This is a genomic window from Neobacillus sp. GCM10023253, assembly GCF_042653105.1.
GTDB classification, from domain to species: domain Bacteria; phylum Bacillota; class Bacilli; order Bacillales; family Cytobacillaceae; genus Neobacillus; species Neobacillus citreus.
The window spans coordinates 398,417-456,087 of the sequence record NZ_JBHSHV010000012.1 but is presented as its reverse complement, the minus strand read 5'-3'; the positions used below and the strand labels follow the sequence as shown (position 1 = coordinate 456,087).

At 41.8% G+C, this 57,671-nt stretch carries 57 protein-coding genes, 1 other RNA gene and 1 other annotated feature (2 of these 59 running past the window's edge); of the genes, 48 read left to right on the top strand and 10 right to left on the bottom strand.

Features of this window, described 5'->3' with window-relative positions; genetic code table 11:
• A protein-coding gene (spoVB, locus tag ACFPA1_RS16405) for a stage V sporulation protein B (RefSeq protein ID WP_213144738.1) crosses the window boundary here: on the bottom strand, positions 1-1,202 show its 5' portion. It extends 352 nt beyond the left edge of the window; only the first 1,202 of its 1,554 coding nucleotides appear in the window; the start codon lies at positions 1,200-1,202; the stop codon falls past the left edge of the window.
• 128 nt (positions 1,203-1,330) lie between these two features.
• Between spoVB and ACFPA1_RS16400 the strand changes: the two genes are divergently transcribed.
• From ACFPA1_RS16400 to dtd, 6 genes are all read left to right on the top strand, one after another.
• Positions 1,331-1,615: a post-transcriptional regulator gene (locus tag ACFPA1_RS16400; RefSeq protein ID WP_338088291.1), complete on the top strand. Its 285-nt coding sequence runs from the start codon at positions 1,331-1,333 to the stop codon at positions 1,613-1,615.
• A 130-nt stretch (positions 1,616-1,745) separates the two neighbouring features.
• Positions 1,746-4,007: a protein translocase subunit SecDF gene (gene secDF, locus ACFPA1_RS16395; protein ID WP_378584152.1), complete on the top strand. Its 2,262-nt coding sequence runs from the start codon at positions 1,746-1,748 to the stop codon at positions 4,005-4,007.
• A 113-nt stretch (positions 4,008-4,120) separates the two neighbouring features.
• Positions 4,121-6,484 (top strand): single-stranded-DNA-specific exonuclease RecJ, encoded by a 2,364-nt coding sequence (gene recJ, locus ACFPA1_RS16390; RefSeq protein WP_378584151.1) that lies wholly within the window; start codon positions 4,121-4,123, stop codon positions 6,482-6,484.
• On the top strand, positions 6,475-6,987 hold the full coding sequence (locus tag ACFPA1_RS16385) for an adenine phosphoribosyltransferase (RefSeq protein WP_378584149.1): 513 nt from the start codon (positions 6,475-6,477) through the stop codon (positions 6,985-6,987). The genes recJ and ACFPA1_RS16385 overlap by 10 nt, the downstream gene beginning before the upstream one ends.
• Positions 6,988-7,242: 255 nt before the next feature.
• On the top strand, positions 7,243-9,438 hold the full coding sequence (locus ACFPA1_RS16380) for a RelA/SpoT family protein (protein WP_213144742.1): 2,196 nt from the start codon (positions 7,243-7,245) through the stop codon (positions 9,436-9,438).
• 13 nt (positions 9,439-9,451) lie between these two features.
• Complete coding sequence (gene dtd / locus ACFPA1_RS16375; protein WP_213120052.1) at positions 9,452-9,892, top strand: D-aminoacyl-tRNA deacylase; 441 nt, start codon at positions 9,452-9,454, stop codon at positions 9,890-9,892.
• 43 nt (positions 9,893-9,935) lie between these two features.
• Here the strand turns inward: dtd and ACFPA1_RS16370 are convergent, their stop codons facing one another.
• Positions 9,936-11,723, bottom strand: coding sequence for an SH3 domain-containing protein (locus ACFPA1_RS16370; protein ID WP_378584147.1), 1,788 nt, complete (start codon positions 11,721-11,723; stop codon positions 9,936-9,938).
• Between the two features lie 164 nt (positions 11,724-11,887).
• Here ACFPA1_RS16370 and ACFPA1_RS16365 point away from each other — a divergent pair, with 164 nt between their 5' ends.
• From ACFPA1_RS16365 to ACFPA1_RS16290, 16 genes are all read left to right on the top strand, one after another.
• Positions 11,888-12,064, top strand: a complete 177-nt coding sequence (locus tag ACFPA1_RS16365; RefSeq protein ID WP_213120054.1) for a hypothetical protein — start codon at positions 11,888-11,890, stop codon at positions 12,062-12,064.
• Positions 12,065-12,127: 63 nt separating this feature from the next.
• Positions 12,128-12,367 (top strand) — a binding site (T-box leader).
• 81 nt (positions 12,368-12,448) lie between these two features.
• Positions 12,449-13,720: a histidine--tRNA ligase gene (hisS, locus tag ACFPA1_RS16360; RefSeq protein WP_378584145.1), complete on the top strand. Its 1,272-nt coding sequence runs from the start codon at positions 12,449-12,451 to the stop codon at positions 13,718-13,720.
• 15 nt (positions 13,721-13,735) lie between these two features.
• Positions 13,736-15,505, top strand: a complete 1,770-nt coding sequence (gene aspS / locus ACFPA1_RS16355; RefSeq protein ID WP_378584144.1) for an aspartate--tRNA ligase — start codon at positions 13,736-13,738, stop codon at positions 15,503-15,505.
• Between the two features lie 67 nt (positions 15,506-15,572).
• A non-coding RNA gene (ssrS, locus tag ACFPA1_RS16350) (6S RNA) lies at positions 15,573-15,769 on the top strand.
• Between the two features lie 222 nt (positions 15,770-15,991).
• Positions 15,992-17,167 carry a nickel pincer cofactor biosynthesis protein LarC gene (gene larC, locus ACFPA1_RS16345; RefSeq protein ID WP_378584143.1) on the top strand — a complete coding sequence of 392 codons (1,176 nt, stop codon included), beginning with the start codon at positions 15,992-15,994 and terminating at the stop codon, positions 17,165-17,167.
• A gap of 2 nt (positions 17,168-17,169) precedes the next feature.
• Entirely contained in the window at positions 17,170-17,796 is a 627-nt protein-coding gene (locus ACFPA1_RS16340; RefSeq protein ID WP_378584142.1) for a nucleotidyltransferase family protein, read from the top strand.
• Between the two features lie 87 nt (positions 17,797-17,883).
• On the top strand, positions 17,884-18,651 hold the full coding sequence (locus ACFPA1_RS16335; protein ID WP_217033761.1) for a tRNA threonylcarbamoyladenosine dehydratase: 768 nt from the start codon (positions 17,884-17,886) through the stop codon (positions 18,649-18,651).
• A 103-nt stretch (positions 18,652-18,754) separates the two neighbouring features.
• On the top strand, positions 18,755-20,299 hold the full coding sequence (locus tag ACFPA1_RS16330) for a spore germination protein (protein WP_378584140.1): 1,545 nt from the start codon (positions 18,755-18,757) through the stop codon (positions 20,297-20,299).
• A gap of 7 nt (positions 20,300-20,306) precedes the next feature.
• Positions 20,307-21,416, top strand: coding sequence for a GerAB/ArcD/ProY family transporter (locus tag ACFPA1_RS16325; RefSeq protein WP_378584138.1), 1,110 nt, complete (start codon positions 20,307-20,309; stop codon positions 21,414-21,416).
• Positions 21,391-22,638, top strand: coding sequence for a Ger(x)C family spore germination protein (locus ACFPA1_RS16320; protein ID WP_213144750.1), 1,248 nt, complete (start codon positions 21,391-21,393; stop codon positions 22,636-22,638). The genes ACFPA1_RS16325 and ACFPA1_RS16320 overlap by 26 nt, the downstream gene beginning before the upstream one ends.
• A gap of 1 nt (position 22,639) precedes the next feature.
• Positions 22,640-22,795 carry a hypothetical protein gene (locus tag ACFPA1_RS16315; RefSeq protein ID WP_241113866.1) on the top strand — a complete coding sequence of 52 codons (156 nt, stop codon included), beginning with the start codon at positions 22,640-22,642 and terminating at the stop codon, positions 22,793-22,795.
• A 148-nt stretch (positions 22,796-22,943) separates the two neighbouring features.
• Entirely contained in the window at positions 22,944-23,870 is a 927-nt protein-coding gene (locus tag ACFPA1_RS16310) for an ABC transporter ATP-binding protein (protein ID WP_213144751.1), read from the top strand.
• The gene (locus ACFPA1_RS16305) at positions 23,863-24,813 is read left to right on the top strand and encodes an ABC transporter permease subunit (protein ID WP_213144752.1); all 951 of its coding nucleotides are present in this window, start codon (positions 23,863-23,865) and stop codon (positions 24,811-24,813) included. Before ACFPA1_RS16310 ends, ACFPA1_RS16305 begins: the two co-directional genes overlap by 8 nt.
• A 115-nt stretch (positions 24,814-24,928) precedes the next feature.
• Positions 24,929-25,222 carry a HesB/YadR/YfhF family protein gene (locus ACFPA1_RS16300; protein WP_378584136.1) on the top strand — a complete coding sequence of 98 codons (294 nt, stop codon included), beginning with the start codon at positions 24,929-24,931 and terminating at the stop codon, positions 25,220-25,222.
• A 150-nt stretch (positions 25,223-25,372) separates the two neighbouring features.
• Entirely contained in the window at positions 25,373-26,212 is an 840-nt protein-coding gene (locus ACFPA1_RS16295; RefSeq protein WP_213144754.1) for a 2OG-Fe(II) oxygenase, read from the top strand.
• A 21-nt stretch (positions 26,213-26,233) separates the two neighbouring features.
• Entirely contained in the window at positions 26,234-27,208 is a 975-nt protein-coding gene (locus ACFPA1_RS16290; RefSeq protein ID WP_378584134.1) for a rhodanese-related sulfurtransferase, read from the top strand.
• A 57-nt stretch (positions 27,209-27,265) separates the two neighbouring features.
• Here ACFPA1_RS16290 and ACFPA1_RS16285 read toward each other — a convergent pair whose 3' ends face one another.
• Positions 27,266-28,537 carry a replication-associated recombination protein A gene (locus ACFPA1_RS16285; RefSeq protein WP_213144756.1) on the bottom strand — a complete coding sequence of 424 codons (1,272 nt, stop codon included), beginning with the start codon at positions 28,535-28,537 and terminating at the stop codon, positions 27,266-27,268.
• Positions 28,538-28,692: 155 nt separating this feature from the next.
• On the opposite strand from ACFPA1_RS16285, the gene cymR reads away from it, so the two are divergent.
• The 5 genes from cymR to ACFPA1_RS16260 all read left to right on the top strand — a co-directional run bounded on the left by cymR (position 28,693) and on the right by ACFPA1_RS16260 (position 34,837).
• Positions 28,693-29,112, top strand: a complete 420-nt coding sequence (gene cymR / locus ACFPA1_RS16280) for a cysteine metabolism transcriptional regulator CymR (RefSeq protein WP_213144757.1) — start codon at positions 28,693-28,695, stop codon at positions 29,110-29,112.
• 45 nt (positions 29,113-29,157) lie between these two features.
• Positions 29,158-30,300 carry a cysteine desulfurase family protein gene (locus ACFPA1_RS16275; RefSeq protein ID WP_378584133.1) on the top strand — a complete coding sequence of 381 codons (1,143 nt, stop codon included), beginning with the start codon at positions 29,158-29,160 and terminating at the stop codon, positions 30,298-30,300.
• A 41-nt stretch (positions 30,301-30,341) separates the two neighbouring features.
• The gene (gene mnmA / locus ACFPA1_RS16270; protein WP_378584132.1) at positions 30,342-31,460 is read left to right on the top strand and encodes a tRNA 2-thiouridine(34) synthase MnmA; all 1,119 of its coding nucleotides are present in this window, start codon (positions 30,342-30,344) and stop codon (positions 31,458-31,460) included.
• Positions 31,461-31,720: 260 nt separating this feature from the next.
• On the top strand, positions 31,721-32,374 hold the full coding sequence (locus ACFPA1_RS16265) for a tetratricopeptide repeat protein (RefSeq protein ID WP_378584130.1): 654 nt from the start codon (positions 31,721-31,723) through the stop codon (positions 32,372-32,374).
• 36 nt (positions 32,375-32,410) lie between these two features.
• The gene (locus tag ACFPA1_RS16260) at positions 32,411-34,837 is read left to right on the top strand and encodes an ATP-dependent RecD-like DNA helicase (protein ID WP_378584129.1); all 2,427 of its coding nucleotides are present in this window, start codon (positions 32,411-32,413) and stop codon (positions 34,835-34,837) included.
• 34 nt (positions 34,838-34,871) lie between these two features.
• Here ACFPA1_RS16260 and ACFPA1_RS16255 read toward each other — a convergent pair whose 3' ends face one another.
• Positions 34,872-35,564: an N-acetylmuramoyl-L-alanine amidase gene (locus ACFPA1_RS16255; RefSeq protein WP_378584127.1), complete on the bottom strand. Its 693-nt coding sequence runs from the start codon at positions 35,562-35,564 to the stop codon at positions 34,872-34,874.
• A gap of 148 nt (positions 35,565-35,712) precedes the next feature.
• Between ACFPA1_RS16255 and ACFPA1_RS16250 the strand changes: the two genes are divergently transcribed.
• The 16 genes from ACFPA1_RS16250 (at position 35,713) to ACFPA1_RS16175 (ending at position 50,019) form a co-directional block, all read left to right on the top strand.
• Positions 35,713-36,189 (top strand): PRC-barrel domain-containing protein, encoded by a 477-nt coding sequence (locus tag ACFPA1_RS16250; RefSeq protein WP_213144763.1) that lies wholly within the window; start codon positions 35,713-35,715, stop codon positions 36,187-36,189.
• Positions 36,190-36,201: 12 nt separating this feature from the next.
• Positions 36,202-36,393, top strand: a complete 192-nt coding sequence (locus tag ACFPA1_RS16245; RefSeq protein ID WP_213144764.1) for a hypothetical protein — start codon at positions 36,202-36,204, stop codon at positions 36,391-36,393.
• 22 nt (positions 36,394-36,415) lie between these two features.
• Complete coding sequence (locus ACFPA1_RS16240) at positions 36,416-36,550, top strand: YrzQ family protein (protein WP_213144765.1); 135 nt, start codon at positions 36,416-36,418, stop codon at positions 36,548-36,550.
• Positions 36,551-36,643: 93 nt separating this feature from the next.
• Complete coding sequence (locus ACFPA1_RS16235; protein WP_213144766.1) at positions 36,644-37,723, top strand: AI-2E family transporter; 1,080 nt, start codon at positions 36,644-36,646, stop codon at positions 37,721-37,723.
• A gap of 333 nt (positions 37,724-38,056) precedes the next feature.
• Positions 38,057-40,696 carry an alanine--tRNA ligase gene (gene alaS / locus ACFPA1_RS16230; protein WP_378584124.1) on the top strand — a complete coding sequence of 880 codons (2,640 nt, stop codon included), beginning with the start codon at positions 38,057-38,059 and terminating at the stop codon, positions 40,694-40,696.
• 55 nt (positions 40,697-40,751) lie between these two features.
• A complete protein-coding gene (locus ACFPA1_RS16225; protein ID WP_066311816.1) occupies positions 40,752-41,018 on the top strand; it encodes an IreB family regulatory phosphoprotein in 267 nt (88 codons plus the stop codon).
• A 3-nt stretch (positions 41,019-41,021) separates the two neighbouring features.
• Complete coding sequence (gene ruvX / locus ACFPA1_RS16220; protein WP_213144768.1) at positions 41,022-41,438, top strand: Holliday junction resolvase RuvX; 417 nt, start codon at positions 41,022-41,024, stop codon at positions 41,436-41,438.
• A gap of 12 nt (positions 41,439-41,450) precedes the next feature.
• Complete coding sequence (locus tag ACFPA1_RS16215; RefSeq protein WP_213120080.1) at positions 41,451-41,753, top strand: DUF1292 domain-containing protein; 303 nt, start codon at positions 41,451-41,453, stop codon at positions 41,751-41,753.
• 180 nt (positions 41,754-41,933) lie between these two features.
• Positions 41,934-43,058, top strand: a complete 1,125-nt coding sequence (gene mltG / locus ACFPA1_RS16210; protein ID WP_213144769.1) for an endolytic transglycosylase MltG — start codon at positions 41,934-41,936, stop codon at positions 43,056-43,058.
• Positions 43,059-43,290: 232 nt separating this feature from the next.
• Positions 43,291-43,935: an O-methyltransferase gene (locus ACFPA1_RS16205; protein WP_213144770.1), complete on the top strand. Its 645-nt coding sequence runs from the start codon at positions 43,291-43,293 to the stop codon at positions 43,933-43,935.
• Between the two features lie 2 nt (positions 43,936-43,937).
• Positions 43,938-44,867 carry a peptidase U32 family protein gene (locus tag ACFPA1_RS16200; RefSeq protein WP_213144771.1) on the top strand — a complete coding sequence of 310 codons (930 nt, stop codon included), beginning with the start codon at positions 43,938-43,940 and terminating at the stop codon, positions 44,865-44,867.
• A gap of 24 nt (positions 44,868-44,891) precedes the next feature.
• Positions 44,892-46,160, top strand: coding sequence for a peptidase U32 family protein (locus tag ACFPA1_RS16195; RefSeq protein ID WP_213144772.1), 1,269 nt, complete (start codon positions 44,892-44,894; stop codon positions 46,158-46,160).
• Between the two features lies 1 nt (position 46,161).
• Complete coding sequence (gene udk / locus ACFPA1_RS16190; RefSeq protein WP_213144773.1) at positions 46,162-46,797, top strand: uridine kinase; 636 nt, start codon at positions 46,162-46,164, stop codon at positions 46,795-46,797.
• Positions 46,798-46,962: 165 nt separating this feature from the next.
• Positions 46,963-47,439, top strand: coding sequence for a transcription elongation factor GreA (gene greA / locus ACFPA1_RS16185; RefSeq protein WP_213144774.1), 477 nt, complete (start codon positions 46,963-46,965; stop codon positions 47,437-47,439).
• A 66-nt stretch (positions 47,440-47,505) separates the two neighbouring features.
• A complete protein-coding gene (locus tag ACFPA1_RS16180) occupies positions 47,506-49,254 on the top strand; it encodes a peptidoglycan D,D-transpeptidase FtsI family protein (protein ID WP_378584122.1) in 1,749 nt (582 codons plus the stop codon).
• Positions 49,255-49,350: 96 nt separating this feature from the next.
• Complete coding sequence (locus ACFPA1_RS16175; RefSeq protein WP_378584120.1) at positions 49,351-50,019, top strand: YrrS family protein; 669 nt, start codon at positions 49,351-49,353, stop codon at positions 50,017-50,019.
• A gap of 30 nt (positions 50,020-50,049) precedes the next feature.
• On the opposite strand, the gene ACFPA1_RS16170 is transcribed toward ACFPA1_RS16175, so the two are convergent.
• On the bottom strand, positions 50,050-50,253 hold the full coding sequence (locus ACFPA1_RS16170; RefSeq protein ID WP_213120089.1) for a YrzA family protein: 204 nt from the start codon (positions 50,251-50,253) through the stop codon (positions 50,050-50,052).
• Positions 50,254-50,442: 189 nt separating this feature from the next.
• Between ACFPA1_RS16170 and mtnN the strand changes: the two genes are divergently transcribed.
• A complete protein-coding gene (mtnN, locus tag ACFPA1_RS16165) occupies positions 50,443-51,135 on the top strand; it encodes a 5'-methylthioadenosine/S-adenosylhomocysteine nucleosidase (RefSeq protein WP_378584118.1) in 693 nt (230 codons plus the stop codon).
• 50 nt (positions 51,136-51,185) lie between these two features.
• Here the strand turns inward: mtnN and ACFPA1_RS16160 are convergent, their stop codons facing one another.
• Positions 51,186-51,446: a YrhC family protein gene (locus tag ACFPA1_RS16160; protein ID WP_213144778.1), complete on the bottom strand. Its 261-nt coding sequence runs from the start codon at positions 51,444-51,446 to the stop codon at positions 51,186-51,188.
• A 525-nt stretch (positions 51,447-51,971) separates the two neighbouring features.
• Between ACFPA1_RS16160 and ACFPA1_RS16155 the strand changes: the two genes are divergently transcribed.
• From ACFPA1_RS16155 to ACFPA1_RS16145, 3 genes are read left to right on the top strand one after another with little or no spacing between them, the layout of a single operon-like run.
• Positions 51,972-52,112 (top strand): YrzI family small protein, encoded by a 141-nt coding sequence (locus ACFPA1_RS16155; RefSeq protein ID WP_213144779.1) that lies wholly within the window; start codon positions 51,972-51,974, stop codon positions 52,110-52,112.
• A 36-nt stretch (positions 52,113-52,148) separates the two neighbouring features.
• Positions 52,149-52,289, top strand: a complete 141-nt coding sequence (locus ACFPA1_RS16150) for a YrzI family small protein (RefSeq protein ID WP_213144780.1) — start codon at positions 52,149-52,151, stop codon at positions 52,287-52,289.
• Positions 52,290-52,328: 39 nt separating this feature from the next.
• Positions 52,329-52,469: a YrzI family small protein gene (locus ACFPA1_RS16145; RefSeq protein ID WP_213144781.1), complete on the top strand. Its 141-nt coding sequence runs from the start codon at positions 52,329-52,331 to the stop codon at positions 52,467-52,469.
• A gap of 430 nt (positions 52,470-52,899) precedes the next feature.
• Here the strand turns inward: ACFPA1_RS16145 and ACFPA1_RS16140 are convergent, their stop codons facing one another.
• Positions 52,900-54,702, bottom strand: a complete 1,803-nt coding sequence (locus ACFPA1_RS16140) for a M3 family oligoendopeptidase (protein ID WP_378584116.1) — start codon at positions 54,700-54,702, stop codon at positions 52,900-52,902.
• Between the two features lie 122 nt (positions 54,703-54,824).
• Positions 54,825-54,992, bottom strand: a complete 168-nt coding sequence (locus ACFPA1_RS16135) for a hypothetical protein (RefSeq protein WP_213144783.1) — start codon at positions 54,990-54,992, stop codon at positions 54,825-54,827.
• A gap of 160 nt (positions 54,993-55,152) precedes the next feature.
• On the opposite strand from ACFPA1_RS16135, the gene ACFPA1_RS16130 reads away from it, so the two are divergent.
• Positions 55,153-56,127, top strand: coding sequence for a F510_1955 family glycosylhydrolase (locus ACFPA1_RS16130; protein ID WP_378584113.1), 975 nt, complete (start codon positions 55,153-55,155; stop codon positions 56,125-56,127).
• A gap of 221 nt (positions 56,128-56,348) precedes the next feature.
• On the opposite strand, the gene sigK is transcribed toward ACFPA1_RS16130, so the two are convergent.
• Both sigK and pssA read right to left on the bottom strand, forming a co-directional pair.
• On the bottom strand, positions 56,349-57,068 hold the full coding sequence (gene sigK, locus ACFPA1_RS16125) for an RNA polymerase sporulation sigma factor SigK (RefSeq protein WP_213144785.1): 720 nt from the start codon (positions 57,066-57,068) through the stop codon (positions 56,349-56,351).
• A 171-nt stretch (positions 57,069-57,239) separates the two neighbouring features.
• A protein-coding gene (gene pssA, locus ACFPA1_RS16120) for a CDP-diacylglycerol--serine O-phosphatidyltransferase (RefSeq protein ID WP_213120099.1) crosses the window boundary here: on the bottom strand, positions 57,240-57,671 show its 3' portion. Its footprint extends 108 nt past the window's final position; 432 of the gene's 540 nt are visible here — the last part of the coding sequence; its start codon lies off the right edge, out of view — the gene reads right to left on this strand; the stop codon is at positions 57,240-57,242.

Here is a 57,671-nt window from a genome sequence, read left to right as displayed (position 1 = left end):
ATGACGGCCGTTTTCACAATCGCCCCGATTAAACTATTAATCATTGCCGCTCTTGCTAAGTTCAATGCTTGAAGGACGGCCTGAAGCGGGCCTTGATAATAATAAAACAAAAAGAATGGCGCCATCAGCCGGATAAAATAAGCCCCCTTTGTGGAACCATACATCAATTGCATCAGAGGATCTGCTAACACATAAAGCACGATGACAGCAAGTCCGCCTGTCAAAAAAGTCAATCTTAATGCCTGCTGGAGCCTGTACTCTATTAATTTATAGTTTTTCTGCGAATTTGCTTCGCTGATGGCTGGCACAAGGGAGGTAGCCAGCGAGAAAGTCACAAAAGAAGGAAGCATCAACAGCGGCATTGCATAACCTGTCAGGGCGCCGTATTGTTTTGTCGCATCAACCGCCATCACACCCGCAATTGCCAAGCTGTGAACGACCACAATTGGCTCAAAGAACCACGAAACCGACCCAATCATTCGGCTTCCCATTGTCGGAATCGCGATCTCCATCAAATCTTTAAAGGTTTGTTTCCCCTTATGGACAAACTGGAAAAAATTCTTGCGCAGCCTAAAGCGTTTTTTAAATTTAAAGGTTGTCATTAAGTAAATAAGAGAAACTACCTCACCTAAAACGGAAGCCGCCATCGCCGCCGCAGCCGCGTATTCGACTCCGTAAGGGAGAAAAGCTTTGGTCATAACGGCAATTAAGGTAATCCGTACAAGCTGTTCTAAAATTTGCGATACGGCTGATGGCCGCATGTTCTGTCTTCCTTGGAAGTATCCTCTTAACACGGAAGAAATAGCGATAATGGGAACCGCCGGTGCAATCGCCATCAAAGGATAATAGGTTCTTGGGTCGGTAAAAAGTGTTGTTGACAAAACAGGTGCCAGCAATAATAATGCAGGTGTTATAATGATAGATAGCGAAATCGTTGTGGCAAGGGAAACGACAAGAATTTTTTTAATCCCGGCATGATCACCTTTTGCCTCCGCCTCAGCAATATTTTTCGAAATCGCCACCGGCAGCCCAAGCTGCACAATTGTCACCACAAGGATAAATGTAGGATATGCCATCATATATAAGCCGACGCCTTCTTCACCAATGCTGCGCGCCAGGACAATCCGATAAATGAAACCAAGGACTCTTGTAATCAATCCAGCAACTAATAGGATAAAAGTCCCCTTTAAAAACTTTGACATACTCTTCCCACCTTCTCAAAATAGGCGATATCATATACAATTATCTATATGCGATATGGTGGACAAAGCATGACAAGCATTTATACGGCAGTTTAATTTATGAATACTTCTTTCGGGGGGCAATGAAGATGGATTATGGTCAATTTCGTACTCAAGTAAAACCTGCTATGGTGAGCAAGCTGGAAGAATTTCGTTTGCTGGGTTATGATTCAGTCAGCGAAAAAGAGCTTTGGGAATACCTGACCAAGAAAAAGTGGAGAAAGGTAACGGACGAAAAGAAGCTTTACGAAATCATCCAGGATATTCTCTCCATTAAGGTAAGTGATTTCATCAGCTTTGCAACGATTGAAACATATAAAACTGCCGAATTCTCTCTTGAAGATGAAGAGGAATGGAAAGAGCTTTTAAAATAGTCTTAACTATCTTTTTCTAAATTGACAGTGCTGTTGACATATTCCATAATGAAGGAAGTGATTTTGGGCAGTATTGGACTAAGAAAAAGCAAACGGTGCTTTTGTTTTATTTAAGGAGGAACAATACATAATGGTGAAACGCAGTCGAATTTTGGCCTTCCTTCTAATAGTTGTGTTATTAGGAAGTACGATGGGAGTAACAGCAAAAGGAATTTTGAACAACATTAAGCTTGGCTTGGACCTGCAAGGTGGTTTTGAGGTTCTATATGAAGTGCAGCCGGCGAAAAAAGGCCAGAAAATTGACAAAGATATCCTGGCCAGTACGGCTAAAGCGCTCGATAAGCGGATTAACGTCCTCGGGGTCAGCGAACCAAACATTCAAATTGAAGGGACAAATCGAATCCGCGTTCAGCTTGCCGGTGTCGAAGATCAAAATCAAGCGCGGGAAATTTTGTCTACCCAAGCAAATCTTTCCTTCCGTGATGCCAATGACCGCCTAATGATGGACGGTACTGATTTAAAAGAAGGCGGAGCGAAGCAAACTTTTGACGAAAATGGTAAACCAAGTGTTTCGTTAACGTTAAAAAGCGCTGATAAGTTCAAAACAGTGACGCAGGAAATTGTCAACTCGTCTCCAAATGTTTTAGTCATTTGGCTTGATTTTAACGAAGGAAAAGATTCATTTAAAGCAGAAGCAGCAAAGCAAGACCCTAAATATTTATCTGCTCCAACAGTAAACCAAGTCTTTAACCAGAATACTGTTTCTATCGTCGGTAGCTTTACTGCTGAGGAAGCACAAACATTAGCCTCACTTCTAAATGCTGGTGCTCTACCTGTTAAACTGAAGGAAGTTTATTCTACATCTGTCGGAGCTAGTTTTGGTGAGCAGGCATTAAATGAAACAATTCTGGCCGGTATTATCGGTATCGCCATTATTTATCTTTTCATGCTTGTGTATTATCGCTTCCCTGGATTCATTGCAACAATTACATTATCTCTATATATTTATCTCGTTTTACTCATATTTGACTGGATGAACGGAGTGTTGACGCTGCCGGGTATTGCCGCCTTAATCCTCGGGGTGGGGATGGCTGTTGACGCCAACATCATTACCTATGAGAGGATACGGGAAGAAATTAAGGTTGGTAAATCCATTAAATCCGCGTTCCAAGCAGGAAGTAAGAATTCCTTTTCATCGATTCTTGATGCCAACCTGACAACGATTTTGGCCGCCGGCGTGCTGTTCTTCTATGGTACAAGCTCGGTTAAAGGCTTTGCTACGATGTTATTGGTGAGTATCCTGCTAAGCTTTGTGACAGCCGTTTTCGCGTCCCGTTTATTCTTAGGATTCTGGGTAAACAGCGGTTTCTTGAATAAAAAGCCGGGCTGGTTTGCTGTTAAGAAATCTGCGATTAAGGATATTGCCGAAAACTTTGATACATTAGATTTGCCAACACGATTTGATAAGCTGGATTTTGTTAAAGGCAGAAGGGTGTTCTTCATTATTTCCGGAGTCTTGCTAGCCGCCGGTTTAGTGCTGCTGCTAGTGTTCCGTTTGAATTTGTCCATTGATTTTTCAAAGGGAACCAGGATTGAAGTCTTATCTAATAACCCTTTAACAACCCAAACAGTTGAAACGGCATTAAATAAGCATCATATTACACCGGATGATATTGTGATTTCCGGTGATAAAAAGGAAATAGCCTCCGCTCGTACGAAGGATGTTTTATCCAAAGATGAAATTGCAAAGTTAAAATCAGACTTTAAGCAGGAATTCGGGTCAGAGCCAAACGTCAGCACCGTTTCGCCGACTGTTGGTAAAGAACTGGCGAAAAATGCGTTTATTTCCTTGATTATCGCATCGATTGGGATTATTCTTTACGTTACGATTCGCTTTGAATGGGCGATGGCAATCTCCGCCATTGTTTCCTTATTGCATGATGCCTTCTTCATGGTTGCCTTCTTCAGTATTACAAGGCTGGAGGTTGACTTAACGTTCATCGCCGCCGTGTTAACGATTGTCGGATATTCCATTAACGATACAATCGTTACGTTCGACCGGATGCGTGAAAACATGCAAAAGAAGAAGCGTCTTAAAACGAATGCAGATATTGCTGAAGTATTGAATGTAAGTATCAGACAGACATTGACGCGCTCTGTTAATACAGTCTTTACCGTATTGGTAACGGTTGTTGCGATGATTATCTTCGGCAGTCCGTCAATCCAGAACTTCTCGATCGCCTTGTTTGTCGGCTTACTCACTGGTGTATATTCATCCATTTGTATCGCCGGTCCATTATGGTACGTATTTAAGACACGTGAGCTTAAAAAGAAGGGCGTCATTAAAACCGTTAAAGAAAAGAGAAAATACTCAGATCAGCCGCAAGTTTAATAAAAAGTAAAACCGCAGCCCAGGCTGCGGTTTTATTTTGGCTAATATATCCATCATTGAAAGGGACCTCATGCTCCTGTATAATAAGAAGGTCTAAAGGGGTGAACTTCTACATGTTAAAGTCTAAAACGAGATGGATTGTTCGTGAATCAGATCCGTCCCTAGTGAAAAAACTGGAAAACGAGTTGAAAATTACACCTCTAGTGGCTTCGCTGCTTGTCAACCGTGGATTAGATACCGTTGATTCTGCACGGTATTTTTTATTTGGAAAAGGTGACTTCCACGACCCCTATTTGTTAAAAGGGATGGATATTGCCGTTAAAAGAATTCGTGAAGCAATCAAACGGAAGGAACCGATTCTTATATTTGGCGATTATGATGCGGATGGTGTCAGTAGTACATCCGTGTTAATGATTACACTCAGAGATTTAGGGGCAGACGTCCAATTCTATATTCCAAACCGTTTTACAGAAGGCTATGGCCCTAATGAGCCTGCATTTCGCCATGCGGCGGAAGCGGGAATAAAATTGATTATTACCGTAGATACCGGAATTGCCGCTATTCATGAAGCGGCGGTGGCAAAGGAATTGGGTGTGGATTTAATCATTACGGACCACCATGAACCAGGGCCTGTTTTGCCGGAAGCTTTGGCGATTATTCATCCAAAGCTGCCTGACAGCATTTACCCGTTTCGCGAACTTGCTGGTGTGGGGGTTGCCTTTAAATTAGCCCACGCTTTATATGGAAAAGTGCCTGAGCATTTGTTTGAAATTGCGGTGATTGGTACAATCGCCGATTTAGTCTCTTTAAAAGACGAAAACCGGCTGATTGCCAAAAAGGGCCTTGAAAAATTGAAGGTCACTGAGAACATTGGTTTGAAGGCCATTTTTAAAATTGCTGGTGTTGATTTGCAATCAATAAATGAAGAAACCATTGGTTTTACACTAGCACCTCGTATCAATGCCGTAGGCAGGCTAGAGGATGCCGATTTGGCAGTCCGTCTCCTCCTTACCGATGACCCTTTGGAGGCAGAGGAATTAGCCGCTGAGATGGATGCCCTCAATAAAACGCGGCAATCTATCGTTAACACAATAACGGAAGAGGCAATTGCGGAAGTTGAAAAGAATTTCCCGATTGAGGCCGGTAAGGTTCTGGTGATTGGGAAGGAAGGCTGGAATGCCGGTGTCATTGGGATCGTCGCTTCGAGACTGGTTGAAAAGTATTACCGCCCGACGATCGTGCTAAGTTTTGACCATGAAAAAGGACTGGCAAAGGGCTCTGCACGCAGTATTCCCGGTTTTGATCTTTTTCATAATTTATCAACTTGCAGGGAAATCCTGCCTCATTTTGGCGGACATCCCATGGCTGCAGGAATGACACTGAAAATTGATGACGTACCAATCCTAAGGGCTCGCTTAAATGAGTTAGCTGATGACCTCCTAACGGATGAGGATTTTATTCCGGTAACCTTTCTTGATGAAGAGGTTCATCTAGAGGATATTCATTTAACCTCCTTGGAAGAAATGAACCTGCTGTCACCATTCGGAATGGATAACTCCAAACCAAAGGTGTTAATCAATCAGGTGGATGTTGCCAGTATTAGAAAAATCGGCAGCGAGCAAAATCATCTGAAACTATCGCTTAGCGAAAATGACGCCAGTCTTGATGGAGTAGGCTTTGGTTTGGGTTCCATTGTTGATGAGATTTCTCCATCGGCTAAAATTTCGTTAATTGGTGAATTATCGATTAACGAATGGAACAATATACGTAAACCGCAAATCATGGTACAGGACATTGCTGTAGAGTCGTGGCAGCTGTTTGATTTTCGCGGCCAAAAGCGGCTGAATAGCATTGCTGCTACGGTGCCGGCAGAAAATAGGAAGATTATCTTTTTTAATCAATCCCATCTTGAAAAACTGGCTCCAAACCTTCATCAGGAAAGCATTATAATCCGGGACACAATGGAAGCGAGTGCATTTAATGGCTATGAAGGTAACATTATACTAGCAGATTTTCCATCTTCAAAAGAGCTTTTAACGGAATTATTAAAAGGAAATAAGCCGGGAAGGATTTACGCTTATTTTTATAAAGAATCCAGCGATTTTTTCAGCACTTTACCGACAAGAGAACATTTTAAATGGTATTATGCTTTTCTTTTGAAAAATGGACCTATTGATTTGAAAAGGTATGGCGACGATATCGCCAAGCGCCGCGGCTGGTCAAAGGAAACGATTAATTTTATGTCAAAGGTGTTTTATGAATTGGATTTTGTTACAATAAATAATGGTTTTATTACTTTAAATCGGTCAGCGCAAAAGCGCGATTTAACTTATTCGCCAACCTATCAATTGAAAAAGAACCAATATGATCTTGAAAGGGAATTATTGTTTTCATCCTATCAAGAATTAAAAGGCTGGTTTGATGGGATTATTGGTGAGTCAGTTGTAATTGAGGAGGCAGTAAAGGAATGGATTTAACAAAGTTTGTGGCAATTGTACCGGATTACCCAAAACAAGGTATTGTTTTTAAAGATATTACTCCTTTAATGGGTGATGGAGAAGCCTATAGATATGCGACAGACCAAATCGTCGCCTATGCCAAGGATAAGGACATCGATATTATAGTTGGACCTGAAGCGCGCGGCTTCATCATTGGCTGCCCGGTTGCGTATTCTCTTGGAGTGGGCTTTGCTCCAGTTCGTAAAGAAGGAAAGCTTCCTCGCGAAACAGTTAAAGTCAGTTATGGACTGGAATATGGGACAGATGTCTTAACCATTCATAAAGATGCGATAAAACCTGGTCAGCGTGTCTTGATTACGGACGATTTGCTGGCAACCGGCGGAACGATTGATGCAACGATTAAGCTGGTTGAGCAGCTTGGCGGTGTAGTGGCTGGAATCGCCTTTATCATCGAGTTGACTTACCTAAACGGCAGAAGCAAGCTTGATGATTATGATATACTAACATTAATGCAGTATTAACGTTTCATGAGGGCACTCGAAAGCATGAGTGCTCTCTTTATATAATAAAAAAAGATTAAACTCTTTACATCTTAGTTATTTTTTTCGATAATAGTAACAATCATTCTAATTTAGGAACAATTTTTCCTAGATTGAATTTATATAAAAATACAAATTCCGTTTTTTGGCATATAGAGAAACAACAAGCTCGTCAGATTTATAAAAAGAATGCTGATTGGCTCATAAAACGAGATGGAAAATAAAAAAGGTGATTTCATGGCGAATGATCAAGTGTTAACATCCGACCAAGTCATCGACAAGACAAGAAAATATTTAAACGAAGAGCATGTGGAATTAGTCAAGAAGGCATATGATTTTGCTAAGCATGCTCATCGTGATCAATATCGTAAATCAGGTGAGCCATATATTATCCATCCAATTCAGGTCGCCGGCATTTTGGCTGATTTGGAAATGGATCCATCAACGGTGGCGGCAGGTTTTCTTCACGACGTCGTTGAGGATACGAATGTTTCCTTGAAGGATATTGAATATACTTTTAATGCCGAAGTGGCTATGCTTGTCGATGGGGTTACGAAACTGGGGAAAATTAAATATAAATCTCATGAGGAACAGCAGGCGGAGAACCATCGGAAAATGTTCGTGGCCATGGCACAGGACATCAGGGTTATCCTTATTAAGCTTGCCGACCGTTTGCATAATATGCGGACGTTAAAGCATCTTCCGTTGGAAAAGCAGCGTCGGATTGCCAATGAGACACTTGAAATATTTGCCCCTTTAGCCCATCGTCTTGGTATTTCAACAATTAAGTGGGAGCTTGAGGATACTGCATTACGATATTTAAATCCGCAGCAATATTACCGGATCGTTAACTTAATGAAGAAGAAGCGGGCGGAGCGGGAGCAATATCTTGACGATGTTATTGACGAAGTGAAGGCGCGCCTTTCTGATGTCTCCATTAAAGCGGATCTTTCTGGACGTCCCAAGCATATTTACAGTATTTATCGGAAAATGGCCTTGCAGAATAAGCAATTCAGTGAAATTTATGATTTGCTCGCTGTTCGTATTGTCGTCAATAGCATAAAGGATTGCTACGCCGTTTTAGGGATTATTCATACATGCTGGAAGCCGATGCCGGGGCGTTTCAAGGATTATATTGCGATGCCCAAGCCGAATATGTATCAGTCCCTTCATACCACGGTTATCGGTCCAAAAGGAGATCCACTTGAGGTGCAGATTCGTACGTCTGAAATGCACCGCATCGCCGAGTTCGGGGTTGCCGCCCACTGGGCCTATAAAGAGGGAAAATCCCTCAGCGATAGTTCTTCCTTTGAACAAAAGCTAACCTGGTTTAGAGAAATTCTTGAGTTCCAGAACGATACAGCTAATGCTGAAGAGTTTATGGAATCATTAAAAATTGATCTCTTCTCGGATATGGTGTTCGTTTTTACACCGAAGGGCGATGTAATTGAATTGCCGTCCGGTTCTGTTCCGATTGACTTCGCTTACCGGATCCACTCAGAAATCGGCAATAAGACGATTGGAGCCAAAGTGAACGGCAAAATGGTTACGCTTGATTACAGGCTGAAAACGGGCGACATCATTGAAATTCTAACCTCCAAGCATTCCTATGGACCGAGTCAGGACTGGTTAAAGCTGGCGCAAACATCTCAGGCGAAAAATAAGATTCGCGCTTTCTTTAAGAAGCAGCGCCGCGATGAAAATGTCGTCAAGGGTAAAGAGCTGGTTGAAAAGGAAATCCGGAATTTGGAGTTTGATATTAAAGAAATTTTAACACCAGACAATCTTAAAAAAGTAGCCGAAAAATTTAATTTTACCAATGAAGAGGATATGTATGCGGCTGTCGGCTATAATGGGGTAACTGCCCTTCAGGTGGCCAACCGCTTAACGGAAAAATGGCGCAAAAAACGAGATCAGGAGCAGTCAGCAAGCCTTGCCAATGCGATTACTGATTTAAAGGCGTTCCCGCAGTCTAAAAAGCGCGAATCCGGAGTCCGTGTCCAAGGTATTGATAATCTGCTAATCCGCCTGTCCAGGTGCTGTAATCCTGTTCCAGGGGACGAAATTGTCGGCTATATTACGAAAGGGCGCGGCGTTTCCGTTCACCGTTCGGATTGTACGAATATTGACACCGGTGATGCCCAGTCGAGACTTATTCAGGTAGAATGGGAATCGGCCTTAAATGACCGGAAAGAATACAATGTTGATATCGAAATCAGCGGCTATGACCGGAGAGGGCTGTTAAATGAGGTTCTGCAGGCTGTGAACGAGACGAAAACAAATATCTCCGCCGTATCCGGTAAAACGGACCGCAATAAGATGGCGATGATTAACATGTCCATTGCAATTCATAATGTTGCTCATTTACAAAAGGTCGTTGAGCGAATTAAACAGATTTCCGATATTTACTCGGTTCGCCGGATGATGAATTAAAGGAGTTTTTGTGATGCGAATAGTAGTTCAACGTAGCAAGGCGGCCAAAGTAACGGTGGGTGGCGAGGTGATTGGGCAGATTGAGAAAGGTCTTGTCCTGCTGGTTGGAGTCACCCATGACGATAAGATAGAGGATGCTGCTTATCTTGCAGATAAAATCGTCAATTTAAGAATTTTTGAGGATGCGAACGAAAAAATGAACATGTCCTTGCTGGATGTTGGCGGGGAGATTTTGTCCGTTTCGCAATTTACCCTTTACGGGGATTGCAGCAACGGAAGACGGCCAAGCTTCATCAAAGCGGCGAGACCCGAATATGCGGTGGAAATTTATGAAACCTTCAATCGCTTATTACGTGAAAAAGGAGTCCATGTCGAAACCGGTCAATTCGGGGCTATGATGGATGTGCAGTTAACTAACGATGGCCCGGTAACATTAATTGTCGAAAGTAAATAACTGCTTTAATGCGTTAAAAAGAGACTGACCTGGTCAGTCTCTTTTAATTTGCCTTGAAATATCTTGCAAGTCCCTCGTATAAGCCTGATGCGGCATTTTCTTGGTAAGTGCTGGAGTTCAAAGTCATTTCTTCTTCCGGGTTGCTTAAATAACCTAACTCCATAAGTACAGCTTTTTGATTATTTTCCCGAATGACATGATAATCGCCAATGCGAACTCCGCGATTTCTCAGTTTAGCTTGTCCTACCGCAGCGTTGTATAGGGTGTCAGCCAGATTTCTTTGATAGACGTGATAATAATAGCCTGTCATTCCGCGCACACTTCGATCTAAGTCACTGTCATAATGGAGACTGACGAAGGCATCGGCATTATAGGAATGGGCCATTCCAACCCGTGACTGCAGGGAAATAAAGGAATCATTGTTTCTTGTAAGATAGACATTTGCTCCGGCTGCCTTCAATTTATCATATAAAAGACGGGCAGTCCGAAGTGTCAAATCCTTTTCTAATGTCCCGTTCGCTCCCGTTGTTCCATTGTCGCCGCCGCCGTGACCTGGGTCAAGGACAATCGTTTTATTTTTCAAATAGCCTTCTGCTCCAGCTTTCTCAATCTGCGGTGCAGAGCCGTTAGCCGAGACGACCCAGCCGGCTACATAAGCAGTACTTCCATCTTTCAGTTTAATTTCATACCAATCATTCTGCACGCTGTTGACAGAATAAGCTTCACCTTCATTTGCCCGTACCACTACATCTGATTGTAAGTTAGGCGATTTACGGATGTTAGTTCCATTTTGCAGAATGGTGATGGCACTTTCCTTTACAGTTTGTCCAGCATCCGAAGAGGTCTTTGTACCGCTCTTATCCAGATAAAACCCGGATACCCAGCCGAAGCTGCCGGATTTTAACTCTATTTTTGCCCAGTTATTGTTCTCTTCAACGATGGTAAAGCGCTGTCCTCTTGTTACAGTTCCAATCACTGAGGAATTTAAAGTAGCCCCGGAGCGAACTCTTAAACTATCGGCGGTAACAAAACCGGACATACTGGTTGTTTGCTTTATTTTCGCTGTATCTTTTGAGACCTCCGAATCAAGGTTAATAAATTCAGCACTGACCCAGCCCTTCACATTTAAATAGCTAACCTGTACCCATTTATTTTGCTGGGATAAAATCGTCACACTTGTCCCTTTTGTCAGTTTCCCGATTACCGGACTTGCTGCATCTGGTGACTGCCTTACATTCAACGTGTCACCAATTACACTGCCCGTATCGGCACCGGCACGTGTACTTGTTTTATTACCAGCATTAGTAGTTGAACTATTTTCCTGCTGACCCGCTGTTTTTAAATCAATAAATTCCTTCGCAACCCAGCCCTCCCCGAACATTGAGGAGATTTTGTACCAATTTTCATTTTGGTCAATTACCTTAACTGCTTGACCTTCAGTTAAAGAACCAATGACGCGGAAGCTTGTCCCTGGGCCGGTTCGGATTCTTAATTGACTGGAATTGGCAGTTGCAGCAGATTGACCGGAAGAGGAGACGGCCTTGGCTGTTTGTTCATTATCCTTTGTTACGAGCCAATTGACTACCCAGCCTGTTTTGGCAAAGGAAACTTGAATTTGTATCCATTCTCCTTGTTCTTTTACGATTGGAAATGTTTCGCCGCGGTTCACTTGCTTCAATAATGGATAGCTTAAACCGGGTCCGGTGCGAACATTAAGCGAATCCACGGCAATCGATACGCTGCCGCTTGCGGCGCTGCTTTTTCCTTCAGGCAGGAAGGCCCCCAAAAAAAGAATAATAGATAATAATAGCAGACTAAACTTTTTGTGCATATCTTCCTCCTTTACCATTTTATTTTAACGTAAAATATACTGAAAATCATTCCTTAAATGGTCATTTTTGGACAAGCTTTATTAAAAAATAAAAAGTGATGAAATTTTTTCTCCCGAGATGGAAAGAATAAACACAAAAGGAAGTTTAACAGGGGGGATTTGCGATGCGGTCAAGTGACAAGGGAATGAACATTCAATCGATGAATGGCCGGCTGTTCGGTATGGATTTCCATGATTTTATTGAAAAAGAACAGCATTCTGGTTCCTATGAGCTTGCATCTGAATTTGGATTAACAATGAGGGATGTTAGAAAGCTAAAAAAACGTTTGGAGCGATCTTAAAACTTGCTTGACAAAAGTTGCTGTTGCTCCGTATTATTATTAAATAATCTAAATATTATTTGCATAAAACCAATGATGGAGCATAGTAGTTAGGACAATCCATGAAAAGAGAGAAAATGCCCTGGGCTGAAAGCATTTTTGCATGAATCTTAACGAATGAACACTCCGGAGGTTTCTCTCTGAAAAAGGGTATTCCTCTATTAGGAGAAGAACGTGACAGGCGTTAACTGTTTGAGAGGAAGCCGCTAAACTTCAGCGCGCTTCAACTAGGGTGGCACCGCGGAATAAACTTCCGTCCCTTGTTTTTATACAAGGGATGGGAGTTTTTTATTTTGTCTAAAAACATCCATACATAAAAAATCATTACAAAGGAGGTCTTCGACTATGTCGATTAATATACCAAGAGGAACGCAAGATATATTGCCTGGCGAAGTGGAGCTGTGGCAAAGGATTGAGAAAAAGGCTAGAGAACTTTGTGAAAAGTATCAATACCAGGAAATCCGAACCCCTATTTTTGAACATACGGATCTTTTTTCCAGAGGTGTCGGTGACACGACCGATATCGTTCAAAAGGAGATGTATACTTTTGAAGATCGTGGCGGCCGCAGCATTACCCTAAGACCGGAAGGAACGGCATCTACGGTGCGGGCATTTGTGGAGAAAAAAATGTTCGGTCTTCCCGGCCAGCCAGTCAAGCTTTATTATATGGGGCCAATGTTCCGCTATGAACGTCCCCAATCTGGCCGTTTCCGCCAATTTGTCCAATTTGGGGTTGAAGCATTAGGCAGCAACGATCCGGCGATTGATGCAGAAGTTATTTCACTTGCGATGAATCTATATAAAGAAATGGGCTTATCAAAGCTGAAGCTGATTATTAACAGCCTTGGTGACAAGGAGAGCCGAAATACGCACCGTGAGGCGTTAATCAATCATTTCAAACCAAGAATCGGTGAGTTTTGTTCGGACTGTCAAAACCGTTTGGAAAAAAATCCGCTTCGAATTTTGGATTGCAAGCAGGACCGCGACCATGAGCTAATGAAGACGGCTCCGTCCATCATTGATTATCTTAATGAAGAATCCAAAGCTTATTTTGGAAAAGTCCAGCAGTATTTAACCCAACTTGATATTGAATTTGAGGTAGATCCAAACCTTGTCCGTGGTCTGGATTATTACAACCACACCGCCTTTGAAATTATGAGTAATGCCGAGGGCTTTGGTGCCATTACGACACTCTGCGGGGGCGGCCGCTATAACGGGTTGGTCGAGGAAATCGGCGGTCCGGAAACGCCGGGCATCGGTTTTGCTTTAAGTATTGAGCGTTTTATTGCCGCTCTTAAAGCCGAAGGCATTGAAATGGAAATCAATCAAGGGATTGACTGCTACCTTGCCGCACTTGGAGAGGAAGCAAAGGATTATACAGTCGGTCTCCTGCAGCAGCTTCGTTTGGCTGGTTTTTCCGCAGAGCGGGATTATTTAAATCGAAAAATTAAAGCCCAATTCAAGGCTGCTGACCGTTTACAAGCTCGTTATGTAGCAGTACTTGGAGATGATGAATTACAAAACAATAAAATTAATATAAAAAATATGGAGACAGGTGAACAGGTAGAGGTTGAACTGGATTCCCTCGTCAACTATTTTCAAGGTTTAAAAGGATAAAGGAGGATTTTTAGTATGTTTGGGAGATCGTATTTTTGCGGTGAAGTTCCAGAGACCGCAGTTGGGGAAAAAGTAACGTTAAAGGGCTGGGTTCAAAGAAGACGCGACCTTGGCGGATTAATTTTTATCGATTTACGCGACAGATCCGGCATTGTTCAGATTGTTTTCAATCCGGATGTTTCAAAAGAAGCTTTAGAGACAGCGGAAAAAATCCGTAATGAATATGTTCTTGATATAGTCGGCACAGTCATTGCCCGCGAACCTGGAACCATTAATGAGAATCTTAAAACAGGTAAAATTGAAGTTCAAGCAGAACAGGTAACGATCATTAACGAGGCAAAAACACCTCCATTTACCATTTCTGACAGGACTGACGCTTCTGAGGATGTCCGCCTGAAATACCGTTATTTGGACTTCCGCCGTCCGGTCATTTTTGAAACATTAAAGATGCGTCACCAAGTGACAAAAGAAATCAGGAACTTCCTTGATGCGGAAGGTTTTTTGGATATTGAAACACCGATTTTGACCAAAAGTACACCAGAAGGAGCCCGTGATTATTTAGTTCCAAGCCGCGTGCATCCTGGTGAATTCTACGCACTGCCGCAATCACCGCAGCTGTTTAAGCAATTATTGATGGTAGGCGGCGTAGAACGCTACTATCAAATTGCCCGCTGCTTCCGCGACGAAGACTTGCGTGCAGACCGCCAGCCGGAATTCACTCAGATCGATATTGAAACAAGCTTTTTAAGTCAAGAGGACATAATGGCCTTGATGGAAAAAATGATGTCCAAACTGATGAAGGAAGTAAAAGGTGTAGAGGTGGCAGCGCCATTCCCGCGTATGGGCTATGACGAAGCGATGAGCCGTTACGGTTCAGATAAGCCTGATACCCGCTTTGGATTGGAGCTAGTCGATGTTTCTGAAATTGTAAAGGAGTCTGGCTTTAAGGTATTTGCTTCTGCCGTTTCGAGCGGCGGACAAGTGAAGGCGATTAATGTAAAAGGCGCAGCGGCTCAATACTCCCGAAAAGATATCGATGCGCTGACCGAATTTGTGGCTGTTTATGGTGCGAAAGGTCTGGCTTGGCTAAAAGCAGAAGCAGATGGACTAAAAGGGCCGATTGCAAAGTTCTTCTCTGAAGAAGATGCTGCAGCCCTGAAAGCTACACTGGAGGCTTCTGAAGGCGACCTGCTGCTGTTTGTTGCTGATAAAAAGAGTGTAGTAGCTGACGCGCTGGGAGCTTTACGGTTAAAGCTTGGCAAGGAATTAGAGCTAATCGACCAAAGCCGTTTCAATTTCTTATGGGTGACAGACTGGCCGCTGCTTGAATTCTCAGAAGAAGATGGCCGTTATTATGCTGCCCATCATCCGTTCACGATGCCTGTCAGAGAAGATCTGGAGTACTTAGATACTGATCCTTCCAAGGTTCGCGCCCAAGCCTATGACCTTGTATTAAACGGCTATGAGCTAGGCGGCGGATCGTTAAGAATATTTGAACGGGATATTCAGGAGAAAATGTTCAGTGTTCTTGGTTTTACGCCTGAACAGGCCAAAGAACAATTTGGCTTCCTGCTAAATGCTTTTGAATACGGTACACCACCGCATGGGGGAATCGCTCTTGGGCTCGACAGATTGGTTATGCTGTTAGCTGGCAGCACCAACCTTCGCGATACGATTGCCTTCCCTAAGACAGCGAGCGCAAGCGACTTGTTAATGGCAGCACCAAGCGAGGTTTCCGAGGCCCAATTACAGGAACTAAATTTGTCACTAAAAATTAATAAATAGCAGGCATTAGCTCACATGGTCACCTTGAAGGTGCTTTGAAAATATGCTATGATTAAGTCAATCAAGAAGAGTCCTGAAATGTACGTTGTGTTACCTGAAGTTTTGACCGAACATTGTTTATTTGGGAGTCCGGAGTTTTCTGAATGCGTAAATGCCCCACTCCATTGCGAGTAAGGGGACTTACAATAACAGGAATAGGACACCCCCCTGCTGAGTGCGGGATCAAAACGAAGGATCAAAAGCGACGGCACTATTGGGACTCTTCGTTTTTTTCGCAAACACACCTTCTGTCAGTGATGGCAGAAGGTTTTTATTTTAAAAAATGGTATATTGCTATATGTAATCGACCAATCCAATGGGAATTTCGACTACCCGGTCGCAAAAAGGGCTTATATGAGCCCGAACATATGGAAAACGCGCAGCGGGTAGCATAGAGGGATTTTATGAACTCGACCACATGGAAAAATAAGATAGGAGGGATCAGCCATGAAGACGCTCTATCTTGATTGCACTTTTGGCATTGTCGGGGACATGGCTTTGGCCGCACTAATCGATTTAGGAGCCGACATCTCTTACATAGTTGATCAATTGAGAAAGTTACCAATAGAGCCGTTTGGAATCGAAGTACATAACATTACGAATCAGGGCATTGCTGCAAAGAAAATAAGCATCTTTTACCAATCGGAAAAAAATCAACATCAGAGTACGCATGAGATATCTAAAATAATTGCAGAAAATGAGCTCCCAGTTAAAACTAAGGAACGCAGTTTGGCAATATTTCATGAATTCGCAAATGCCAAAGGAAAGCTAAATGGTATCGACTCCAATGAGGTTTATTTTGAAATAGCTTCTATAATCGAAATCATTGGCTTCTGCCTAGCGCTTGAAAGCCTCAAAATCGAAGAAATATTCGCATCACCCGTTCCAGCAGGTTTTGGCCACAAAATGACAGCTCACGGGCTTTATCCAATACCGTCTCCAGTCACGCTTGAGCTGCTAAAAGGGATTCCGCTTGCAGAACTAAACGTCCAAAGGGAATTGACCACACCAACTGGGGCAGCGATATTACGGTCACTCGTGAAAAAATTCATACCTATTGGCGGACACGTGGTGGACAAGATTGGGTATGGGGCAGGTGAAACGGATTTTGACCACCCGAATGTTCTAAGGGCATTATTCATCTCCCCTATTAAGCAAGACCCAAATCAAGAACGGGAATCAATCTATATATTGGAAGCCCAGCTTGATGATATGACTGGTGAGGGTCTTGGGTTTGCGATGGAACGTCTGCTGGCTGAAGGAGCTCTTGATGTTTTTTATACCCCTGTTTACATGAAGAAAAATCGGCCAGGCACCCTTGTAACCGTTTTGGTTTCCTTAAACCTGGCAGACCGCTGTGAACAAATTTTATTGGAAGAGACTACTACCCTGGGGGTCCGAAGAAGCATGTGGAGCCGCAATATTCTTGACAGAAGATTTATTGAGGTTGAAACTCCCTATGGGCATATTAAGGTAAAGCAGGCCTGCAGGAGGAATAAAATCCTCCACCAAGCTCCGGAATATGAGGATGTTGCAAGAGCAGCAAGGGAGCACAAGGTACCGTTTCAAACGGTTTACCAATATGCCATGAAATTAGCAATGAATGAGCAGATGGGGGATTAAATATGGTCCCTTTGATTCCCATTACAGCAGTAGTGTTAGCGGCAGGCAACTCCTCAAGGATGGGAGATTTTAAACCTTTGCTGCCTATCCAAGGGATTCCTATGCTTGAGTTGGTGCTAAGGAATGTTTTATCCTTTCCATTTGAAAATGTGATGGCAATAATCGGCCATAATGAAAATAAAATTAAAGATGCCATACATATTTCTGATCAGCGCTTTAAATGGGTAAGCAACATCCATTTTAATCAAGGTTTAAGCAGTTCAATAAAAACTGCTGTTCAGCGATGCAATGTTGAAACCTGCGGTCTAATTGTCTTTTTGGGCGATCAGCCTTTACTTAAGAAGTCAACAATACAACAAATAATCCAGACAATCCTGAAAACGAACGTAAATCAATCAAAGTACATTCTTCAGCCAACCTACAACAGTGTTCCAGGACATCCGGTTTATATATCTTCACAGCTGTTTCCATATGTTGGTGAAATAACCGGAGATCAGGGGGCAAAAGCGATATTTAAGTTTGCCGATCAACATTTCCAAATTCCCATAGCCGATGAAGGGACCATTTTAGATGCCGACACCTATGAGGATTATCAAGATATTATCCAAAAGATAAAAAAATCCTTCTAGGTGCTTCTGTTTTTAGGAAAGTATGATATATTTTTTAAGGTGAAAACATAATAAAATAAATCGAATTTAATTTCTGGAGTGAACACTATGCTGCATCAATTTTCTCGTAATGAGCTTGCAATTGGTAAAGAAGGCCTTGATATAATGAAAAACAGCACGGTTGCCGTGTTAGGGATTGGCGGTGTCGGTTCTTTTGCCGCGGAGGCGCTTGCCCGTTCTGGAGTCGGCCGGCTAGTGTTGATAGATAAAGACGATGTTGACATTACTAACGTTAATCGCCAATTAATTGCATTGCTATCTACTGTAGGCAGACCAAAGGTTGAAATTATGGAGGAGCGGATTAAGGATATTAATCCCGATTGTGAAGTTATTTCCCTAAAGATGTTTTATACAGAGGAAACATATGAAGAAATCTTCAGCCACAAGTTAGATTTTGTTGTTGATGCTTCAGATACGATCATGTATAAAATCCATCTGATGAAGGAATGTTTAAAGCGAAATATCCCAATTATATCAAGTATGGGTGCCGCTAACAAAATGGATCCCACCCGCTTCAAAATTGCGGATATTTCAAAGACGCATACAGACCCAATTGCTAAGGTAATTAGAACAAAATTGCGTAAAGAACGAATTCACAAAGGCATTCCGGTTGTCTTCTCCGATGAAAGCCCGATTGTTATTCGTGAAGATGTTAGAAAAGTTGTTGGAAACGAAAAAGCCGAGATTCGGAAGGCGAAAATGCCGCCATCTTCTAATGCATTCGTGCCATCTGCATGCGGGTTAATTATGGCAAGCTATGTGGTTAGCCAATTACTAAAAGATATCAAAATTATGCGCGTAGCAGATGAGAAATAGTTTACCAGGCTCTAAGCAAAAAATGCTTAGGGCTTTTTTTTGCTGAAAAATCATAAATACCCCTAAAATTGGAAAGCTATAAAAAAATTGGGTGGGGTGGTTTATGATGAAAAAAAGCTTTTTAAAGCCGCTTCGCAATTTGTTTAAAACGGAACCTCAATTTTACGAACAATCAAACCAACAAAGAATTCATTTAAAAGAACAGGGTATAAGCAGTCATTATGAACAAAATTTAGAAACTTTTAAGTCCATTTTTTCCATACCAAGAAACTTCGATGTCAAGATTCACGAGTTCAACATCCGTGCTCTTAATCGCCGTGCATTTGTTCTGTATATCTGTACCATGGTCGACTTAGAACAAATTCGAAAGAATATTTTCGGACCTCTAATTGAAAGCAATCAGCCGATAAGAGAGATTCAAGATATTGTTACCGCCCCAATTGAGCGGATAAGCACCCAAATAGGGGATATTACTGAAATCGTCACCAGTGGTTTTACCGCGTTATTTATCGATGGTGATGATCAATGCTATTTATTTGGAACAACGGAAGTTCAAGGGCGCAGTATCGAAAAATCCGATAATGAAGTCATCGTCAGAGGAGCAAAAGAGGCCTTTAATGAAAAGTTGGTCGATAATATTGCGTTAATCCGGAAAAAAGTTAAAAACGAAAACCTTATTTTTGAGGCGCTTGTTGTTTCAAAGCGCTCCAGAAATGACGTTTTGATTGTTTATGAACAAGACCTAGTGAATGATGAATTGCTGAAGACGATAAAGGATAAGCTTGAATCTTTGAATACTGACAGTATTATCGATTTAAGCATATTGGAGCAGTACCTTGAGGAACGGCCAAGATCGTTGTTTCCGACCATTTTAAACACGGAACGCCCAGACCGGGCAGTATCTTTTATAGAAGAAGGACACATTGTTTTGTTAATGTCCAACTCGCCTAACTGCCTTGTTCTTCCCGCAACTTTTTGGGCCCTGTTCCATTCACCGGAAGACCATTACCTGCGGACACCGTATGGTAATTTCATTCGGCTTTTGCGATTTATGGCATTTTTTATCTCAATTTTTTCCTCGGCCTTTTATATTGCGATAACAAACTATCATGTCGGGATGATTCCGCCCGATTTGTTGATGGCCATGGCGGGTACAAGAGAACGAGTCCCTTTCCCTTCCATCATTGAAATTCTTATGATGGAACTGGCCTTTGAACTGATTCGGGAAGCGGGGCTGCGCGTGCCCTCTCCGATTGGGCCAACGATTGGGATTGTCGGTGCTTTGATTTTGGGCCAGGCAGCCGTTCAAGCCAACATCATCAGTCCAATTGTCATCATCGTTATCGCCTTAAGCGGGTTAAGTTCCTTTATTATCAGCGATACCAGTATGAATTTTGCGATTCGTTTAAGCCGCTTTTTGTTTATTTTTGCTGCAGGTTTTATGGGGATTTATGGTATGGGGGCATTAATGGTTTTGGGTCTCTTTTATTTAGTTTCAATAAAGTCATTCGGTGTTCCTTACTTTGCACCGATGACCCCGCATTTCTCCTCGGGAAAAGATTTGATTATCCGGCCAGTACCTATGAGGCATAGGTTACGCCCGGGTTATCTAAAGCCGAAAGATATGGTTAAACAAGGAAAGGATTAAGATTAAAATGAATCAGAAGCCAGGAAAACTTGGTATTCGAGAATATGTATCAATTGCGATACTGATGGTCGGTTTAAAAGCGACTGAAGAAACACCAGCCGGTTTATATCATATGGTCCAAAATGCAGCGTGGATGATTCCACTTTTATCGGCTGTATTCTTCTTCATCCCGCTCTTTTTGTTGATTAAAACAATGTCTTTATTTCAGGGGGAAAACTTGTTTTACGTGATTCAAAAATTACTTGGCCGCTATTTCGGTTTTTTTGTTTGCCTTGTTGTTTTTGTCCTCAGTTCATTTGCCATTTCATTTGATTCTCGAGATTATACCAATATCATACGGGCATTTTATTTTAATACGACACCCGTGTTGGTCCTTTATGCCATTTTAATAACGATTTGTGCTTACGGAGCGAAGAAAGGAATTCAGCATATCGGTTCGGTTTCTTATTTGATTATTTTTTATGTTATTCTCTCTTTCATTGTTGCGTTATTATTAAGTACTCAAGATAGTAATATTCAAGCCATGCTGCCAATTTGGGGGGCGGGAAAACTCGCTATTTTAGAGCATAGCTCGCAAAGAATTTCGATGTTTGCTGAATTTTTTATGCTTACCATGCTCGTTCCTTACTTAAAGACAAATAATGAATTTCGAAAAGGCACTTGGATTGCTTATTTTAGTGTCAGTATTCAAACAAGTGTTTCAACACTATTTTTCATTTGTTTAATGGATCAATCTTTAGGGGAAATGGGTTATCCATTTCATACGACGATTCGCTATATTTCACTGGGAAGTTATATTCCCAATATCGAAATCTTCTTTTTTGTCATCTGGATTATGGGAGTCTTTATCCGCTTCGCTGCTTTTTTGTATATAATTGCCCTGATGTTCGGTCATATTTTCAAAATCAAGGACTTTGAATACTTGATTCCACTGCTTGCAACCCTTTATTTATTGATTGGTAATATGCCAAACAATCCAATTGAGGTGGCGCTGGAAATAAAACCGTTGATTGGGGTGATATCCGGTCCCGTGTTTTCTGCCATTGCCCTGCTATTATGGCTGACTGCCTTGTTAAAAGGAGAATTTAAACATGCAAAAAACAAAAAAAGTATGTAAATTTTTGTTGATAGCCGTGATTGTTTTTTCCTTAACAGGCTGCTGGGATCGTGAGGAAATGGAGGATAAATCCTATGTGATTGGACTTGGCATTGACCGTTCTCACCATAAAGGGAAAATCAAAGTGACCATGCTGCTTGCTAACCCGGAAGTAGGGAGTCAGCAAGGCGGCGGCGGTTCAACGGAAAAGCCCAGAGAGATTGTTTCCTTTGATGCCAACGATATCATTGCCGCAAAAGTGACGGCAAATTCGGTTGTCTCGCGAATTATAAGTTATGATTTATTAAAGATTATTGTGGTTTCCGAGGAATTTGCGAAGGATCCAAAATTTTATAATATCCTTAATGACGTAGTCTTTGATAAAGAAATTCGCATGAACGCCTATTTGGCAGTTTCAAAAGAAAAGGCCGCTAAGTATTTTTTGAAAAATAAACCAAAAATGGAGACCAGGCCGCATAAGTACTTTCAATACATGATTGACCATGGTATAGAAAACGGTCTGATTCCTGATTCTAATCTTTTTCGCTTTTTTAAGACAACAGATAGAGGAACCGACCTTTTTTTAGCGATGAACACATCAGCTGTTAGGGAAAAGCATCCTAAATTTAAAGGGGAAGATGAATATTTTGCCGGGCAGCTGAATGCATCCGGGGAGTTCGATGATACTCAATTTATCGGTTCGGCAGTGTTTAGAAACGGAGTAATGATTGGAAAGTTAACTGGTCAGGAAACAAGTATGGTCAATATTCTTGATGATACAACAAACATGAGTGATTTTTTTCTTGATATACCTAATCCCTTTCCAGGCAAACGAAAATCATTTGCCGTTAGAGTGATAAAAAAAGAAAACAATAAAATCAAAATGGACCTAAAGGGGTCTCGTCCAAAGATTTTTATCACCATACCCTTAAAATTTGAAATCATGTCAAATCCCTCGAGGATTGACTTTGCTAAAAGGAAAAATCAAGAAGTCTTAAAAAAGCAAATCGCCAGCCATTTTAAAACGGAATTTGAGAAGTTTTTGAAAAAAACACAAAAGGAATTAAAAGGTGCCCCATATCCGTTGTCCTTTTACGCTCGGAAATATTTTGGAACAAATCAGGAATTTGAAAAATTCAATTGGACGAAATCATATTTAAAAGCAGAAATATCCGTATACCCCGAAGTTGAAATAATAGATTTCGGTAAAAGGCAAAAGAAAAACTTAAAGGTGGAGAAATAACGTGAGAATCCTATCAATCGTTGTGTTGTTTGTTATTATCTTTTATTCCCTTGGCTTTGGCATCACCTTGTGGAAGGATAAACAAAGATTGGGGGCGATAGCCGTTTTTTTCCTTTGTCTAGCTATTGTTGTCCTTCCGTTTTTTTCGATCTTTTAATCATTCTCAGTCTCCAGCCCTAGTTTCTTTCCATCTTCAGCCGCTTAATTCCCTCCTAAAATTAAGTTAAGATCATTAGTGAATTAGTAGGAAAATTTTAACTGATGGGTTAAAATGTAGGGGCACTCGAAGAGAGGGGAGAAAATTTTTGGAATCAATCGTAGAATTAAAAAATGTAACGAAAGTGATTAAAGGCAGAACGATTATTGACGATATCAGCTTTCAGGTATATAAAGGCGAGGTTTTTGGTTTTTTGGGTCCGAATGGTGCTGGGAAAACGACGACTATTAGGATGATTGTCGGCTTAATGGGAATTACTTCAGGGGACATCATTATTGGCGGTTCAAGCATTAAAACACAATTTGAAGACGCCGTTCGTCATGTTGGGGCCATTGTGGAAAATCCGGAAATGTACAAGTTTTTAACAGGTTATCAAAACCTGATACATTATGCGAGAATGGCCAAGGGAATAACGAAGGAAAAAATTGCTGAAGTAGTCGAACTGGTAGGGCTGTCTGACAGAATTCACGATAAAGTAAAAACCTATTCACTTGGGATGCGGCAGAGATTAGGGCTTGCACAATGTCTACTACATGACCCCGAGGTATTGATTCTTGATGAACCGACAAACGGTCTTGACCCTGCTGGCATTAGGGAAATCCGCGACTATGTCCGCCTGCTTGCCCGTGAAAAAAATATGGCTGTTATTGTTTCCAGTCACCTCTTGTCCGAAATGGAAATGATGTGTGACCGAATCGGCATTATACAAAATGGGCAATTGATTGATGTCCAGCAGGTGAAGGAATTCATTCAAGGCAATGAAACGGTCCATGAATTAGAAGTAATTCCGAGCGAAACTGCACTATCAATCGTACACGCTTACTTCCCGGATGCAGAGGCAAATCTGTCACGAAACGGAATATCTGTCAGTCTTTCAAAAAAAGAAATCCCTCATCTGGTTAAAATCCTCGTCCAAGAAGAAATCAAAATTTTTGCCATTAAGGAAACAGCGAAAACTTTAGAGGACCGCTTCCTTGAAGTGACGAAAAAGGAGGCGGAGGAAGCCCATGCTTAATTTAATTAAAAATGAATGGATGAAAATCTTTCGGCGTCCCGGCACCTATTTCATGATTGCGCTGCTGATTGTTATAACCTGCATCGTTGGTGCCTTTTTTAAATATCAAGAAACTGGCTCTAATGCTGGTCCGGATAAGAATTGGCAGCAAACGTTGCAGGAAGAAAACGATGCCTTAAAAAAGCAGATGGAACAGAGCAGGGCCAAAATAGAAAAGGATTTTTTCAAAGAGGAAATCGCCATCAATGACTATCGAATTAAACATAATCTTCCGGAAAAGGAAAAATTTAATGTTTGGTCGTTTGTCAAAGAAGCATCCGAACTCATCACGCTGGCTGGCTTGTTTACGATTATCATTTCCGCCGGAATTGTAGCGAGTGAATTTAATTGGGGGACCATTAAACTGCTGTTGATTCGGCCAATCAATCGAAGCAAAATATTAATATCAAAATATCTGACTGTTTTATTGTTTGCACTGACCTTGCTGGGAATTTTATTTGTGTTTTCGACGGTCCTTGGCGCACTGTTATTCGGAATGCCCGAGCATGCCGCACCATATTTAAACTACCATAACGGTACGGTTACTGAGCAAAATATCGTGGTCCATTTATTAATCTATTATGGTTTAAGCTCCATTGATATGATTATGCTTGCGACGATGGCGTTCATGATTTCTTCTGTCTTCCGAAACAGTTCACTTGCCATCGGATTATCTATTTTCTTATTATTTACTGGAGCACAATTTACCGCGCTGCTGTCTCTTAAGTTTTCCTGGGCAAAATATATTCTATTTGCCAATACAAATTTAATGCAGTACTTTGAAGGAACCCCGATGGTCGAGGGGATGACGATGAATTTTTCAATCTTTATTCTAGTTATTTACTTTGTTATTTTTCAATTCTTGGCATTCTTTGTGTTCAAAAAACGTGATGTTGCTGCATAATCAGATGAAATGGGGCTGTCTCATCTTAGCTGTTGAGACAGCCTTCTTTTTTCCAATTATAGTGAAATGATATGGGTAAACTATTTTGTAGAAAAATTATCTGGAGGACTTTTTTATGGAAATTAAAATCAGCAATCAGGCATTAAAATGGTTTAAAGAAGATATTGGCCTTAAGAAGGGTGATAAACTGCGATTTTATACGCAAGTTTATGGAAATAGTCCAATTCAGAAGGGGTACTCTTTGGCGTTTACTCAAGAGGAGCCCTTAAAAATAGCAGCCAGTACTGATCTGGATGGGATCCTTTTCTTTGTTGAAGACGGTGATGTCTGGTATTTCGACGGGCATGATTTACATGTTGATTATGATGCAAAAGAAGATGAATTGAGATATGAGTATGTTAAACCCTGACTCACTCCACGGGGCAAGCCCGCTTGGTTTTACGGGCTATTTATAACCTAATAGGATAATTCGGGCAGGAACAAGGATATCCATCGCTGGTATTTTTTTTGTCGTTAAGAGATAATTGTTTGGTACTCGTTCTAAAAGGAGAAATATAGAGTGGAAAAAATCAAGCATATCTCCAGCGAATTTAAAGATTGGATCATACAGACATTAAATAGCGGTGCAAGCCCGGAGAAAATCGTCGATGCGATGATTAGTAAGGGATTCGATGAAACATTTGCATTAAGGACTTTATTGCGTATTGGTGGAAACCAATCGATTGTAACAGCTAATAAGCAAAGCCCTTATTATTATGAAATTCCTGAAATTGGCCATAAGGGCAATAAACTATATGCAGGGGACCGGGAAATTAAGGTGCTTTCTAGAGTGGAGCATCCATTTATTCTGCATTTAGATAATGTGTTAAGCGACGAAGAATGTGACAAACTGATCAGCCTTTCAAGCGACAGATTACAGCCTTCTCATATTATTGATAAAAACACTGGGGAGAACCGTGCAGCTTCTGGCAGAACGAGCAAAGGAATGTATTTTACAATCAATGAAAATGGACACGTCTCCACAATTGAGAAAAGAATTGCTGAATTAACTGGCTATCCGATTGAAAATGGTGAAGGGCTGCAGGTCTTGAACTATAAAATAGGCGAGGAATATAAACCCCACTTCGATTATTTCCCGGCAAACCAGGTTAAAGAAGATAAAGGGGGACAGCGGATCGGCACCTTTTTAATCTATTTAAATGATGTCGCTTCAGGAGGAGAAACCGTATTCCCAAAGTTAGGAGTATCGATTGTTCCGAAGAAAGGAACAGCTGTTTACTTTCATTATGGGAATAGTAAGGGACAAGTCGATCGACTTTCCTTACACACCAGTGTGCCGGTATCCGAAGGTGAAAAATGGGTTGCCACCAAGTGGATCAGGCAAGGGAGAATTTACTAACAAAGATAGGGGCAGTAACAAATGACAGAAAATAAACCATATAGAGTATTACTATATTATATGTATGTACCAATCGAGAATCCGGAGGAATTTGCCGCTCTGCATTTGCAGTTCTGTAAGGAACTAGGACTTAAAGGACGAATTTTAGTGGCTGCCGAAGGGATTAATGGTACGGTATCGGGAACGGTCGAGCAGACTGAAAAGTATATGGAAAGCATGCATCAAGACGAACGTTTTGCTGATATGGTTTTTAAAATTGATGAAGAGGATGAACATGCCTTTAAAAAGATGCATGTCCGCCATCGGTCGGAGCTTGTCACCCTTCGCTTAGAAGACGATATCAATCCTAATGAAACGACCGGTAAACATTTGAGTCCGAAAGAATTCTATGAGGCAATGCAGGATCCAAAGACCGTTGTCATTGATGCCCGAAATGACTATGAATTTGATTTAGGTCACTTTAGAGGAGCTGTTCGGCCAGACATAACAGCCTTTCGCGAGCTTCCGGACTGGATTCGGGAAAATAAACAGCAGTTTGAAGGGAAAAAAATCTTGACCTATTGTACTGGCGGAATTCGCTGCGAGAAGTTTTCAGGCTGGCTTGTAAAAGAAGGCTTTCAAGATGTTGGACAACTACATGGCGGTATCGTGACCTACGGGAAGGACCCTGAAGTGCAAGGACAGCTGTGGGACGGACAATGCTATGTATTTGACGGAAGGATCAGTGTGCCGGTTAATCAGGTTGAACATGTTATCGTCGGAAAAGATTATTTCACGGGTGAACCTTGTGAACGATATGTAAATTGTGCAAACCCGGAATGCAATAAACAAATTATTTGCTCAGAGGAAAGTGAGCACAAATACCTTAGGGGCTGCACACATGAATGCCGAGTGCACCCAAGGAACTTGTATGTGAAGGAACATGGGTTAACGGAAGAAGACGTTGAATTGAGATTACAGCAGATTGGCGAAGAGTTTTCAGTTAAAAACAGCTAATCTTATTTATATAAAAAAATGACGTGTGAATGGTACACGTCATTTTTTAATACATGTTTAATTTTTTCGTGTAAGCTTTTCATAGACAGATGCAAGTGCCTGTTCGAATTTCCCTGTCTTTTTCGGCAGATAGTATTGTTTGTTCTTGATCCGGTCCGGCAGATATTGCTGCGGTACCCACCCGTTCTCATAGTCATGCGGATACTTGTAGCCAATGCCTCTGCCAAGCTCTTTCGCCCCTTTGTAATGGGCGTCTTTTAAATGGTCCGGGACATCGCCGGTTATTCCTCTTTGAATATCGGATAGGGCCGCATCAATCGCCAAAATAGCAGAATTGGATTTGGGCGACAGGCATAATTCAATCACCGCATTGGCAAGTGGAATACGTGCTTCGGGAAAGCCTAGCCTTTCTGCCGTTTCAATGGCTGCCAATGTCCGTGCTCCCGCCTGCGGGTTGGCAAGTCCGATATCCTCATAGGCAATTACAATTAACCGGCGGCTAATGCTTACTAAGTCCCCGGCTTCAATTAATCTGCCAAGATAATGAAGGGCGGCGTTTACGTCACTGCCGCGTATTGATTTTTGGAAGCCTGACAATACATCGTAATGAGCGTCCCCGTCTTTATCCGCGGCAATGCTTTTCTTCTGCAGGCATTCTTCAGCTGTTTGAACATCGACATGGATAACGTTATTTTCATCTGGATCTGATGAAAGAATGGCTAATTCCAAGGCATTTAAAGAGCTGCGGACATCTCCTCCTGAGCCTTGGGCAAAATGCTGAAGCGCATCCTCAGTTATATCAACTTTTAATCTGCCGTAACCCCGTTCCTCATCTTCTAATGCCCGAACTAAGGTTTGCGTAACTTCATTAGGTGTTAATGGTTTAAGTTCAAAAATTTGACAGCGGCTGCGAATGGCTGGATTAATGGCATGATAAGGGTTGCTGGTTGTTGCCCCGATCAATACAATCATTCCGTTTTCCAAATAGGGCAATAGGAAATCCTGTTTGGCCTTATCTAACCGGTGGACCTCGTCCAACAGCAGGATTACTTTTCCGGACATTTTCGCCTCGGCAGCGACAATTTCCATATCTTTTTTATTATTTGTAACGGCGTTTAACGTTCGAAAGGCATATTTGGTACTGCCGGCAATGGCGCTCGCTATCGAGGTTTTTCCTATCCCGGGAGGACCATACAGAATCATTGAAGTCAGCTGCTTGGCTTTTACCATTCTAGCAATGATCTTGCCCTCACCGACAAGATGCTGCTGGCCGGCAACTTCTTCAATTGTTCGCGGCCGCATTCGAAATGCCAACGGTTTTTGCTGCATAGTAATCTCTCCAATAAATATTTTGCTATATCTTAACAATACCATTTCCTCGTGGAAAAGCATATTAAAGAAGAATATGTTATAATTCTAATGCCTACCAAAATACTACGGATTTTTTTGAATATAGATTTTTTAAAAAATAGAGGTGTTATTTTATGAAAATATCTACAAAGGGCCGTTACGGCCTGACAATTATGATTGAATTAGCAAAAAATTACGGAGAAGGGCCAACTTCTTTAAAAACAATAGCCCAAGCGAATGACCTATCTGAGCATTATTTGGAGCAATTGATTGCACCGTTACGAAATGCTGGATTGGTGAAAAGTATCAGAGGCGCATACGGGGGTTATATATTAACTGATGTACCTGCCAAAATTACCGCTGGCGATGTAATTCGTGTGCTTGAGGGCCCGATTACACCGGTTGAAGGAATTGAAGATGAAGAACCGGCTAAACGGGAGTTGTGGATTCGCATTCGCGATGCAATTAAGGGTGTATTAGACAACACGACTCTTGAGGACTTAGCAAGCCACAGTGAAGATGGCGAAATGGAAGGTTATATGTTTTATATTTAATGACGAAGCTAATAATAGAGAATTATGTTGATTTGAGGTGTCATAATGGAACGAATTTATCTCGACCATGCCGCAACCTCTCCGATGCATCCAAAAGTGATTGAAAAAATGCATGAGACGATGAAATCCGTTTTCGGAAATCCATCAAGCATCCATGCTTTTGGCAGGGAAGCGCGACATTATATTGATGTGGCGCGGGCAACACTCGCGGGGAGCATTGGGGCAAAGGAAAACGAGATTATTTTTACAAGCGGCGGTACCGAAGCGGACAATATGGCCTTATTTGGCGTCGCGGAAAGCTATCAGCATTTAGGAAAGCATATTATCACTACCCAGGTAGAACATCATGCTGTTCTTCATGCTTGCCAGAAGCTTGAAAAAATGGGCTTTGAGGTCACCTATTTGCCAGTTGATGAAACAGGCAGGATTTCCGTTACTGACCTTCAGGAGGCTTTAAGGGACGATACCATATTAGTTTCCGTCATGTATGGAAACAACGAGGTTGGCACCATCCAGCCGATTGCAGAAATTGGCCGGCTTGTGAAGGATCATCAGGCAAAATTTCATACAGATGCTGTCCAGGCCTATGGGATGGAAAAAATAAATGTCGATGAAAGCTATATTGATTTGCTATCGGTTTCTGCTCATAAAATAAATGGACCAAAAGGGATCGGTTTTCTTTATGTAAAGTCAAATGTTAAAATTTCACCACGTTTATTTGGCGGCGAGCAGGAGAGAAAACGGCGCGCTGGAACAGAAAATGTCGCATCTATTGCCGGGTTCCATGAAGCGGTTCTGATTGCGATGGAAGAACGTTCTGCAAAGAGAGAATTGTTTGCTGAGTATAAGCAGCTTTTGATGAACAAGCTTCAAGAATCAGGGATTGAGTTCACTGTAAACGGATTGCTTGAAAATTCCTTGCCGCATGTATTAAACTTAAGCTTTCCCGGAACTAACGTGGAAGCCATGCTGGTCAATCTTGACTTGGCGGGGATTGCGGTTTCGAGCGGTTCTGCCTGTACGGCCGGATCAATTGAACCATCGCATGTCCTTGTGGCGATGTTCGGAAAAGGCTCAGAGCGATTGTCGAATGCAATCCGTTTTAGTTTTGGCTTTACCACGACAACCGAAGAAATCCTACAAGCGGCGGAGGAAACAGCAAAGGTTGTTTCGCGGCTTAGAAAATAAAAGCAAGATTATTTTGTGTGTAAAGAGAGGTGAATTTTTAGATGGAAAGAAAAGACCCAAAAGATACCCGAGTTGTTGTCGGGATGTCCGGAGGTGTTGATTCATCTGTTGCGGCACTGTTGTTAAAGAAGCAGGGCTACGATGTGATCGGCATTTTTATGAAAAACTGGGATGACACCGACGAAAACGGTGTTTGTACAGCAACGGAGGATTATAATGATGTGATTCGTGTCTGCAACCAAATTGGCATCCCTTATTATGCGGTTAATTTTGAAAAGCAATATTGGGACAAGGTATTCACCTATTTCCTTGCTGAATATCGGGCCGGCCGGACACCGAATCCCGATGTCATGTGCAATAAGGAAATTAAGTTTAAAGCCTTTTTGGAGCATGCGATGAATTTAGGTGCCGACTATCTCGCGACAGGTCACTATGCCCGCGTTGAATATCGCGACGGTGAATATAAGATGCTGCGAGGCCTTGATGAAAATAAGGATCAAACCTATTTTCTTAATCAATTGTCGCAAGAACAAATCAGCAAAGTCATGTTCCCAATCGGAAATCTTGAAAAAGCGAAGGTGCGGGAAATTGCGAAGGAAGCGGGCCTTGCTACGGCGGCGAAAAAGGACTCGACCGGAATTTGTTTTATCGGAGAACGGAATTTTAAGGAGTTTTTAGGTCAATACCTGCCTGCTCAGCCCGGCAACATGGAAACGTTTGACGGCGAAGTCAAAGGCAAACATGAAGGCCTGATGTATCATACCATTGGTCAGCGTCATGGGCTCGGCATTGGCGGATCGGGTGAACCTTGGTTTGCCATTGGCAAGGACTTAAAACGAAATGTTTTATATGTTGGCCAAGGTTTCCATAATGAAAAGCTCTATTCCGATTCGATTATTGCGACGGATGTTAGCTGGGTTTCTGACCGGGAAAAGCCTGTGGAATTTAGTTGTACTGCGAAATTCCGTTACCGCCAGGAAGACCACAAGGTTAAAGTTCGTCTATTAGATGGCGGTAAGGTTGAAGTTATTTTTGCAGAACCGATTCGTGCTGTCACACCTGGACAAGCCGCTGTTTTTTATGACGGTGACGAGTGTCTTGGCGGTGGAACGATTGATGAAGTTTATAAAAATGGTGAACGTTTGACATATGTTGGCTAAGTTTAAGGACCCTGATTCCAGTTTTGGAGTCGGGGTTTTTTGGTGCAGGAAAATAGATTTGGCGGATAACTGCTGGAATTCGGCGGATAATCCTACAGGGGTGGCGGATAACCGGCCAGTTTTGGCGGATAATCTCTTCAAATTGGCGGATACCTAGCTAAATTGGGCGGATATCTCCAATCACTTGCCTAACCCCCTTTTACAACCTCAACTTTTAATGAAAATATGGTATACTTCCATGTAGAACGGAGTTGAAAAACATGGACAAAAACCAATTAGGTGTTCAATATATGCAAGAAGGCAACTGGGAAATGGCTGTGAAGGTTTTCAATGAGGCTATCCAGGAAAATCCTGCTGACCCAGTCGGCTATATTAATTTTGGTAACGTCCTCAGCGTTGTCGGTGAGGCTGAAAAAGCGCTAAAATTTTTCCAAAAGGCGATTGAACTTGACGATAATGCAGGTGCAGCCTATTACAGCGCAGGTAATCTATATTTCAGCAATGACCGTTTCCAAGAAGCCAAGAACATGTTTGAAATGGCGATGAGAAAAGGACTGGAAACTAGCGACAACTATTTTATGCTGGGGCTTTCATTAGTCAATCTTGACCAGAGCAAATTTGCCCTGCCCTACTTCCAAAGAAGTGTCGAACTGAATGAAAATGATGCCGAGGCACACTTCCAATACGGATTATGCTTGGCAAATCTGGAACTGATTAGCGAAGCCATCAGCCAATTTAAGAAATGCGTTGAACTCGATCCAAACCATTCAGATGCTTACTATAACCTGGGCGTTTCCTACGCATTCCAAGAGCAAGGCCAGCAAGCGCTGGAGATGTTCGACAAAGCGATAGAAATCCAGCCGGACCATCTGTTGGCCGGGAATGCCAAGAAAATATTAGAAATGAACCAGTAGTCCAATTGATTTTTCACAAGGAAGGAGGGAGCAGCTATGGTTGAAAAGCAGGAATCGCTTGATTTGTTCAGTGAGCAGGGCAAATTTATTAAAGGCCGGCCAATTGTGACGATTTTTCACAATGAACAAAACCTCTATACCGTAATTCGAATCCGGGTAGATGAGACCAATCATCAGTATGATGACAAAGAAGCCGTCGTTACTGGCTATTTTCCTAGAGTACATGAGCAGGAAACGTATATTTTTTACGGGGAATTTAAAGAGCATCCACGCTTTGGTACACAATTTCATGTCAACCATTTTCGCAAGGACATGCCCCAATCGAAGCAAGGGGTTATTGCTTACTTATCCGGCGAAATGTTCAAAGGAATCGGTAAAAAAACGGCGGAAAATATTGTGGAAACCTTGGGTGAGGATGCGATTTCAAAAATTCTCAATCAGCCCTCCCTCCTTGATACCATACCGAAACTCCCTCCTGATAAAGCAAAGCAGCTTTATGACACGTTAATGGAACATCAAGGTCTCGAACAGGTGATGGTCGCGTTAAACCAGTATGGTTTCGGCCCGCAGCTGTCGATGCGGATTTATCAAACTTATAAAGAAAAGACACTTGAGATTATCCAAAAAAAACCTTATCAGCTGGTTGAGGATGTCGAGGGAATTGGTTTTGGCCGGGCGGATGAGCTAGGTTACCAGCTTGGCATATCAGGCAGCCATCCTGACCGAATTAAGGCAGGCTGCCTCTATACATTAGAAAATGAATGTATGCAGACAGGGCATGTCTACATGCAAGCCGAAGCACTGCTTGAGCAGGTAAAAGCCCTCCTAGAAGAGAACCAGCGTGACGTCATTGATTTTCTTGCTATCTCAAACGAAATTATCGGCCTTGAAAAGGAAGGTAAAATTATTGGCGAAGAGAAACGAGTTTACCTGCCTTCCTTATACTTTGCGGAAAAAGGACTCGTTACCAGCATTAAACGAATCCTCCAGCAAACAGAATATCAGGATCAATTCCCGGAATCGGAATTTTTGCTGGCATTAGGTGATTTGGAAGAACGGCTTGGGGTCCAGTATGCGCCAACCCAAAGGGAAGCCATCCAAACAGCGTTAATGTCACCGATGCTGATCTTAACTGGGGGTCCCGGAACAGGGAAAACGACCGTTATCAAGGGGATTGTCGAGCTTTATGGAGAGCTCCATGGCTGCTCCTTGGAAATAAAGGATTATCAAAAAAAGGACGAACCATTTCCGTTTCTGCTTGCGGCACCTACCGGGAGAGCAGCCAAACGGATGAGTGAATCGACTGGATTGCCTGCTGTCACCATACACCGTCTGCTCGGCTTTAACGGGACGGAAGGCTTTGATCGTGATGACGGGAGCCCGCTTGAAGGGAAAATTCTCATTGTTGATGAAACCTCGATGCTCGATATTTGGCTCGCGAATCAACTCTTCAAAGCGTTGCCGGAAAACATTCAAGTCATTATGGTTGGTGACGAAGACCAGCTGCCGTCTGTCGGCCCTGGTCAGGTTTTAAAGGATTTACTAAGATCGGAGCGAATCCCGACAGTACGGTTAACGGATATCTACCGCCAGGCGGAAGGCTCCTCTATTATTGAACTGGCGCATGAAATCAAAAAGGGACATTTGCCGGCTGACATAACCCAAAAACAAGCCGATCGTTCCTTTATCAGATGTACTACCGCACAAATTGCAGAAGTAATCGAAAAGGTCGCATTAAATGCGAAAAATAAGGGTTATACGGCAAAGGATATTCAGGTCCTAGCCCCAATGTACCGGGGTCCAGCCGGGATTGACCGATTAAATTTGCTCCTGCAGGAAATCTTTAACCCAAACCCGGATGGCAAAAGAAAGGAAATCCAATTTGGCGATGTTAAGTACCGGATTGGCGACAAAGTTCTTCAGCTAGTCAACCAGCCTGAGAATAATGTGTTTAATGGCGATATCGGGGAAATCATCTCCATCATCTATGCAAAGGAAAATACCGAAAAACAGGATATGATTTATATTTCCTTTGAAGGCAATGAAGTGGAGTATACAAAGCAGGATTTGACGCAAATTACCCATGCCTATTGCTGCTCGGTCCATAAATCACAGGGAAGTGAATTTCCGATTGTCATTCTTCCTGTAACTAGAAGTTATTACAGAATGCTGCAAAGGAATTTAATTTATACGGCGATAACAAGAAGTAAACAATCCTTGATATTATGCGGAGAGGTCGATGCACTGCAAATGGGGGTTGCGCGGGCGGATGAAATGTCAAGACTGACCACACTTTGTGAAAAACTTCAGGAAACCATTGCCATTGGCGATATAACAGCCGAGCCTCAAAAGGACCAAGAACAGAGCAAATTGTCTCTTGAGGAAGAATTAATGGCCGTCAATCCGATGATTGGGATGGAAAATATAACGCCATATGATTTCATGGAGAAAACTGGCAGCTAAATGAAAAAGGACCCCCGATGGGTCCTTTTTTCATTCATTTACTTGATATTTCCTGTATTTTTCGAGACACAAGCGGGTAAAAATTATTGATGGCGTCGGTAGTCGAGTTACCCCCGAAAAAACCTGTTCCCGGGCAGGTTTTTACATTGTAATCCGGACCTCTGTCTAGAACTCGCTCACCCGTTTTTACATTCCACCAATGATGATAGGTAATACTGTCAATGGAGGGAGTCAGTCCGAATCTTAAGGAAAGTGCAGCCGTGATGTAAACAATCGTTTCTTTTTGCTCAGCTGTCATCACATCATGGCCGATATCGAAGTTTCCGACATTTTCAATCATGATTCCGGTTGTGTTAGCGATCGGGCCAATCGAGCCTTCCGGGGCAACGTCAAACGGTCTGGACACTGCAACCTTTCCATCAGGAAACGTTGTTAAGTTTTGCGCGATATTCTTCCAGCCTCTTTGCTTCACATGGAAATTTTCCATGCTCTCGAGCATTTTAAAATGATTATTCCCATAAAACTGCTTGTAGGACGGAAGCCAGGTATGATGCTGCTGGATGAGGTTTATATTTCTGGTAAATTTATTTTGAAATAACCAATCCTTAAATTCCTCTCTAGTCATCAAAATATATTGTCCATGTGTAGCCGCCCCAAGCGCACGGGAAGGGAAAATAGTAATCATCATGATAAAAATGAAACTAAAAAAGATTAGATTTTTTTTCATTTCTTCGACCTCTGCTTTAACCTCTTTTCTACATTGTTTGTTAAACAACCTTTCTTATTCCAAACAGCTCTTTATGGAAAACGTTTCACCTTATGAATTGATGAAAGATAACGGAAACTAAGATTGTTCGAAGGAGGTGGGATACTCTTTGCGAACATTTTCCTTATTGAAGGGGCAGCCGGTTTTTGAAACGAAAAGAGGAACGAAAATCGGCGAGGTTTGCGATCTTTGCATTTCAAAAAACGGAACCGTCAAAGGCCTATTGATTAAAAAAGGCGTTTTCTTCAAACAATCCTGTTTCTTGGACATTCAGAAGGTTTCTTCCTTTGGCTGGGATGGGGTCATGATTGAGGATGCTGGCAGCTTAGAAAAGCTGAAAGAAACTCCTGAGTTTACATTGAACCATCAGCATTCACTTGAAGGGATGATGATGCTTTCCAATAGCGGCCAGTCGCTCGGATTGTTAAAAGATGTATACTTTCAGGAAGAAGTGGGAACAATCGTAGGGTACGAAATCACGGATGGCTTCTTTTCAGATATCACTGATGGGAAACAGGTAATTCAGTCCGAGAAACCCTTAACGGTTGGAAAAGATGCCATTATCGTTGACGTTAATCAAACGTGAGGTGTCTTTTCCATGCTTAAGTGTCCCAATTGTGCGAGCAAGGATATCGGAAAAATCGGTATCAATCAATACTATTGCTGGAACTGTTTTATTGAATTGTCTGTTGCTAAAGGAATTATCAATACCCATCAAGTCGAGGAAGACGGAACCTTAAGTTCATTAGACGATTTGTTTGAAGAAGAATTACGTCGTTACACACTCTAAATCCAAATAAGAGGTGAAACGTATGAACAAAATGATGACGACCATGGTTGCTTTTGGTGCCGGGATGGCTGCTTATAATTTGGCGCAAAGAAATAATTTGATGTCAGGCCGGCAAATGAAAAGAATGCAGAGAAAAGTAAAACGAGCGATATTTTAAATGGTTAGGTCCCCCTCACATGAAGAGGGGGATTTTTAATGAATATTTATTTACCGAGTCTCCAAAAATAACCACTAAAGGAGGGCACGGGCGTTGGATATTCGTATGAAATGGTATTACCGAATCGGTTTTTCTCTCCTTTTATTAATTGTCATTTACGTATTTCTTAAAATACGTTTTGTCTGGTTGCCGGTTGTAAAAGTGGCCATCATTATTGCACTTCCGTTTGTCATTTCTGGATTTATCACCTATTTGCTGCATCCGATAGTTGAAAAACTGCATGAAAAAGGACTTCATCGTGGCATTGCCATTCTGCTCATTTATGTCATATTTTTTGGTGGACTTGGGTTTACCCTTTATAAGGGGATTCCAGCAGTCATAGATCAAATAAAAGACCTTTCGGAAAGTGCACCTGTTTACGCTGAGCAGTATCGAGATTGGATTCGTACTCTCCAATCCCATACAAGAGAATGGCCTGACGGACTGCAAACGAGAATCAATGACGGCATTGATGCCTTTGAGAAAAGACTTGATTCTCTTTTATCTATTATTGTTGGCTATTTAGGTCAATTGTTAAATTCAGCAGCACTTTTGCTGATTATCCCTTTTATCACCTTCTATATGCTGAAGGATTTTGCCCTAATTAAACGAAGTGTTTGGTATATGACACCTAAAAAATGGCGGAAAAGAGGAACCCTGTTTCTAAAGGATGTTGACGATTCACTTGGCAGATACATTAGGGGCCAGCTGCTTGTTTGTGTCATTATCGGAACAGTCTCGTCTCTTCTTTTCTGGGTGTTTGATTTAAAGTATCCCTTATTGTTAGGAATGATTGTAGGAGCGACAAATGTCATCCCCTATTTTGGCCCCATCATCGGTGCTGTTCCAGCGGTAATTGTGGCAGCAACGATCTCGGTGAAATTGGTTATTATCACGCTGATTATTGTATTTGGATTGCAGTTTCTCGAAGGTAATATCCTATCGCCCTATATTGTGGGTAAAAGCCTACATATGCATCCCTTAGTCATCATGGCGGCACTGACAGCAGGCGGTGAGATTGGCGGGATCTTAGGGTTGATTTTAGCGGTTCCGGTGGTAGCGATTCTAAAGGTTGGCATCATTCATGCAAAAAATCACTTTATCGCTGCCCGAAGTAATGAAACATCTCCATAGGTATTTGACAAACTAAGTCAGTACTAGCTATAATTCGTCATAGATAATATTGGTTAAAATGAAGAAGGAACAAGTATGTTATAGACCATCTGTAACGCATCATGCGCTGAAGAGAGGGGCCCCCTTGGCTGAAAGGGGTTCTGGATGAAGGATAACAGAACGCTAATCCGGAGTGCAGCTAACCACTGCCGTAAGACCTGCGTTAAAGGCTTTTGAGAGATGGGTGCAGTTTTTGTATCCATAATCAGGGTGGTACCGCGAGATATGCTCTCGTCCCTGTTTTGGGATGAGGGCTTTTTTGTGTGCTTTTTTAAAATAAAGGAGGTATAAAATATGAAAAATTTAACTGGATCGCAAATTCGCTCGATGTTTTTACAATTTTTTAATGAGGAAAAAGGTCACCATGTTGAGCCAAGCGCATCTCTAGTTCCCCATGATGATCCGTCATTGTTGTGGATTAACAGCGGTGTCGCAACCTTAAAAAAATATTTTGATGGCCGTGTCGTGCCTGAAAATCCAAGAATCACAAATGCTCAAAAATCGATTCGGACTAATGATATTGAAAACGTCGGCAAAACCGCCCGTCACCATACTTTCTTTGAAATGCTTGGGAACTTCTCTATCGGTGAGTATTTCAAGGAGGAAGCCATTGAGTGGGCTTGGGAGTTTTTAACGGACGAAAAATGGATTGGTTTTGAAAAAGAACTTCTTTCTGTGACGATTCATCCTGAAGATCATGAAGCCTATGAAATTTGGCATAACAAGATCGGCATTCCAGAGGAGCGGATTATCCGTCTTGAAGGGAACTTCTGGGATATCGGCGAAGGCCCAAGTGGTCCAAATACGGAAATTTTCTATGACCGCGGACCTGAGTATGGCAATGACATTAACGATCCAGAATTGTATCCTGGCGGGGAAAACGAACGCTACTTAGAGGTTTGGAACCTTGTGTTCTCTCAATTTAACCATAATCCTGACGGTACATATACACCGCTGCCAAAGAAAAACATTGATACCGGTATGGGACTAGAGCGGATGGCATCAGTCGTGCAAAATGTTCCGACTAACTTTGACACAGACCTGTTTATGCCGATTATTCGGGCGACTGAAGAAATCTCCGGCGTAAAATATGGTGTCGAGAAGGGGCAGGATGAAGCTTTCAAAGTGATTGCTGACCATATCCGAACCGTAGCCTTTGCGATTGGTGACGGAGCGCTGCCATCAAATGAAGGCCGCGGCTATGTGCTAAGACGCTTGCTCCGCCGTGCTGTCCGGTACGCTAAGCAAATCAACATCAATCGTCCATTTATGTATGAGCTTGTTTCGGTTGTAGGTGAAATCATGCATGATTTCTATCCGGAAGTAAAGGATAAGGCTGAATTCATTCAGAAAGTCATCAAAACGGAAGAAGAACGCTTCCATGAAACCCTTCATGAAGGCTTAGCGATTTTAGCAAGCGTTATTAAGAAGGAAAAGGAAAAAGGCAGCGACATCATCTCTGGTGAAGATGTTTTCCGTCTTTATGATACGTATGGTTTCCCAGTTGAATTGACTGAAGAATATGCCGAAGAAGAAGGCATGAAGGTTGACCACGATGGCTTTGAGGCAGAAATGGAAGTCCAGCGGGAACGTGCCCGTGCGGCCCGTCACGATGAAAATTCGATGCAGGTTCAAGGCGGCGTATTAAGAGATATTACCGTTGAAAGTAAGTTTGTTGGGTATAATGAACTGACCACAAACTCCACAGTTTTAGCGATTATTAAAAATGGCGAACTGGTGGATGAGGCTTCAAGCGGTGAAGAAGTTCAGCTTATTCTTGATGTTACTCCGTTCTATGCGGAAAGCGGTGGACAGATTGCTGACCGCGGTGTCATTCAAGGCGATGGGACAATAGTTTCAGTTAAAGACGTTCAAAAAGCGCCAAACGGCCAGAACCTTCATAAAGTTACAGTGCAAAGCGGAACAATAAAGTCAAACCAGCAGTTAACTGCCCAGGTGGATCCGGAAAACCGTGTGAAAATCATTAAGAACCATACAGCTACCCACTTATTGCATCGTGCGTTAAAGGATGTATTAGGGGAGCATGTGAATCAGGCAGGGTCACTTGTCGAACCGGATCGTCTACGCTTTGACTTCTCGCATTTTGGTCAAATTAAACCAGAAGAACTGGAGCAAATCGAAAAGATTGTCAACGAAAAAATCTGGAGCAGCATCGAAGTGGATATTAGCCAGAAGCCAATTGCTGAAGCAAAAGCAATGGGAGCAATGGCCCTGTTCGGTGAAAAATACGGCGACATCGTTCGCGTCGTCAAGGTTGGCGACTACAGTCTGGAGCTGTGCGGTGGCTGCCACGTTCCAAACACATCTGTTATCGGCGTGTTTAAAATCGTCTCTGAGGGTGGAATTGGTGCCGGCACAAGGCGCATTGAGGCTGTTACCGGCGAATCAGCTTACAAAGCTTTAAATGAGCAGGTTGGCATGTTAAAGGATGCTGCGGAGAAATTGAAGGTTATTCCAAAAGAAGTGGGGCATCGAATTGATGGTTTACTGGCTGAAATCAAACACCTTCAAAGAGAAAATGAATCGCTCTCTGCTAAGCTTGGCAATATTGAGGCAGGAAATCTGGTCAACAAAGCAAAAGAAATCAATGGAGTTACTGTCTTAGCCGCAAAAGTTCAAGCGCAGGATATGAACAACTTGCGAAACATGGCTGACGATTTGAAACAAAAGCTCGGTTCTGCAGTGATTGTATTGGGAAGCGCCCAAGATGGCAAGGTGAATTTAATTGCAGCCGTTACAAAGGATTTAATTGAACAAGGTTACCATGCCGGCAAGTTAATTAAAGAAGTGTCTGCCAAGTGCGGCGGCGGCGGCGGCGGCCGCCCGGATATGGCTCAGGCAGGCGGCAAGGACCCTGAAAAACTGGATTCAGCGCTATCCTTTGTCGAAGAATGGGTAAAATCTGTTTTGTAATAAGGACAAAGTAGTGTAAAATGTAGGTAACAATTCCAATTCGAGGTGCACGTTCATGAGCTCATTTGATAAAACAATGAGATTTAATTTTCCTGAAGAGCCTTTTGAACATGATGTCAATGATGTTCTTTTTCAAGTGTATGAGGCATTAAAGGAAAAAGGGTATAACCCTATTAATCAAATTGTCGGTTACCTATTATCTGGAGACCCAGCCTACATTCCGCGTCATCGCGATGCCCGCAATATCATCCGTAAGCTGGAACGGGATGAAATCATTGAAGAACTGGTAAAATCGTATTTAAAACAGCAGCGAGAGGGTTAATCAATGCGTTTAATGGGTTTAGATGTAGGTTCAAAGACAGTTGGAATCGCCTTAAGTGATGAACTTGGGTGGACAGCGCAAGGCCTGAAAACACTCAAAATTGATGAAGAAAAAAAACAGTTCGGTTTTGAGGAAATTGGCCAATTAATCAACGAAAATCAAATTAATACTGTAGTAGTAGGCTTGCCAAAGAATATGAACGGTACAATCGGACCGCGAGGAGAGGCAAGTCAGTATTATGCGGAAGAACTGGAACGCCGGTTTGCCGTTCAAACCGTTTTATGGGACGAGCGGCTGACCACTATGGCAGCAGAACGAATCCTGCTTGAAGCAGATGTCAGCAGGAAAAAGCGGAAGAAAGTCATAGATAAAATGGCGGCCGCCATGATTCTTCAAGGCTATTTGGATAGTAAAAAATAATGAGGTGAAAAAATGGCGCACGAACACCATTATGATGATGAACAATATATTACCCTGATCAATGAAAACGGTGACGAGGAGTTATTTGAAATTCTGTTTACCTTTGAATCTGATGAATTCGAAAAGTCATACGTTTTATGTTATCCGGTTGGTGAGGCAGAGGATGATGAGGAAGTCGTTGTCCACGCCTATTCCTACATCCCTACTGAAGAAGGCGAAATTGGAGAATTATCACCTGTCACAACCGATGAAGAATGGGACATCATTGAAGAAGTATACAATACCTTCATCCAAGATGAAGAAGAAGAGGAATAACACTCAGGAGGAATCAGCTGACAAAGCTGGTTCCTTTATTTTTTTATCGTCAAATTTCCGTCGACAAATTAAATGTAAAATTGACATTTTTCCTACCTTATGCTGAAATTATTACGACATGGTTCAAGTTTATTAAAGAATAAATAAAGCACCCGAGCTAACAGGGAGGGGGGAAATTAGATGACAGAAGACAAGAAACATGTAATTCAGCAAAAAATGCTCGAACATCAGAGTGAAGCACGAATCGTCAGAAGAATTGTGTTAATTATTACGATTATATTGGCGGTCACCATCGTCCTCATTGGCGGCGGGGGATACCTCTATATACAATCAGCACTTAAACCCGTAGATTCTAGCAGCAAAGTGCAGAAAAATGTGGAAATTCCGATTGGCTCCTCAGTAACTGGGATAGGTGAAAGGCTTGAGCAAAACGGGATCATTAAGGATGCCAAGGTATTCAAATATTATGTAAAGCTCAAAAATGAAGGCGGCTTTATGGCGGGGGACTATCAATTAAGTCCTTCCATGGATGTTCCTGAAATTGTCAGCCGCTTGAAAACAGGCAAGGTCCTTGCCAAGGCATCGTTTAAAATTGCAATACCAGAAGGAAAACAGCTGAAGGAAATTGCCGCCATTATGGCGAAGGCAACAAATCAGGATGAAGCCCAGGTACTTGCCAAATTGAATGATAAAGAATTTATAAAAACATTAATGGCAAAATACCCTGATATTCTAACGAATGAAATCTTGAACCCTTCAATCATGTACCCGCTAGAGGGGTATTTATATCCAGCCACCTATCCATTCTTTAAACCGAATCCATCTGTTGAGGAAATGGTTACAGCCATGCTTGATAAAACGAGAGAAGTTCTAGCTGACTACACAGATGAGGCGAAAGATAAAAAGCTGTCCGTTCATCAGCTCCTTACAATGGCATCCTTGGTCGAGGAAGAGGCCACGGAGAAAGCTGACCGAAAAAAGATTTCCAGCGTCTTTTATAATCGGATGGAAAAGGGGATGCCGCTGCAGACGGATCCAACCGTTCTATATGCCCAAGGTAAGCATAAGGAAAGAGTGGTCTATAAGGATTTGGAAGTCAATTCTCCTTACAATACGTATAAAAATCCCGGACTTCCACCAGGCCCGATTGCTAATGCAGGAAAATCTTCCATCGAAGCTGCGTTAGAACCGGAACAAACGGATTATTATTATTTCCTGGCAACCGCGGACGGCACGGTTATTTTCACTAAAACGCTAGAAGAACACAATCAGGAAAAAGCCAAGCATATTTCCAGTAAAAAATAGTACGTCACCCGAGGGAATTATTCGCATTCCCTCTTTTTTTATGGTAGAATACTAAAGTGTTTCATAAGGTATCTATAGCGTCACTCACAGGTTATTTTGGCGGTTTACTGCCAGTGTCAATGGTCCGAATGAATATCGCTCGGTTCGTTGTTTTTCTGTGAACGCTATTTTTTATGTCTAAAGAGCTATATTTTGGCAACAATGCAGTTTAAAAGGATTGAGGTGAAGCAGCTTGTTAAATGAAAAGCTGCATTCTTATATAGAAGGTCTAATTCCGGAGCGTCATTCTTTGTTAATGGAAATGGAGAGTTATGCCAACGAGCATCATGTTCCAATCATGGAGCTGGCCGGAATGGAAGCGATGATTCAAATGCTAAGAATCCATGGTGCCAAAAATATCCTTGAAGTGGGCACCGCCATTGGCTACTCTGCATTGAGAATGGCTTTTGCACTTCCGGATTCGAATATTATCACGATTGAGCGGGATGAAGAACGCATTCAATTAGCAAAAGAATTTATTGCTAGGTCCGATTACCATGAAAATATATTTCTCATCGAAGGAGATGCGCTGGATGTTGAAGAGCGTGTAAGAGGCCATGCTCCCTACGATGCTATTTTTATTGATGCGGCTAAGGGGCAATATCAAAAATTCTTTGAAATTTACTCAAAATATTTAAAAGCAGACGGTTTGATTATTACGGATAATGTCTTGTTTAAAGGACTTGTTGCAGAATCGGAAATAGAATCTAAAAGGACGCGGAACCTTGTCAAAAAAATAGACGAATTTAACCGCTGGTTAATGAATCATAAGGATTTTGATACGGTTATTCTCCCAGTCGGTGATGGGGTCGCAATCAGTAAACGAAGAGGTGAATGAAAATGAAAAAGACAGAACTATTGGTAACTCCCATTTCTGTTGATGACATTTTGCCATTGGCAGAGGCAGGGGCTGATGCCTTTGTTGTTGGGGAGCAGCGGTACGGCTTGAGACTTGCAGGGGAATTTACTCGAAGTGACGTGCAAAAAGCTATTGAACTGGCTCACTCAAAAGGAAAAAAAGTATATGTGGCTATGAATGCCATTTTTCATAATGATAAACTTCCAGAGCTGAACGATTATATTCGCTTTGTATCTGATGCAAAGGCTGATGCTATTATATTTGGCGATCCGGCTGTATTAATGGCTGCAAAAGAAACAGCTCCGGAAATGAAGCTGCATTGGAGCACCGAGACAACTGGTACCAACTGGTATACCTGTAACTATTGGGGCAGAAAAGGAGCGAAAAGAGCAGTCCTTGCCCGCGAAATTAACATGGATTCAATCGTGGAAATAAAGGAACAAGCAGAGGTTGAAATTGAAGTTCTCGTTCATGGAATGAGCTGCATGTTTCAATCGAAGCGTTCGCTCTTAGGCAACTATTTTGAGTACCAAGGCAAAGTCATGGAAATCGAAAACCGCAAACAGCAAAAGAATATGTTCCTCCACGATAATGAACGCGAGAACAAATACCCGATTTTTGAAGATGAAAATGGAACTCATATTATGAGCCCAAATGATATCTGCATTATCGATGAGCTGCAGGATATGCTTGAGGCCGGAGTTGATTCGTTTAAAATTGATGGAATCTTAAAGAGTCCGGAATATATTTTAGCTGTTACAAAATTATACCGCGAAGCCATTGACCTTTATTTTGAAGACTCGGACAATTATGAGGACAAAAAGGACGAGCTGTTAGAGGCGATTGAACAAATCCAGCCGGCTAACCGCCCATTAGATACAGGATTCTATTTTAAAGAGACAGTTTACTAATTCAGAAAGGGAGGAGTTCAAATCATGAGTACTGTAAAAGATAAGATTTCAGAGATTATTGATGGAAAACGCGTCATTGTCAAAAAGCCGGAACTCCTAGCTCCTGCAGGCAATCTTGAAAAATTAAAAATTGCTGTTCATTATGGTGCTGATGCCGTATTTATCGGCGGACAGGAATACGGACTGCGCTCCAATGCCGACAATTTCTCTCAAGAAGAAATCAAAGAAGGCGTAGAGTTTGCGAAAAAGTACGGGGCTAAAATTTATGTAACCACTAATATTTATGCTCATAATGAAAATATTCCCGGTCTGGAAGAATATATTCTAGGACTAAAAGACGCGGGAATTGCGGGAATTATCGTGGCAGACCCGCTGATTATTGAAACCTGCCGCAGGCTTGCACCTGAAATTGAAGTTCATTTAAGCACACAGCAATCTCTTTCTAACTGGAAAGCCATTCAATTCTGGCAGGAAGAGGGGCTTGAGCGTGTCGTGTTGGCCCGGGAAACAAGTGCGGAAGAAATCCGTGAAATGAAGGAGAAGGTGGATATTGAAATTGAGACCTTCATCCATGGAGCGATGTGTATCGCTTATTCCGGCCGTTGTACTCTCTCTAATCACATGACAGCCCGCGATTCTAACCGCGGCGGCTGCTGTCAATCATGCCGCTGGGATTATGACTTGTATCAGTTAGAGGGCATGGATGAAAATGCCTTATTTGTTGAGGGTGATTCTCCATTCGCGATGAGTCCGAAGGATTTAAACCTTATTCAGTCCATTCCGAAAATGATTGAGCTGGGCATCGACAGCTTGAAAATTGAAGGACGGATGAAGTCCATTCACTATATTGCCACTGTCGTAAGTGTCTACCGAAAAGTGATTGATGCGTACTGTGCGGATCCTGATAATTTTGTGATTAAGAAGGAATGGCTTGAAGAGCTTGATAAATGTGCCAACCGTGAAACGGCTACGGCCTTTTTCGAGGGTGTTCCCGGGTATAAAGAGCAAATGTTTGGTAATCATAGCAAAAAGACTAGTTTTGAATTTGTCGGTCTTGTCTTGGATTATGACAATGAAACGCAAATGGTTACCCTGCAGCAGCGTAATCACTTCAAACCTGGTGATGAAGTTGAATTCTTTGGACCAGAAATTGAGAACTTTACCCATGTAATCGATAAGGTTTGGGATGAAAAAGGAAATGAATTGGATGCGGCAAGACATCCGCTTCAAATTGTACGATTTAAAATGGACAAACCGGTTTATCTTAACAACATGATGCGAAAGGAGAACTAGCATGATGCATAGGCCGGTTGTGATCGGTGTTGCCGGAGGGTCAGGCTCCGGTAAAACGAGTGTGTCAAAAGCGATATATGAAAGCTTTAAGGGTCACTCGATTTTAATGCTTGAACAGGATTATTATTATAAAGACCAAAGCCATCTGCCGTTTGAGGAGCGGTTAAAAACGAATTATGATCATCCGCTTGCCTTTGATACGGATTTACTTATCGAGCATATCGAACAGCTCTTGAGGTATGAGCCGATTGAAAAGCCGGTATATGATTATTCCATTCATACACGCTCTGACCAGGTGATTGATGTAGAGCCGAAGGATGTTATCATCTTAGAGGGAATTTTGGTTCTTGAGGACGAGCGGCTCCGTGATTTAATGGATATTAAATTATTCGTCGATACCGATGCGGATATTCGTATTATCCGCCGCCTCCAGCGCGATATTCAGGAACGCGGGCGTACACTTGATTCGGTTATAGACCAATATGTCAATGTTGTCCGCCCGATGCATAACCAATTTATTGAGCCGACCAAGCGCTATGCAGATATCATTATTCCTGAGGGCGGGCATAATCATGTGGCGATTGATTTAATGGTCACAAAAATTCAAACAATTCTTGAACAAAAGTCATTTTTATGAAACAATAGCAAGTGATAATCCTAAAAATGTCCACAAAATGGATGAATATTAGCTGCGCGCCCTATAATAGGACGCGCTGCTATCAATTTTTTGCCAATTGGCATAATGCTTACATATCATACATACACAATCTATGGGGTTGTGAGACCAGAAGGAGTGAGGGTTTTGGCTGCAGAAAAAGTTTTTCCAATGACTCAGGCAGGAAAAGAAAAATTAGAACAGGAACTTGAATATTTAAAAACGGTTAAGCGTAAAGAGGTAGTAGAAAGAATTAAAATCGCCAGAAGTTTTGGGGATTTATCTGAAAACTCCGAGTACGATTCTGCTAAAGAAGAGCAAGCTTTTGTTGAAGGCAGAATCACTACGTTAGAAAATATGATCCGCAATGCCAAGATTATCAGTGAAGGTGAATTGGCAGGGGATACTGTGTCTCTAGGCAGCTCAGTAACATTTGTTGAGCTTCCGGACGGCGATGAAGAAACCTATACGATTGTCGGTAGTGCAGAGGCAGATCCGTTCGAAGGGAAAATTTCCAACGACTCTCCAATTGCCAGGAGCTTAATGGGCAAAAAGGTAGGGGACCAAGTATCTGTCCAAACCCCTGGCGGCGAGATGAGTGTCCGCATTGTTAGTATAAAATAAGGAAAAATCAGCCTGAATAGTTTGAAAACGCTAAACCTCGTCAAAACTTTTGACGAGGTGTTTTTTATGTGGAGAAGAAGAGCAAAAGGCTGGCTTATAATTTGTATCGTTTGCTTTATGCTTTTAATGGGGCGTCTTATGCAAATTCAATTGTTTGAGACGGAGACCTTTTCCAAGCATAATGTGAATTTGCTTGAAGACAGCGTCCAGCAGAGGACACAGGAACTGGTGATTGATAATGGGAGGGGGAACTTTCTGGACCGAAACGGCACCATGCTGACACATAAAAAAGTCAGTGTACTTGTCTTATTCCCATTCCTAAAAAAGTTGGACTGGGATAGTAAAAAGGTGTCCGACATCTCAGGCATATCGGAAGTTGCTCTGAAAAATGCGGTGGATTCAGCGAAAAAGCCATTTGCCTATGGTGACCCGGCCCCAATTGAATTGACACCTTCACAGATGGAAAGAATCAATGCGTTAAACATACCTGGCGTATTTGCGATAGAGAAGAAATTTGAACGGGCCAATGTGCCGGCAGAACAATTGCTTGGACTGACAGGAGAAAATGCAGCCGAATTGCAAAAGCGCTATCCTAATAAAGAGCTGTCCGAGAAAACCTTAATAGGTGTTTCTGGGCTTGAGGAAAGCTTTGATGAATTCCTGCTTCCTGAAGGGAAATCGAAGCTTGTCTACCACGTAGACGGGGGAGGGGCGCCTTTATTTGGCATAAACGTAAAATATGTTGACCCGGCTAATCCATTTTATCCTGTCAATGTTCGGACAACCATTGATAAAACAATTCAGCAAAAAGCCGAGGAGCTGGTTGATAAGTATCAAATTAAAAAAGGTGGACTGGTTCTGCTGAACATCGAGGATAACAGTGTACTGGCTATGGTTTCAAGGCCTGACGTCAATAAAAAGGATCCTTACAGCGGGACAGGCATTACTAATAGAATGCTGAAGCAGCAAATCATGGGTTCTGTTTTTAAAACAGTTGTTGCGGCGGCCGCAATTGACCATAATCTTGATGATCCAAACAGACTGTTTGACTGCAGTAAAAAAATCAATGGCAAACCGGAATTAAAATATGATTACGGCATGTTAAATTTTACGGATAGTTTTGCCAGAAGCTGTAATCGCACCTTTGGTGAACTGGCGAAGGAGCTGCAAAAGATCGACCCAAATCTTTTGGAAGTGTATGCAGAGAAATTGTCTTTAACGGGTTCTGTCGGTTGGCAGGGAGACGTTTATCATACAAGTGCTTTCAAACAGTTTGATAATGAAGACAAGGGCAGGGTCTTTCTGTCCGATGAGGCTAGAAAGGATCCGAACTTTGCCGCAATGTCCGGAATTGGCCAGAATGAGGTCAGGGCAACTCCACTGGCTGTTGCCAATATGATGGCGAGCATCGCTAGGGGCGGCAAGAAAGAATCGGTCCGCGCCGTTTCAAAAATAGAGTATAAAAACGGAACTACGATGGTTAATTTCCCTGAACAGCCGCTTAAAGGAGATTCCATTTCCCCATATACGGCGATGAAACTACAAAAATTACTGAGTGAGGTCGTATTGAACCCAAATGGGACGGGCCGCTGGTTTAAGGAACTCCCATATGAGGTGGCGGGAAAATCCGGTACAGCTGAAACTGGTAAATATGAGGATGGCAAGCAGCTGCATAATAAGTGGTTTGCAGGCTATTTTCCCTATCAGAATCCAAAATATGCACTAGTAACCGTTAATTTGGATGTGACAGAAAATGAAGGAGGGGTAAATTTATTATTTGCCGATATGGTGAAAATGCTGTCCGAGCAGGAATAATGGGTTTAATTCACTTCTAAATCGAGGAAATTCCTTCAAGTTGTTTTGAAATCATGTTAAAATATTCACAGCCTAGCTTTTTAGGAGGGATTATTTTTGAATAATGATTTCAAGCAAAATTCACGGTCTACTTACCGTGCCAAAAGAAAAAAAACGAATATTGTCTTAAATAGTTTAATTATCATTGTCCTGGCCTTAATAATTTTGGTAGCTTATAATATTTTTGCATCTGGAAGTGACGAGAAAGCTGTGACTAAACAGGAAACGCCGAAACAAGAACAAAAACAGGCGGCACCTAAAGAGAAAAAAGCTGAAGAGACCAAGAAAAAGGAAAAGCCTTCAGAAGATAAAGCAGCCAAAGAGGAAGATGAAAAACAAAGCGAGGAAGCCACAGCACCAGAAAATGCTGATGATTCACAGGCTGTTATTACTGATGGAGGGACTTCGCCTAATGTGGTAAAAACCATTGAAAATCCAGCTTGGAAGCCAGTAGGTACAACGCAAACAGGAGAACATACAGCTGTCTACGATCAATCTTCAGTTGATTGGCAGGAAATGCTGAAGGCCGTCTCCTATGCAACTGGGCTGGATTCTGGCAATATGACTGTTTACTGGCTCGGCCGGGATAAAACCACGGCTAATGCATCCTTTGCTACAGTTGCATCCAAGGATAAACAGCAGAAATATAATGTATATATCAAGTGGGTTGATGGCGAAGGCTGGATGCCGACAAGGGTCGAGGAATTAGCGGAAATCCAGCAATAGTGAGCAGGATGGGCCTTAACCGGTTCCATCCTATTTCTTTTTAAAATGGACCACTGCCGAAAAGTAGGTTTGTCCTTTTTCATTCACATGGACTTGATGGGAAACGGAGTGGACCCCCAGCAGGATTCCTTTGTTGACCTCGATTTGGTTCGCGATTTTCTTTTCCAGCGTTTTTAAATCTCCGGCTTCAAAAAACTCCACTTTATCTTCAATAAAATCAAGTTGAAAATTCATCTATACAACCTCCTTCCATGCATAATTCTAATGAAATATTTATTCTAAATCAATGATTTAATAGAAAGCTGTCAGCAAAAAAGGTACAATGATGTTTGCGGATACGATGTATCAATTTGAAGAAAAATAATAAAACAATCGTTTAAGCGAAAAATAAAACAAAAGCTTTTAGGAGAGAGGTTTATACATATGAAAATTGCTATCATTGGTGCAATGGAAGAGGAAGTAACCTTACTTAGAGACCATATTGAAGGACAAACAAAAGAAGAAGTAGCTGGCTGTGAATTTACCTTTGGGAAAATGCACGGCAAGGATGTCATCCTGTTACGTTCAGGCATTGGTAAGGTAAATGCTGCCATGTCTACAACCATTCTATTGGATAAATATAAGCCAGATTGCATCATCAACACTGGTTCTGCTGGCGGTTTAAATCCAGACCTTAATGTGGGAGATGCAGTCATTTCAACAGAAGTGCGCCACCACGACGTTGATGTAACGGCTTTTGATTATGAATATGGCCAGGTACCCCAGCTGCCGGCAGCTTTCGTGGCTGATGAAAAGTTAATGTCGATTGCCGAAGCAGCAGCAGAGGAGTTGGAAAATTTCCAGATTGTCAGAGGTTTAATTGCAACAGGCGATTCCTTTATGGAGGACCCTAAAAAAGTGGAATTTATCCGCGGGAAATTTAAAAATCTACAGGCAGTGGAAATGGAAGCAGCAGCGATTGCGCAGGTCGCCTTTCGGTTTGGTGTTCCATTTGTAATTATTCGTTCCCTTTCGGATATTGCCGGAAAAGAGTCAGAAATTTCCTTTGATCAGTTTATTGATAAAGCAGCCACAAATTCAGCAACCTTAGTTATGAAAATGGTTAAGGATTTATAAGGTCCAGTCCATGATTAATAAAAAAAGCGCCTCCTTCACAGCAGAGGCGCTTATTTCTTCGAGTAATAATCCTGTCCATCCTCTATCTCTAGCAATTTCATTTCGCATTGCTTGGAAAAAGTAAAGAATAGTATCGATGCGGCCAAGAAGGACATAGAGGATAGAATGCATATATTTAAATCCATATCCGTTTTTGTATCGGACGGAATAATGACGCCAATAAAGAAAAAGATCCCCACAGCCAATAAAACAGTTCCGTACCGCTTAAAATCAACCACCTTCTCATAAAGACTCCGCGTTTTCTGCTTCACAGCTGATTCACCCCTTCTTTTAAAAATCTACTAAACCACTTTACCATACAAATTTCCGATAAACAGTTAGTAAATTCTTGAAAAGATGCCTAACACTTAATATCCTGGGGTATTTGACTATTTTTGAAATAAATTTCTAAAAAGTGGTTTACAAACCACTTGTATGTGGATATAATTACCGTAGCAAGTAAAAAATTCCAAAAAGGAGGTCGAAGGTAATGTTATTAGCAATTAATGTAACGAGTTGTGTTCCAAATGCAATGGCTGAAACTGAATATTTGAATATCATGCATTCGACCAGATTGGAATGGATTGCTTAGTGTGTTAATTTGCATCTACATATCCATGCCGCAGGGAGAATGACGCCTTGCGGTATTTTTGTGCCCATTTTTCGGGGAAAGGCCGCAAGGAACTATCTTCTTGCGGCCTTTTTGTGCCCTTTTCACTAGCACTTTGGATATGTTCTGCATAATCTGAAAATGTTGTTGGACTAACAGAAATAACTTTATAAGGAGGTGATCAAACATGACACTGAATATTTTATTCTTCACCATCACAATTCGAAAAAGAAAAGTAACATTGCAGGAAGCCGCTCAGCAGGAAATGGTTGAAAAGCTTTACGAACAAAATAGGGATCGCCAGATTTCTATGCATAATTTCATGTAATCAAGAATTTGGCTGCAGAAAGGAAGGTGAATGAGAATGACTTTAAATCTATTCTTTGTAACTGTTACATTCAAAAAAAGAGAAATTAGTCTAGAAGAGGCTGTCCAGCAGGAGATGGTTGAACGGTTATATGAGCAGAACAAGGACCGTCAGATTTCTATGCACCAGCTAATGTAAGGGAAATTTAAAGGGTTTAAACTAAAGGAAGTGATAATCATGACCCTGAATATATTGTTTTTAACGATTACGATTTCAAAAAGAAAAGAAAGCCTTGATGAAGCTCTTAATCAAGAAAGGATTAACAAGCTTTACGAAGAAAACAAAGACCGGCAAATATCAATGTACCGTGTTATGTAAGTGGAACAAAATTTAAATAATGAAAGGTGGTTTTTATAATGATTTATTTAATGCAGGGAAGAGGAGCTTATTTCTGGGTTTTGAAAGATACCACTTAGCCAAGGGAATTTCGGATAGGGAGGTAGTCGGTATGCCACTGCATATTTTGCTTTTGTCGCTTTTTTTTAAGTCTAATAAAAAGGAATCATAATTTCATTTTGAGGATTGAAGTTTGTTAACATAATGTTCACATTTCCCAAAGTTAGATACTGTGAAAATATGATAAATTGAAGGTAAGAAAGCAGTATCCATTAAGGGGTGGGGAAGATGTTCATGGTGGCATTGGCCTTATGTTTAACAGGTGCAATTGGCTGTGTAATCTCTGCTGAGATCAGTGTTGTTGAATAACAAAGAAGCATCGGCCAATTGGCCGATGCTTTTATTATGCTAATTATTTTCCTTCAGTCAGCTCCAAGAATTCATCGATGTCATCCAAACAGATACCTACAGCTTTTTCCCAGAAATCCTTTTCTGTCAGGTTTACCTGAAGATGTTTCGCTGCAAGGTCTTCAACTGTCATGGATGCTGTATCACGCAGCAAGGAAATGTATTTTTCTTCGTAGCCTTTCCCTTCCGCTAGTGCCTGTGCGTAGATCCCCAATGAGAAAAGATACCCAAATGTATAAGGGAAGTTATAGAACGGAACACCTGTAATAAAGAAATGCAGCTTTGATGCCCAGAATAATGGATGATACTCCTCAAGGGCGTCACAGTACGCTTCCCTTTGTGCTTCTAACATTACCTCATTTAACCGTTCAACAGAAATAGGTCCCTGCTTTCTTTCTTCGTAAAAACGGGTTTCAAACAGGAAGCGGGCATGAATATTCATCAACAGGGCAACGGTTCTTTGAATCTTATCATCAAGGAGAACCAGCTTTTCATCCTCATTTTTCGCACTCTTAACAGAAGCGTCGGCCACAATCATCTCAGCAAACGTGGAGGCAGTTTCGGCCACGTTCATCGCATATAAGCGGTTGATATGCGGGACGCCTCTCATTGCGTACGTATGGAAGCCGTGTCCTAGCTCATGGGCTAATGTGGAGACATTTGACGGCGTACCCGAGTATGTCATGAAAATGCGGGATTGTTCGCTCTCTGGCAGATAGGTACAGAATCCGCCCGGTGCTTTGCCTGGCCGGTCTGCTGCTTCAATCCACTGCTCCTCAAACGCCATTTTGGCAAATGCTGAAAGCTTTTCGCCGAATTTTGCAAAGTTTTCTTCAATAAATTGGGCGCCTTCCTGATAAGAAAGTTTGGATTCTGTTGTGCCGTATGGGGCATCAAGGTCATACCAGCTTAACTTTTCAAGGCCAAGGAGCTGTGCCTTCCGCTCTAAATATTTCACGAGTTTTTCCTTGTTTTCTGTGATGACCGCCCACATGGTGTCAAGCGTCTCTTTTTTCATTCGGTTGATGCTAAGGGGTTCTTTTAACACCTCATCCCAGCCCCGTTTTTTGTATACATTTAAACGGAATCCGGAGAGATGATTTAAGGTTTTTGCCAAGAAGTCTGCCTGATCGCCCCATGCCTTCTCCCAGTTTTCAAAAACAGCTTGTCGGATTTCTCTGTCTGGGTTGGAGAATTTATTGAAAGCCTGACCGACAGATAGCTGTTTTTCCTCACCATTTTCGTCGGTATATTGAACTTTGATTTTGCTGACGATTAAGTCATATAATTGCCCCCAGCTGTGATAGCCGTCGACACCAAGAGCGTTAATGAGTGCTTCCTCTTCTTTTGAAAGCTTCTCTTTAGCCCGATCACGCCATTCCGATAAAATAAAGCCAAGTTCCTTTAAAGAAGCTAAAGATATAATGTTATCCCATGCTTTATCGTCTATTGATGTCAGCAGATTGTGAAAAGCTCCAAGCGCTGTTTGGAAGGCTGCACTTAATCCGGTAACCTTTGCATCAAGTGCGTACGCCTTTTTATCCTCGGTATTTTGTGCCAGCAGGCATCCGATAAATGCACCTGCCTGACGGAGTTTTTTTCCAGTTTTCTCAAAATCATGAAGCACCTCTTGCAGGAATGCACTGTCCTGGGCAGAGTTGCTTGGTGTCCAGTTATTTATTTTTGTATGGAAAAGGTTAATCAATTCTTCGGTTTGCTTCAGGTGATTCTGCAATTCCGGGGAATCGCTCCCTCCTTTAAAAAACACATCAAGATTCCAAATATCTGAATATGTAACCGTTGCCATAATGGGACCTCCTTTTTTATATGTACGTTCTTAATTATATTGTTATTTTTCAAAAAATTCCATCAAAATGGCAAGACGATAATAGAAAAAGCTTATGCCAAAACGCATAAGCTACAAAAAGTTTAATAATAAAAACAGCTAAACCACCACCAGGCGAAGAAGATTAACAGCAGTATAAAAAGGATAATCACAACTGCAAACCAAATCCAGCCGCGCCGTGCGCAAGGGGCTGAATATGCAGCATAGGGAGCCCCGAAGCCGGCGGGGGCGTATGGGTAACCAAAAGCCATCTAACACACCCCCTTTTCCTGTTTTTAATAGTCTATGTGGTTGTATGCCTTCATGAATAGGCACCTGCTGAAAGAATGTCTATAAACTGATTATTTGACAATGATACTAAGGCTGAGTTATAAGTGATAAGAATTAATATTCTCGCTTGGAGGAATAGAAGTGAAGGGTCATAAGTTAATTTACTTTACGATTTTAATCGTGTTTATTTTGGCTGCTGCTGGCTGCACAAATAATACGAAGGAATCTAAAAAGACTGAACAGGATCAAAAAACCGCTGTACTGCCGAAGTTTGATGTTACAGCAGCAAAATCGATAAAGGTTAACCGGATCTATGGGATTGGTTATCCTGGTAATGACAACGCTCTCTATGTAGCAGCGGGTAATGGTCTAAAGATATATAAGGAAGCAAATTGGTTCGAAACGACAACGAACCGTCATCAATATATGGGGTTTCAGGCCGTGGAAGATGGCTTTATCTCAAGTGGACATCCGCAAAAAGGGACAGGTTTAAAAAATCCGCTTGGGCTTGTTAAAAGCGATAATAAAGGGGAGACCTTAAAAAAGCTTGCCTTTTATGGAAAAGGTAACTATGTTTTCATGGCCTCAAGCTATTCAGGTAAAGGTCTTTATGTGATCAGTGATCAAGAGACGGACCAATTAAATACTGGTGTGAATTATTCTAAAGATAACGGGCAGACCTGGCAACCTAGTAAATTCAAAGATTTTCAAGCAGATTCGCTTGGAATGATGGCTGTCCACCCGGTCAATGGAGACATTATGGCCATGTCTACACGGTCAGGCATTTATTATTCCACCGATAATGGAAACACGATGAAGCTTGTGACGGAGCCATTTATGGTTACTGCTCTTACTTTTGCTGGAGATTCTCTTTTATTTTGTAGTGTTGAAAACGACAAAATACTTTTAAAAACTTTAGATCCTGCAACGGCCGAGCAAACGAATATTGCCATTCCATTCTTGGACTACGATAATCCGATTACCTATTTGGCAGTAAATCCAAAGAATCCAAATCAGATGGCCTTCACTACCTACAAAAATGACCTTTATGAAAGCCCAGATGGCGGGAAAACGTGGAATAATTTATTTTTAAAAGGGGAAAAAGAGCAGGAGTAGCCTGCTCTTTTTTACGGTCTAGGAAATTATAGATTAAGCATAGTGGATAATTTGTTACTAGGATAGACACGTCCAGCTCCAGCGCCCTAGCGGCTAGTGTCCTTCGCTCTCCGCCCTACGATAAGTCAACATCGAATCGCTTACGCTCTTCGTGTTTCCTTTATCTCAGTTGGAGAGCTCCAGGCCATACGCCGCTGAACAGGGCGCTTGCGCTTTTGTTCTTATGAGTTTTTTTTCTTTTTTTCCTTCTCGGCCCGGTAAAATTCATGGAACATTTTCATCAGAGCCCGCTTTTCAATCCTAGATACATAGCTTCTTGAGATGCCAAGCTCTTTGGCAATTTCGCGCTGGGTTTTTTCTTTTTGCAGATCAAGGCCAAAGCGGCCGATAATCACTTCTTTTTCCCGGCTGTCTAAAACCTCGATATATTTCTTGATTTTTTCAAGTTCCATATTCAGCTGGATCGTATCAATAACATCTTCCGATTCTGATTTCAAGACATCGATTAAGGAAATTTCATTCCCTTCTTTATCCTGGCCAATCGGGTCGTGCAGGGAAACATCTTTTTTTGTCTTCTTTAAAGCTCTTAAATGCATAAGAATTTCGTTTTCAATACAACGGGCGGCATACGTGGCCAGCTTTGTTCCTTTACCCTCTGAATAACTCTCGATGGCTTTGATTAACCCAATCGTTCCAATCGAGATTAAATCCTCAGAATCCTCACCGGTATTTTCAAATTTTTTTACGATATGGGCAACCAGCCGCAAATTGTGTTCAATCAACATATTTCGCGCATGGGAATCCCCTTCGGCCATCAAGCGCAGGTACTTTCTTTCATCTGCAGCGGATAGGGGTTGAGGAAAGGCGTTGTTCTTTACGTAAGATACAAGAAATAAAAATTCCTTAACCAAATAGCCAAGAGCCGTTAAGATTCCAGACATTCACTTCCACCCCGTATCTTTATTGGACTTTAGCCTATTATTAATTCCTATGAAGAAAACGGGAAATTGTGTCTGTCCAGTTAATTTTATTTGAGTGCGGTAGGAAATATAAAAAAAAAGACCTACTTAGTACTAAAACCAAGTAAGTCAAATTTATTAAATTCTGAATTTTTAAACTTTTCTAAGCTTAAAGGTGCTAACCATAAGGAATGAAAGAATGATAATAATAAATAAGAACGTTTGTGACGGCAGGTATGGTATCGCCAAAAAGCTTAGAGTTGCCAAACAGCCAGCAGCAGTAATCGGCAGACCAGTAAAGTAGCCGTTGCTTTCGGTAATATTAAACCTAGCTAAACGAAAGGCACCGCAGCCAATATAAAATACAGTGAAAAATGAACCGGGGCCGCCGAATTCATTTAAAATTCCTTGGTATAGTAATAGTGCAGGGGCAACTCCAAATGATATAATATCACTCATGGAATCTAATTGTTTACCTAATTCCGACTCAATATTAAATTTTCGGGCGATCATTCCATCAAATCGATCTGCCAGCGCCGCAATAAAAATGAGCAGTAAGCTTAATCGCAAATTCCCGTGCAGACC

Coding starts and splice junctions, on each gene's coding strand:
- ACFPA1_RS16140 (WP_378584116.1), bottom strand. CDS start 54,702: ATGGCAACGGTTACATATTCAGATATTTGGAATCTTGATGTGTTTTTT.
- ACFPA1_RS16135 (WP_213144783.1), bottom strand. CDS start 54,992: ATGGCTTTTGGTTACCCATACGCCCCCGCCGGCTTCGGGGCTCCCTAT.
- ACFPA1_RS16370 (WP_378584147.1), bottom strand. CDS start 11,723: ATGCACAAAAAGTTTAGTCTGCTATTATTATCTATTATTCTTTTTTTG.
- ACFPA1_RS16305 (WP_213144752.1), top strand. CDS start 23,863: ATGCTTAATTTAATTAAAAATGAATGGATGAAAATCTTTCGGCGTCCC.
- ACFPA1_RS16365 (WP_213120054.1), top strand. CDS start 11,888: ATGCGGTCAAGTGACAAGGGAATGAACATTCAATCGATGAATGGCCGG.
- ACFPA1_RS16180 (WP_378584122.1), top strand. CDS start 47,506: ATGTGGAGAAGAAGAGCAAAAGGCTGGCTTATAATTTGTATCGTTTGC.
- ACFPA1_RS16240 (WP_213144765.1), top strand. CDS start 36,416: ATGAACAAAATGATGACGACCATGGTTGCTTTTGGTGCCGGGATGGCT.
- aspS (WP_378584144.1), top strand. CDS start 13,736: ATGTTTGGGAGATCGTATTTTTGCGGTGAAGTTCCAGAGACCGCAGTT.
- ACFPA1_RS16340 (WP_378584142.1), top strand. CDS start 17,170: ATGGTCCCTTTGATTCCCATTACAGCAGTAGTGTTAGCGGCAGGCAAC.
- dtd (WP_213120052.1), top strand. CDS start 9,452: ATGCGAATAGTAGTTCAACGTAGCAAGGCGGCCAAAGTAACGGTGGGT.
- ACFPA1_RS16335 (WP_217033761.1), top strand. CDS start 17,884: ATGCTGCATCAATTTTCTCGTAATGAGCTTGCAATTGGTAAAGAAGGC.
- ACFPA1_RS16385 (WP_378584149.1), top strand. CDS start 6,475: ATGGATTTAACAAAGTTTGTGGCAATTGTACCGGATTACCCAAAACAA.
- ACFPA1_RS16285 (WP_213144756.1), bottom strand. CDS start 28,537: ATGCAGCAAAAACCGTTGGCATTTCGAATGCGGCCGCGAACAATTGAA.
- ACFPA1_RS16170 (WP_213120089.1), bottom strand. CDS start 50,253: ATGAATTTTCAACTTGATTTTATTGAAGATAAAGTGGAGTTTTTTGAA.
- ACFPA1_RS16325 (WP_378584138.1), top strand. CDS start 20,307: ATGAATCAGAAGCCAGGAAAACTTGGTATTCGAGAATATGTATCAATT.
- secDF (WP_378584152.1), top strand. CDS start 1,746: ATGGTGAAACGCAGTCGAATTTTGGCCTTCCTTCTAATAGTTGTGTTA.
- ACFPA1_RS16320 (WP_213144750.1), top strand. CDS start 21,391: ATGCAAAAAACAAAAAAAGTATGTAAATTTTTGTTGATAGCCGTGATT.
- ACFPA1_RS16290 (WP_378584134.1), top strand. CDS start 26,234: ATGACAGAAAATAAACCATATAGAGTATTACTATATTATATGTATGTA.
- ACFPA1_RS16150 (WP_213144780.1), top strand. CDS start 52,149: ATGACTTTAAATCTATTCTTTGTAACTGTTACATTCAAAAAAAGAGAA.
- ACFPA1_RS16255 (WP_378584127.1), bottom strand. CDS start 35,564: ATGAAAAAAAATCTAATCTTTTTTAGTTTCATTTTTATCATGATGATT.
- mtnN (WP_378584118.1), top strand. CDS start 50,443: ATGAAAATTGCTATCATTGGTGCAATGGAAGAGGAAGTAACCTTACTT.
- mltG (WP_213144769.1), top strand. CDS start 41,934: ATGACAGAAGACAAGAAACATGTAATTCAGCAAAAAATGCTCGAACAT.
- ACFPA1_RS16225 (WP_066311816.1), top strand. CDS start 40,752: ATGAGCTCATTTGATAAAACAATGAGATTTAATTTTCCTGAAGAGCCT.
- udk (WP_213144773.1), top strand. CDS start 46,162: ATGATGCATAGGCCGGTTGTGATCGGTGTTGCCGGAGGGTCAGGCTCC.
- ACFPA1_RS16275 (WP_378584133.1), top strand. CDS start 29,158: ATGGAACGAATTTATCTCGACCATGCCGCAACCTCTCCGATGCATCCA.
- ACFPA1_RS16215 (WP_213120080.1), top strand. CDS start 41,451: ATGGCGCACGAACACCATTATGATGATGAACAATATATTACCCTGATC.
- ACFPA1_RS16260 (WP_378584129.1), top strand. CDS start 32,411: ATGGTTGAAAAGCAGGAATCGCTTGATTTGTTCAGTGAGCAGGGCAAA.
- sigK (WP_213144785.1), bottom strand. CDS start 57,068: ATGTCTGGAATCTTAACGGCTCTTGGCTATTTGGTTAAGGAATTTTTA.
- ACFPA1_RS16400 (WP_338088291.1), top strand. CDS start 1,331: ATGGATTATGGTCAATTTCGTACTCAAGTAAAACCTGCTATGGTGAGC.
- ACFPA1_RS16380 (WP_213144742.1), top strand. CDS start 7,243: ATGGCGAATGATCAAGTGTTAACATCCGACCAAGTCATCGACAAGACA.
- hisS (WP_378584145.1), top strand. CDS start 12,449: ATGTCGATTAATATACCAAGAGGAACGCAAGATATATTGCCTGGCGAA.
- ACFPA1_RS16330 (WP_378584140.1), top strand. CDS start 18,755: ATGATGAAAAAAAGCTTTTTAAAGCCGCTTCGCAATTTGTTTAAAACG.
- recJ (WP_378584151.1), top strand. CDS start 4,121: ATGTTAAAGTCTAAAACGAGATGGATTGTTCGTGAATCAGATCCGTCC.
- alaS (WP_378584124.1), top strand. CDS start 38,057: ATGAAAAATTTAACTGGATCGCAAATTCGCTCGATGTTTTTACAATTT.
- ruvX (WP_213144768.1), top strand. CDS start 41,022: ATGCGTTTAATGGGTTTAGATGTAGGTTCAAAGACAGTTGGAATCGCC.
- cymR (WP_213144757.1), top strand. CDS start 28,693: ATGAAAATATCTACAAAGGGCCGTTACGGCCTGACAATTATGATTGAA.
- ACFPA1_RS16145 (WP_213144781.1), top strand. CDS start 52,329: ATGACCCTGAATATATTGTTTTTAACGATTACGATTTCAAAAAGAAAA.
- ACFPA1_RS16200 (WP_213144771.1), top strand. CDS start 43,938: ATGAAAAAGACAGAACTATTGGTAACTCCCATTTCTGTTGATGACATT.
- ACFPA1_RS16265 (WP_378584130.1), top strand. CDS start 31,721: ATGGACAAAAACCAATTAGGTGTTCAATATATGCAAGAAGGCAACTGG.
- ACFPA1_RS16245 (WP_213144764.1), top strand. CDS start 36,202: ATGCTTAAGTGTCCCAATTGTGCGAGCAAGGATATCGGAAAAATCGGT.
- larC (WP_378584143.1), top strand. CDS start 15,992: ATGAAGACGCTCTATCTTGATTGCACTTTTGGCATTGTCGGGGACATG.
- ACFPA1_RS16195 (WP_213144772.1), top strand. CDS start 44,892: ATGAGTACTGTAAAAGATAAGATTTCAGAGATTATTGATGGAAAACGC.
- mnmA (WP_378584132.1), top strand. CDS start 30,342: ATGGAAAGAAAAGACCCAAAAGATACCCGAGTTGTTGTCGGGATGTCC.
- ACFPA1_RS16300 (WP_378584136.1), top strand. CDS start 24,929: ATGGAAATTAAAATCAGCAATCAGGCATTAAAATGGTTTAAAGAAGAT.
- ACFPA1_RS16155 (WP_213144779.1), top strand. CDS start 51,972: ATGACACTGAATATTTTATTCTTCACCATCACAATTCGAAAAAGAAAA.